Origin of the sequence: Cutibacterium sp. 37298, assembly GCF_023838685.1 — a bacterium.
Lineage (GTDB): Bacteria > Actinomycetota > Actinomycetes > Propionibacteriales > Propionibacteriaceae > Cutibacterium > Cutibacterium acnes.
Genome location: NZ_JAJNRJ010000002.1, coordinates 341,205 through 398,265 on the forward strand (window position 1 = coordinate 341,205; position 57,061 = coordinate 398,265).

Consider the following 57,061-nt stretch of genomic DNA (forward strand, 5'->3'; position numbering starts at 1 on the left):
GCTCGACAAGGTGAACCCGGGTGCCTGGTTCGGCAAACAGTTCGCCGACAAGCTCGGTGCCGAAAAGGTCATGGTCCAGAAGTCTGGCTACTTCTCCCGTTCGGCGGCCTCGAACGAAGCTGACCTGGAGCTCATCGGTCGCTGCACTGACCTCGCTGTCGATTGCGCCTTGGCCGGTAAGACTGGCGTCATCGGCCAGGACGAGGAGAACGGCGACAAGTTGACGAACATCGCCTTCGATCGGATCAAGGGCGGCAAGCCTTTCGACACCACCCAGCCGTGGTTCACCGCCATGCTCAGCGAGATCGGGCAGGCCTGACAGCTATGGCCCAACAGTGGCCCTTCCTAATGAACGTGGTCCCCGTCAGGACTGGTTGACAACGGAAGGGCCACCTTGCGCTAAGCCCAGGTTGCCATTCGCTGCTGGGAGCGGCCGACCGCGAGCACGGAAAAGAACGCCCAGAACATCAGCAGCGCAAGGTAGATGAATACCAAGCCATATCCCAGCCGTTGAGCCAGGTAAGAACTGAACATCGGTCCGGCAAAAGCACCAAAAATGCCGTAGGCGGTGAAAGCCAGGCCGAAGATCGGACCAAAGTGCTTGATACCGAAAAGGGGCGTCAATAGCACAGGGGAGATCGTGAAGATAGTCCCCAAAGCGACGCCAGCTAGAAAAGCCACGACGATGAGTGCCCAGCCACTGGCGACGAACCCCAACAGCATGTAGCCAAAGGCGAGGGTCACGGATGTAACACCCCCGATCACCGTTGGGCTAATATGGTCGAGCAGCATCGCGTTAACCACCCGTATCAGTCCATTTCCGGAAACGAAAGCTGTGACGGCAGCCACCGCACTTACTTGCACCCCAATATCGTTAAGATGTGAGGAGTAAGTGGCAGCGAAAGTCATCATCGTAATGGCAGCCCCACCGCCAGCGAGCCACATCGCCCACACCTGCCAGAATGCGGGAGTCCGCACAGCTTGAGCAGTTGTCACCGCCGGCCCAGAAATCTCTCTCCGCGCGACTGCCAGCTCTTCCGCATGTTTCTTCTCAAGCCAATATGGGGTGGAAAGAAAAATCACCACCATCTGTGTCAGGGCGACGGCAACCATGAACGTCAAAACCGTAGCTGTGAATCCCCAATTTCTCAGCATGACCGCCACGATAGGGGCCGCCGCAGCAGCGGGAAGCGCAAAACTAGCGTTGACCAATCCGGTGACCAGTCCCAACCGTCGCGGGAACCATTCCTGGACTGCGGTCAATGAGGGAGAATAGGTGAAAGCCGAGGATGCCCCGGACAACAGCGCCCAAACATAAGCGATGGGTAGCGACCGTGGGTTAACCAGCACGACTGCTAGAGACACAAGCATGAGAACCGTCGCCACAACATACATCCAGCGGGTACCCACCTGCTGCCGGACGATCCCGGCGACATAAGTCAGCAACCCCGACGCAAGGACCGCGCACGTCGTCACCCAACCCAATGATGCGTCCGAGGCCTTCGTAACGGCCCCCCACCATGCGGTAAACAGGGGAGGCAACGTGAACATGACGACTCCGGGAAACAACGTACCCAGAAGACTGGCTGCTAAGGCACAATTGGCTCTCCGTGACGAAGACCCTTGCAAAGTCGCAATTCCCTTTCTGGGTCCGGGAGGGCCCGACGACGTGGGGACTTATCACACCGTGGACGAGCGCCACCAAGACCACAGCTGGGCAGCTTAGTTGAAGTCGCCTCGCCGTGAGCGGACCAGACATCACGCATCGCGCAATCAGTGGTTCAACGTTCCTCGCGGCGTCGACCGAGTATGGCGCTGACTGTCAGGCCCCCGATAGCCCCCACAATACTCGCACCAATGATTGGCCAACGGCGAGGCTTGGTGTAAGACGAGGCAACCGTGCCAGAACTCGCGGGTGCGTTGTCAAGGCTTACCGCGCCTTCCGCCTTATGCGGCCGTTGATCTCCCCCATTACTGTTTTCTCGAGCAACGCCATCAACGACCGTGTACCCCGGAGGAACAACCTCCTTACCGTCCTCGTCGTCCTTCGTCGCCTGCTTAGCGGTGCGGTCCGCTAAGGCTGCTTCCCAGTGCCCTTCAGCCGTCATACAATCCCCGCGTCCAAGCAGCGGCTCGTCGCAATCGTTCCATTCCTTATCGATAGCCGGCTGGTTCGCAGTGGCAATCCACGACGCAATAAAGAGGATCAATCGAGCGACGAGATCAAAGACCAGCATGACAATGATGATCGACCCAAAGGCTTGAACAGCTTTGTTAGAATTGAAGGCCCGTACGAGGTATCCGGCACCCACCTGCACCAGCGCGAGGGCGAATCCAGCCGCCAGGGACCCTTTGAGAATTGGCGACCAACTCGTCTTGACTCGGGGCATAACGGTGTATAAGAAAATGAAGAGGAGCCAGCCCGCAATCGTCGTCGCCACTAGGCCCGCCAGCGTTAGCAACAAGCCGTATCCAGGAACCGAATCGAGGCCGGTCCACCGGGCCAGCATGCCGGTCATGGAGGAACCAACCTGGGAGGTGATGATCGTCAATAAGGTCACCAGTAACAAACCGAGGAATGTGAGCATATCGGAGAGTTTGGCTCGCATGAAACCACGGTCATCACCAACCATGTCAAAGTCGGGAGCCCACTCCGCTTGAATTCCCTTGCGAATGTTTCCGACCCACCCAATTCCGGCCCACAACGCAGTCAGGATAGAGACGACGAACGCCCAGACAGATCCACCGACTTTCATGGCGTTCTCAATGATGGCGCGAATCTGTTGCTTATCGCTGGATTCGGTAGCCAGGCCTACGACTGAATCCACGACCTGGTTAAGCAAGTAGGGGCTCAAACGGCTTAACACCAATCCCAACACCGCAAAGGCAAATGCAATGACCGGGATGATCGCCAGCACTGTGAAATAAGTAATGGACGCGGCGAAATGATTACCAAGACGTCGGTTAAACCGGGTGTGGGCTCGCAGCAGATGGGCGATGCTGTGCCGCTTCATGATGGCGGTGATGGTGTCCTTCACGGGAGCCTCCTCGTTGAAATCATTGCATGGAGGAAGCTCTTGATGCACGCTCACCGGTCGTAAGGAGGAAACCGAGCGAGATCATTTTCCCCTCGATGACCACGTAATCAGGAGGCGTGCTTGGCGATTCTGCGTGCAGTGAACTCGTCGAGCTCAGTGTCCACGACCGGATTGAGACGCTCGCTAGGCAGTTCGGCAAGACTTCCCTGGACGTCGCGCCACACCCCTCCTAGCGCAATAGCGAACATCCCCTGCCCGCCATGCAGCAGGTCAATGACTTCGTTGTCATTAGTGCACTCGTACACCGAGACCCCGTCGCTCATGAGAGTGACGCGAGAGAGGTCCTCAGCCCCGTTGCTGCGTAGATGGTCAATGGCCACCCGGATCTGTTGAAGAGATACCCCAGCGTCAAGAAGACGCTTGACAACCTTGAGCATGAGGATGTCACGGAAAGAGTACAGGCGCTGACTTCCCGAGCCACGAGCTGCGCGAATCTCCGGACGGACCAAGCCGGTTCGCGCCCAGTAATCGAGCTGGCGATAGCTAATGCCAGCAGCACCGGATGCGACCGGGCCTCGGAATCCGATGTCCTCAGGCAGCGGGGCAAAGTCTCCCTCGAAAAGAGCGTCCTGACCGCGACGCGCGTGGCCGTCGAGGGGAATCTCAACACTCGGCTGCTCACCGGTCGTTGCCATGTCGTCACCCTTCACCAGTTCTACTCATGGTCTCATTGACGAAGCGTGGCGCCTCGCCGACGTCCTTGACGCTACGGCGCGAGCCTCCAACAACGTCGAAGCCACGCCGTCTGCCTCACATCGTTCGCACTCTCCTACCTCAAACATGCATTTCACTAGGTGTTTTACTGTGGCCTTAAGGTCAACCAGAGGTCGAGGGTCCCGGCCCAAAGTCGTCAGGGCTCACCTCATCAAGGAAGTGCCGGAACTCTTCGAGAGCGTCCTCAGGGCCGGCATCGAGGAGAATCCCGGCCGTGGAGATGACTTCCTCGGTGCACCAGATCGGTACTGGCAGACGTAGGGCAAGGGCCACCAGATCGGAGGGTCGAGCGTCGATACGCATATCGCCTAGCACCAGTTCACCGAACCAAATGCCGTCCTCAACCTTGGTAATGATGCACTGCGGCTCTTCCTCACACAGGACTGCGATGACACGCGCCAGTAGGTCGTGGGTAAGGGGACGCACAGGTTCCGTTTCGTTGATGGCATCCGCAATGGCTGCTTTTTCAGGATCCGCGATCCATAAGGCAAGATGGCGTCGACCATCAGCTTCACGGAGCAACAGCACCGCCGCTCCGGAGACAGGCTCGGTCCGAATCTCGGCAACCTCGAGCAAGACCATGCGATCAGCCTAGCGCGGACCCCATGTCGATCAGTTACCCGACCAATGTTCCAACATGTCGTAGACCATGGCGGTATGAGCGTGCATCATTACCTTGGTCGTCTCAGCAGCAATCTTTGAAGCCTGCTCGGGATGCCGCGCGTGTGGGATAAGGGCCTGTTCTATAAGTCCGGCTTCATGCTCCGCAGCCTGCCTGATGGCACGCATGTGACGAGTATCCATGCCGTAAGCCGCCAATCGACGTGCTGCGACACAGATAACGAGAGCCTCTTGACCGAAGTACGAGGCTCCCCGCTTGGGTCGTACCAGCTGGTGACGCTCAAGCTCCATGAGCATGGCCTCAGTAATGCCAGAGGCACGGATGAGTTCACGTCGGTTCATCCGGATAGGGCCACGGGTCCGGACAATTCCTTGACCTGTCGGCTGAGGCTGAGGATCAGGAGTCCCCTCGTTCTCAGTGGGCAAAGGAGGCGCCTCGGAAACCGGGGGCTCCTCGCCTCGGTCCATCATTTCCAAGTGGTCCCTGATGACCCGCAATGGTTGGAAGTGGTCGCGCTGGCAGGTCAGGATATACCGCAATCTCTCGACGTCAGAATCGGAGTACTTGCGGTATCCCGATGGTGCCCTCTCAGGGGACAACAGGCCCTCGGACTCTAGAAATCGGATCTTGGAAATGCTCAGATCGGGAAAATCCGGTTTGAGAGTCTTCATGACCTGTCCGATAGTGCGGACAGACCTTGGCATCAGACGCGACCGGCCCCACTCGTCCCCGATGCCGTACCACCGGTGTGGTAGGTCATCCGGAACTTTCCGATCTGCACCTCGTCGCCATCGCGTAGGACCGCCGACCCATCGACAAGAGTGCGATTGACGTAAGTACCATTGAGGCTGCCTTGGTCCTCAATGACCATTCGGCCATCTTGACGAATGAACTTCACATGGTGACGAGACACCGTGATGTCGTCAAGGAAGATGTCGGAATGCGTAGAACGCCCTGCCGTCGTCTCGTCCTGGTCCAGCAGAAATTGGGCGCCGAGATTCGGGCCACGTCGCACAATCAGCATGGCGTTCTCAGCAGGAAGATCGGCGATGTCCTGCAAGACGCCGGCTGGAAGATCCACATTGGGAGAGGTTTCTTCAGCCACCGTTGGTTCGGTAATGGTCGGGATCACGCCAGTGTTGTCCCCCGGTGTGTCAATGGGCACCCCAAGACGGGTCCCACATCGGGAGCAGAAGTTTGCGCCATCCTCACTGACGTGGCCGCACATGGGGCACTTATTCATGTTCGCGTCCTCGCTCTCGGGGGTCTCCGGAGTAGTCATTTTAGGGGTACCTCCCCCACGCTCGCGAGGTATTCGTCAGGGTCAAGCAACTCGTCCAACTGCTCGGGGTCTGACAGTCTCACGTCGAAGAGCCATCCGTCCCCCCACGGGTCCGCCTCAACCTGGTCAGCGTCAATCGACGGGTTCACCGCAACAACCTCTCCGGCTACTGGCGAAATAATCTCCCAGGTACGCGCGGAAAACTCCACGTCTCCACAGGAATCCCCGGAAACGACCTCCTCACCGCCATCGGGAAGAGACACTGATTCCACCGGTCCAAAATGGTCCAGGAGGACTGACGTGACTCCGAGTCGCACCCGGCTACCGTTGCCGGGCCTAATCCACAGGTGATCCGAGGTGCACAATACATCATCGGGAATCTCGGTCATCACCACCTCCATGACACGGGCGACGTAAAAATCTTTGTACTCGCAGAGTACCGCGCCAAGAGCATTGATGCCTGCCTCATCTCACCGGTGTGGCGTGGGTCATCGGTTGTGGACGGGCCACCGCCGTAATAGTGAGATCGCGCGAGGTCGTGACCTCGACACTGGCACCTACCTTGTCCGATTCCATCTGGGAAACCAAACCACCACGGAACTTCGCTCCCTCTTTGAGAGCGTGTGGTTGGCCAATAATCGTCAAAGTGTACGGGCGGGTGACGGTCGTACCGCTGACTTGCAGGCCGTCTGGGCTTGCCGCAAACCATGTATCAGCAACGATACGCACCTTGTTATTGAGAACCATGGCTTCGGCCCCGGCATCACGCATCTCTTCAACGGCATCAAGCACCATATCTGAAGTAACCTTGTCCTCAGGATCATCAATGGTGATCTTGATACCGGGTCCGTGGACGGGGATCGTGCCAGCCAAGATTTTCATCCGAATGAGCCGTTCTTCAGCTTCTTGCCGAGCCACCTTGCGCGAATCAGCACCCGACTGGAGGTCTCTTGTCGTAGCGCGTAGATCAGCGATCTCAGAATCAAGTTGGCGTGACGAATCCGATAACGAATCCAACATCGTCACCAGGTCGGCCCGACTCATCGTCGAGTAGGCGTCCTGATCGTGCCGGGATCGTACTTGAGTGACGACCATGAATGAGCACAAGCACAAGATGATGGCGACGAGGATCTGGCCAGTAGACACCGAGGCCAGATCCTTGCCCATCTTGCGCCAGTGATTCTCGGCCCACTCCCGTCGATCGTGATGTTCAGGCATGAAGCACCTCACGCCGGATGGCGGCAGCATTAGTAAAGATGCGGATGCCTAAGACGACGACGACAGCGGTCGACAGTTGCGACCCCACGCCAATCTGGTCTCCTACCCAAACGATGAGAGCCGCAATGGCAACGTTGGACAAGAATGAGACGACAAAGACACGATCCGAGAAGGTATGGGCTAAATAGGCACGCACCGCACCAAAGATGGCGTCCAGAGCAGCGACGATCATGATCGGCAGATACGGCTGCAAACCGGGAGGTAGGGTCGGGTTAACCACGATACCGATAATGATCCCGACCACCAGGCCGATGAGCGCAATCATGGGTGTCCTTCCTATGTGCCATTGCCGTTCATCGTCTCATTGTCAACGATGAGGGCTCGCGTGACTCACCGATGCCTTCGATCCTGGAACTAAGACCCGATCCTTCGTCGTTACTTGGTAGGTGATTGACGAATTGTCCCTGAGATAGGTCATCCAACGGCCGCCAGGTGTATCTGCCAACTCGGCCGGCAGCTTTTGCGGTGAGCCAATAGCTTCGACAACGTACGGGCGAGACAGCGAAACGTAGTCCACCGTGATCGCCGATCCAGCAGAGCGAATCGCAGTGCGAGGTCCAATACGGTGTCCGTTGATGGCTACCGCTTCCGCCCCAGACTGCCACACCGCATTGACTAGCTTCCGCATATCCTTATCGCCAAGTTCATCGGCAGGAGCAGCATTCGCGTCATCAAGGACGATACGCACCCCTGGACCCGCCATCGGAATCATCGCGGAGTCTTGACCAGCCTCATCGTTGTGTGGCGTAGCCTCCGCAGCCTTCATGGCATTAACAGACGCACGAAGCTTCGCCAATTCGGCGTGCTGGGCCGACTCGTGGGCCTGAGCTAATTGCACATGGGCGACAAGATTTTTGCGTTCCCGCGCGTCTAGGGGAGCCCGCGCAACGGTCGACCGCCACGCGATACCAATGAGCACGCCCGTCACCAGAAGCAACACCACCGCTATTACCCCGACTGGGCGGCGAGAGGTGGCGCCAGGGTTCCGATCGTGGTGTTCCTGGTAGCCCTGGTCCAAAGCCTGCCCGCGAACCTCCCTCAGCAAGTCCATTGACGCATCTGGACGCTGCTTCACGAATACTCACCCCGCGAACTGATGCGTGGCAGCGTCCGAACGATGCGGATGGTCTGAACTAGGTAGAGGAAGAAAGCCCACCAGTAGAGACCTGTCCCCCATACCGCGAAGGCCCATCCCAGCACCCTACACGCTGTCCATCCACCGGTACCGAAGTGCCCAAGTAACACCAGAGGGAAGGAGTACAGCAGGCAAAAGGTCGCTGCTTTTCCGACGAAGTGCACCGGCAGAGATGTAAATCCACGTGTACGCAGAGCTGGCATGAGACAGGTCATACACACGTCACGAGCGATAAGGAGAATCACCAGCCACAACGGAATTACGTCACGTAGAGTCAAGGCAATAACGGTTGCAAAGATGTAGAGACGGTCGGCAACCGGATCGAGCATCTGCCCAATGCGGGACACTTGGTGCCAGCGGCGGGCTATCCGGCCGTCAAGCCAATCCGTCAGGCCTGCCACGGCAAGCACTGCGACTGCCCAACCGTCTGCGCGCGGCCCTAAAGCCAACCACAGGAAAATGGGTACACCGATGAGTCGGATGACCGACAGGACATTAGGAACCGTCCAGAACCGGTCGGTATCCCACGAATTGGCCTCGGAAACTTCATTAGGCGGCAAGGTGCGCGTCACGACATCCACCCTAGTCATCGGCATCCCTCAGCCGGGAGCCCGGCCACCCTGTGAAGTCCCTTCTCACGACTCACACGCCCGACGCACCGCCACCATCCGTTGGACGACGGTGATTGCTCCTGCCAGCGTCAGGTAGCACAACGCAATTGGCAGCGCTACCACGCACCAGTGTGGGAAGGCTCCTACTCTGGCAAGCCCGGTGATCTCGATGGCCACCAGGCTCACTAGTAGGCGGTCCGCACGAGTCGCAATACCCACCTTAGCCTCCAGGGCGAGAGACTCAGCCTTGGCACGCACATAAGAGGTCGCCATACCGAAGACCAACGCCGCGCAAGCCATCGCTGTCCAGAGCACGCTGTTCCCCGGTCCTGCGAAGTACAAGGCCACTCCGGTAAAGATCGCGGCGTCACCGAAGCGGTCCAGGGTAGAGTCCAGGAAGGATCCCCATTGGGAGTGACGACCCAGTTTGCGAGCCATGTTGCCGTCAAGCGAATCGGAGAAGATAAACAGAGTAACCAACCATGGCCCCTGCCACAGCCAGCCCTGCGGGAAGCAGATAAGCGCCATCAGCACGGCGCCAATGGTTCCGATCCAGGTGACCACGTCGGGGGTGACATGGGCTCTCAGCAAGGCGTCGGCAATGGGATTCATGACCTTGGCCCAGCCAGCACGGAAGTGCTCAAGCATGACCCACCCACGCATCGGCAAGCATCTGGCGCCCATCGCCGAGCAATTGCGGTACAGCACGGACCCCGGCAACGATGGGCAGAAAGTTGGTATCCCCGGTCCACCGCGGGATGACGTGTTGATGCAGGTGCGCGGCAACCCCGGCGCCACCGGATGCCCCCTGATTGATGCCTACGTTGAACCCTTGTGGACGGGAAACCTCCTGAAGGGTCCGGATGGCATTCTGGGTGAGCTGGGCCATCTCGACGACTTCGTCTTGGGTTGCATCGACGTACCCAGCAACGTGGCGGTAAGGGCACACCAGCATGTGCCCAGGTCCGTAGGGATAAAGGTTCATGATGACGTAGCAGTGCTCGCCACGGTGGACGATGAGGGCGTCCTCGTCGCTACGCTGCGGGGCACTACAGAAGGGACAACCATCCTCCGGCCGGTCACCTCGAGGCTTATTTTCACCAGAGATATACGCCATCCGATACGGGGTCCAGAACCTCCTGAAGGGGTCCGGAACCCCGACCAGGTCCTCGGCGAACTCGAGACGGTAATCCTCAGTCATCAACGACTCCGCGCAGCGTCTCGACGGTCGGATCGTCGTTGCGGTGCCGACTGTCCCAAGCTGTAATGATCCGCACAGCCTCGTCCAGGACGACGCCATTGATCTGAGAGCCATCACGCAGCCGGAAGGATACGGCACCAGCCTCGGCATCCTCACCGCCCGCGATGAGGATGAAAGGCACCTTGTCTTTAGAGGCGTTGCGGATCTTCTTGCCAAACCGGTCCGAGGACAGGTCCGTCTCGACCCGAATCCCGTGGGAACCCAACACTTCTGCGAACCCGGTGACGTAGTCGTTAAAGGCCTCAGCCACCGGCACCAAGCGCACTTGGACCGGAGAGAGCCAGACCGGGAAAGCACCGGCGTAGTGCTCGGTGAGCACACCAATAAACCTCTCGACACTACCCAACTTGGCTGAGTGCAGCATGATCGGACGCTGATGGGTGCCGTCAGCAGCCGCGTATTCCAAGTCGAACCGCTCAGGCTGGTTAAAGTCATACTGAATCGTCGACATCTGCCAGGTACGCCCGATGGCATCCCTAACCTGCACCGAGACCTTCGGGCCATAGAAAGCCGCACCACCCGGATCAGGGACCAACTGCAAGCCAGTGCTACGGCACACCTGGTCGAGGGTGTCGGTGGCGACCTGCCAGTCCTCATCGGAACCGATGAACTTCTCCTCTTTCGCGCTGTCGCTCTCACGAGTAGACAGCTCGAGGTAAAAGTCGTTGAGGCCAAAATCGGCCAGGATCGACAGGAAAAACTCGATCTGCTTCTTGATTTCGCCGGGGGCTTGTTCACGGGTGCAGTAAGTATGGGAGTCGTCCTGGGCAAAGCCCCGCATACGGGTCAGTCCATGCACGACGCCCGACTTCTCGTAGCGATAGTCGTGGCCCATCTCGAAAAACCGCAACGGCAACTCACGGTACGACCGGCCCCGTGACCGGAATATGAGGTTATGCATCGGGCAATTCATAGCCTTGAGGTAATACTCCTGACCGGCTCGAGTGACGTTGCCCTCCTCATCTCGCTCCTCGTCGACAAGCATCGGCGGGAACATAGTGCCGGCGTAGTAGGGCAAGTGACCCGAGGTGTGGAACAGCCCTCCCTTAGTGATCTCCGGAGTGTGGACGAAGTTGAACCCAGCCTCCATGTGACGAGCGATGACGTGTTCTTCGATGAGGTGACGCAGCATCGCGCCCTTAGGGTGGAACACTACCAGGCCCGGGCCGATTTCCTCAGGGAAGGAGAACAGATCGAGCTCAGCTCCCAGCTTGCGGTGGTCGCGACGCTCGGCCTCCTTGATCCGCTGTTGGTAGGCCGCCAAGTCCTCACGGCTGGCCCAGGCTGTTCCGTAGATGCGCTGCAACTGGTCGTTGGCCTGGTCACCCTTCCAGTACGCGGCCGAGAACTTTGTCAGGGCGAAGGCATTGGCCAGGTACTTGGTCGAGGGCACATGGGGGCCGCGGCACAGATCCTTCCATGCCACCTCGCCATTGCGACGCACATTGTCGTAGATCGTCAGCTCGCCACCGCCGACTTCGACTGAGGCGCCCTCAGCACCCTTACCCTTGGTGCCAATGAGCTCCAACTTGTAAGGCTGGTCGGCCAGCTCCTCGCGGGCGGACTCCTCAGTGGTGACCCGACACACGAAGCGCTGATTCTCTTTGACGATCCGCTTCATTCGCTTTTCAAGCTCAGAAAGAACCTCGGGGGTGACGGGCTCAATATTGCCGAAGTCATAGTAGAACCCGTCGGTAATGAACGGACCAATACCCAAGTTCACCTCGGGGTATAGCTGCTGGACGGCCTGAGCCATGACGTGGGTGGCCGAGTGCCGGATGATGTTGAGCCCATCCTCGCTGGTGGCCTCAACCGGCTCCACCTCGGCGCCGTCATGGAGTTCACGCTGCAGATCGACGAGGTTGCCGTCAACCCGCATGGCAACAACGGCACGGTCGGAGCCGAAGAGATCCAGTCCGGTGGTCGTAGTGTCCACCTGCTGGGTCCTGGAGGTACCGGAACGGTGCAGGGTGATGCTGATGGACACGATTGACTTCCTCACTCGATTACAGTCCGACTGGTGCCGGACACTGTCTAATCATGCCGTACCCGGTGAAGTTGATTCGACCCCCGGGTCAACGAATGAAACCAATGTCTCGAGCTTTGGCGACAGCTGCACTTCGAGAGGTGACGCCAAGTTTGGTGTAGATATGCGACAGATGCGTCTTGACAGTAGCTTCTGACACCACGAGAAACTCCGCAATCTGTGCATTCGATAGTCCCTGCGCAGAAGCCTCCAAGACATCAAACTCGCGGGCTGTCAGCGAGGTTCGTGGCGAGCGCATACGAACCATGAGGCGGGTAGCGACGGCAGGGGCCAGGGCTCCTTCGCCTCGTGCAGACCGGTGGATAGCCGACAGCAGGTCCTCAGCGGGGGCGTCCTTGAGGAGATAACCTGTCGCTCCGGCCTCTACCGCGGCCAGAATATCCGCATCCGTGTCGTAATTGGTAAGGATGAGGACTTCAGGCGCACTGGGTTGAGACCGAATCTTTCGCGTCACATCAACCCCAGAAGGCGCGTCGGCGTCGCTACTGAACTGCAAATCCAGCAGGACGAGATCGAGGTCAACGGTAGCTGCAGCAGCAAGAGCCTGGGAAGGGGTGGCTGCGGTCGCAACAATCTCAATGTCGGGATCGGTGTCTAGCAATGCCGTAACCCCGGCTCGGACCACCGGATGGTCATCTGCGATGAGGACGCGCACCGTCATGACGATTCTCCTTGGCTGTGGCGATCAATATGCGGTGATGCTGCACGGCAGGGAAGATCGACTTCAACGCGGGTGCCCTCCCCTGGTTTAGAGGTTAAAGAAACCTCGCCCGACGCGGCCTCAATCCGTTGCCGAATAGCTTGCAACCCAAATGCCCCGTCGCGAACAGGCGTGTCCAGATCCATGCCAACCCCATCGTCACTAACTCTCAAGAGCACATGCCCGGGGTTGGGACGCACAATCCGGATCGACGCATGATGGGCGTGGGCGTGACGTACCACATTCGACATCGCTGCCTGGCATAGCCTCAGCAATGCCGTCTGGATCTCCATGGGTAGATCGGACGTATCCGGGCAGTCCACGTCGACGTGCAACCCACCGATTGACCATGTCGTGGCCCCAAGCCGTTCGAGTACCGCGGACAGTCCCTGATGGACGACCGTGGGCGGAGCCAACTCAGCAATGAGACCACGGGTCTCTGAAAGGGCGTCCGAGGAGGCGAGATGGGCGAGTCGAATCTGTTCGATGGCGGGGTGGCCAGGGACCATACGCTCCACCGCAGAAAGCAACAGTCCAATGCTTGACAGAGATTGAGCGACGGTGTCATGGATCTCACGGGCTAATCTGGCTCTCTCCTCCAGTGCACCGGCCTGACGCTGGGAGTCAGCCAACCTCTTTTGTACCGCCAGCAAGTCCACATTGAGACGTTCCAACTCGGCCGCCTGAGCCTGCATGGCCTTGAGAGACAGACCGACGACGACTGCCACTGCGGCACCCGCGACTGGGCCGACGATTCCCCCCACACTCCAGCCACCGGTCAACCCGACCCCAAGCACGATAGCCACCGCTCCGACGACGACCGCAATGCATGCCTGCAGTGGCGGCAGATGATCCAAGTACACGAAGGACAGCGGGATCGTCAGATAGGCGGCATAAGGGAAATCAATAGCCAGCAGGATCGACACAACGACCATGGCCACCACCAAGAACGGGCGCCACATTTCGCGACGGGAACGGCCCATCACGTGGGTCCCCATAAGGGCGGTGTACACCACGATGAGTAAGACCGCCCACATGAGGATTCGCCCCAAACGCGGAGGAGACAACACCAGGGCCATAACCAAAGTAAAGATGACCAGGCCAGCGAACAGCACCTGGATGCCAATCTGCATCCCCACCTCGATATCCACCGCGCGTCCGCGGTGACCGGCGTCCATGCCGCGCCAACGGTGCAGCCCATCCCGGGCAAATGTGGTCGTGTTCATCGGCCCCGAGTGTAGGTCCTGACGTAGGTGTAGCGCTGAGGCCCCTGTGACTCGGATCCGCACGTCGCACAATCCACAAGGCCGACAGATGCCTCTGGCCAGAGTCGACGCATGGCCAAGTCGTACACCGATGCCAAGGTTTCTCGGGAAGGTGGGGCGGACAATAGCCAACCCGTCAGCATCAGTTTCACGCCAGGTCGCGGTGACATCGGCTCATCGCTCATCCAGCTCGGACTGCTCCGAACGTTGCGGTGTCTATAACGAAGCGGAACCTCACATCGCCCGCAACGACCCGGTCATATGCCGCGTCGACCTCGTCAACCCCGATCTTTTCCACCCACGCCCCAAGGTGGTGCTCGGCGCAGAAATCAAGCATTTTTTGGGTCTGGGGGATGCCACCGATATTTGAACCGGCAAGCACCTTGGAACCGTTGATCAGAGAGCCAACCCGCAGTCCAAGTTCCTCAGGTGGGAGACCGACACAAGCCATGACGCCACGCGGCTTGAGTAGCTTAAGGTAAGCCGACACGTCAATCGGAGCACTAGTGGTGTTGAGTATGAAATCGAACTCTCCCCGGCGATCACGGAAGAAGTTGTCGTCGCTGGTAGCAAGGGTCCGCGCGGCCCCGAGCTTTTCGGCGAATTTCGCTTTGCGCAGGCTACGTGAGAGCACCGTAACGTCCGCTCCTTTAGCGGCGGCAATCTGGACTCCCATATGGCCCAGTCCGCCGAGCCCCAGCACGGCTACCTTCTGGCCAGGTCCGACGTTCCACTGGGCGATCGGCGAATAGGTGGTGATGCCGGCGCACAGCAGCGGAGCTGCCGCCACGAAGTCCAGGGAATCGGGAATACGGCAAACAAACCCCTCATTGACGACGACTTTCTGAGAGTAGCCGCCCTGAGTGATAGTTCCGTCGACATCCCGGGAGTTGTAAGTACCGACCGGCCCGTTGAGGCACGCCTGCTCCTCCCCTGCCTCGCACTGCTCACAGTGTCCGCACGAGTTGACCAGACATCCGACGCCTACTCGGTCTCCAGGTTTGTACTTTGTGACCCCGGAACCAATGGCCTCAACGACTCCGGCAATCTCGTGACCGACGGTCAGCGGGAAGTGCGCCTGGCCCCACTCGTTGCGAATGGTGTGAATGTCAGAATGACAGATTCCAGCAGCTTTAATGTCGATGACGACGTCGTCGGGACGCGGGTCTCGTCGTTCAATCTCGACAACTTTGAACGGCTGGTCCGGTCCATCCTTCTGAAGCGCCTTGACGATGATGGGCATGAATGAGCCTCCTTGATCCCTAATGCCGATCTCCTGGCACTGACGTAGCCACAGTATTGCGGATTTGCCTATGACACGGGGCTAACTATGGAATCAGCCCTCCGAGCCGTTCTCCCCAGGGATCACACACACAAGAGGCAACAATGGCTGAGAGTCCTCTCTCCAGCCGACAATGTCGGTGGGCGATGCGGGGTTCGAACCCGCGACCCCTTCGGTGTGAACGAAGTGCGCTACCACTGCGCCAACCGCCCGTTGCTGGTGAAACTATGCCAGAATCAGCACTGCTTGTCCAAGCCGGCGACAACATCGTTACCGGATGGAAACGTTTTGTGATCAGGTAGGGGTGATCGCGAGACCTACTTCAACATCGCAGCATGTGGCGACAGTGAGGATGATCCTCGGCCCATTCTCCGCCCGTCCCTCGTCGGTTGAGCTCATCGATCAGAAACCCGCAACACGCCGGTAGACAACAGTGATGAAATTTAACCTGACTAGGAGAAACGCCAGGTTTCAAGGCGAGATGCCCACGTCGATTTGCATTGCCTGCAAAACATCCTCTAGAGTTCTTTCTCGTCGCCCAGCAGGAACGACAAGGTGCGAAAGCTCCTCAAAGGCCCGCTGGATAGCATGCGGACGTGGCTCAGTTGGTAGAGCATCACCTTGCCAAGGTGAGGGTCGCGGGTTCGAGTCCCGTCGTCCGCTCGGAGAGGTCTTTCGGACCTATCCACGTGGTGGAGTGGCCGAGAGGCGAGGCAACGGACTGCAAATCCGTGTACACGGGTTCAAATCCCGTCTCCACCTCGGGCGGTTGGCGCAGTGGTAGCGCGCTTCCCTGACACGGAAGAGGTCGCCAGTTCAAACCTGGCATCGCCCACAAAGCAGGGTTGGCCGACGACAAGTTGGCCAACCTTTTTGCCATTCCCACCCACTTGAGCACCACTCCAACCGGCCGCTTGCCGAACTCTCAATTCAGACCCCACCCATTCAAGCCTGCTCAAGACGCCTCTTTTCAGCCTCGACATCGAAATTGGCGGGTGGCCAAGTGAGCTTCATCGACCGCATCGTCTCCAGCAGTATCCGTCCCATTGCCCAGTTGCGATACCACTTATGGTCCGACGGGATGATGTACCAGGGTGCGATGTCGGGGTTACAGCGGCTCAGCAGTTCGTTGTACGCCTCGATGTATTCCGCCCATTTAGACCGGGTATCAAGATCGCCCGGATCATACTTCCAGTACTTAGCAGGGTCATTGAGGCGGGCCGCCAGCCGTTCCTTCTGAACGCCCGGTGAGATATGCAGGAAGCATTTGATGATGTTGGTGCCTCGGGCGACCAGGTTCATCTCGAAATCGTTGATGAGGTCGTAACGCTTTCTCCACACCTCCTCCTCGACAAGATTCTCAACGCGAGGGACCAGGACATCCTCATAATGGGAGCGATCAAACACACCAAGCATTCCTGGCTCCGGCAGAGCCTTCTTGACGCGCCAAAGGAAGTCATGTCTGAGTTCCTCCTGCGTCGGGGCTTTGAAACCGTGATGGTTGATGCCTTGCGGGTCGACCATCGCGACAACATGTCGTACCACTCCACCTTTGCCGGCAGTGTCCAGCCCCTGCAACACGATCAGCACCCGACGGGCGTGGTCAGGGTTGTTGCGTCCGCGGGCGAAAAGTCTCTCTTAAAGCTCCGACAACTCCTCAGCCATCGGCTGGAACTGCTCGAGCGTCTCCCTTTTGCCTCCAGGAGCTTGCGGAGTGGCGTCGGTATTAATGCTGTTGACGTCAACGGGAGCTTGTGGGCAGCGCAACACGTCGGACAACTGTGGGGAAGTCGTCGGCCATCGATCTCATCCTTCCTCGATCACTGTCCCCATCCTGCCGCTATCGCGGCCCAGCAAGCCCGGAAACACCGACAAGACGATCACTATTTCTTGACATTTCACTGAACACAGAACGCGCGACACACGCTACCGGGGGGAGAGAGCTGAACCGCAAACACATCACAGTACTCGACGTACAACCACGACCGGTACTAACGGCCAACCAGTGGCGCGAACGTTTAACCAACGTGGAGCACCACTGAGCTGGACCGTCCCGTTGCGATGAACCATGTCAGGGGTGCACGGACAAAACCTGCGTGCACAGCCCGGATCAATAACCCATATGGGGAATCGCGCCGGGCCCGCACGCGCTCTAGACTCTGTTCTCCCCGCTACCGGGGCAGTACGCTCGTCCCCTCAGGCATGATGGCGTCGCACCAGGCGGGACACATCATAACCCACCCACAGCAACGCCAACCAGACGGGACCAACAATGAGTGCCACTCGGTAGCTCGGCATCATCGCCATGATGACCACCACGAGCGCCAGAAAAACCAACACCACGTAACTGGTGACGGGATTACCCGGCATCCGAAATTCCAACGCTGCGACACCTTCAGGACCGATCCTTCGCCGAAACTTTAGGTTGGTGATGATGATCATCGTCCAATTGATGACCCCAGAGATCAAGGCGATCGAGATGATGTACAAAAACACCTTTCCGGGAATCAAGTACGTCAGCAGCACCGCCGTTGCCGTCACCACCGAGGAGGCGAGCATTCCCACCCACGGCGCCCCCAGCCGATTCGTCTTCCAGAAGATCCGGGGAGCGTTGTGCTGAGCGGCCAAGCTGTAAAGCATCCGCCCGTTGGAGTATAGGCCCGAGTTGTAGGCCGACATGGAAGCGGTAAGCACCACAACATTGAGGATATTCGCCGCGCCTGCGACTCCGATTTTGTCGAAGATCGTCACGAAGGGGCTGCCTGCCTTGCCGATCTGGTCCCATGGAAAAAGACACAGCATGACCGAAATTGCACCGACGTAGAAGATGAGGATCCGATACACGACTTGATTGATCGCTCGCGGAATAGACCGACGCGGATCGTCAGCCTCCCCTGCCGTAATCCCGATGAGCTCGACCCCTCCAAAGCTGAACATCACCACGACAAAACCGCACAGCATTCCGCTGATGCCGGTTGGAAAGAATCCTCCGTGTCGCCACAGGTTACCTATCCCGGTCGGAGGGCCACCACCTAGGCCAGTTGCAATGATAAGGAGACCCAGCACGATCATCGCAAGAATCGCGACGACTTTGATGACAGCGAACCAGAACTCGAATTCTCCGTAGGCTCTCACTGCCGTGAGGTTGATAATAGTAATGAGCACGAGAAAGGTCCCTGCGGACAACCACTCAGAAATCTGTGGGAACCAGAAGTTGACGTATTTTCCCACCACCGTAAGCTCAGCCATGGAGACGGCGATGTAGTTAAACCAGTAGTTGTAACCAGAGACGAATCCAGCGCGTGGGCTCCAGTTGCGGTAAGCGTAATAGCTGAAGGCTCCTGAAGTTGGGTGCTCAACGCTCATCTCCCCCAAGGCTCGCATAATGAGAAAGATCACAGCTCCGCCGATCAGATAGCACACCATGATGGCGGGCCCCGCCTGCTCGATAGATTCAGCCGCGCCATAGAACAAGCCCGTTCCGATCGCCCCGCCCAGGGCGATAAGCTGAATGTGCCGGTTCTTCAGCCCCCGTTGAAGTCCTTGCTCCTGCTCCGTTCCACTCGGCGCTCCGGATCCCGCCGCACCGAAGCGTGACGGTACGGCGGGGCACCCAGCGGCCGGGGAAGAGCCTCCCAGCCGGGTGGACATCTCATCACCGAATTGGTTCAAGTCGACTTGTGAAATGGCGCAGGACCGGAGGCTCCCATGTAATGCGGTATCCGGGTACTGTTTCAGGCTCCCGGGCAATCTTGATAACGGCCTCGGCGATGACGTCCATGTGAGACTGGGTGTAGACCCGTCGCGGCACTGCTAGCCGAGTGAACTCGAAGGGCGCTTGTTGCTCCTCATGGGTGACGGGGTCCCGGTCCATAAGGTAAGAACCGATGTCGCAGGATCGAATTCCTGCATCCAAGTACAGTTGGTTAGCCAGCGCGTGCCCTGGGTACTGTTTCCACGCCAAATGCGGCAGCATGCGACCGGCGTCAATGAACACTGCATGACCGCCAACAGGGCTCTGGAAGGGTACGCCAGCCTCCTCGAGCTGGTCGCCAAGGTATTGGATTTGACCGACACGATACCGCTGCCAGTCCATGTCGAGTCCCTCCTCGAGGCCAACGGCCAGCGCTTCCAAGTCGCGACCTGCCAATCCCCCGTAAGTGAGGTAGCCCTCAAAGGAGATGACGTTACTCTTGACCTTCTCAGCTAGTTCGCCATCTTCGCGGACTCCGAGTAAGCCACCCATGTTGACGATGGCGTCCTTCTTTGCGCTCATGACGAACATGTCGCCGTAGCGGAACATCTCCGCGACGATATCGCGTAACGAGCGGTCCTGACATCCCTCCTCGCGCTCATGGATGAAATAGGCATTCTCGGCATAGCGAGCAGCGTCAAGACAGACTGGAATTGCGTGCTTGTGAGCCACCTCGTAGGTCTCCCGCATGTTCTGCAGAGAAACCGGCTGACCACCGACCGAGTTGTTGGTCACGGTCATGACGATCGCAGCAATGTCGTCTCCGTGCTCAGCAATGAGTTTCTCCAGGCCCGCGACATCCATGTTGCCCTTGAACGGGGCTACTTTGGCCGAATCCAAACCCTCCGAGCAGACATTGTCGACCGGACGCCCACCGGCAAGGCCGACGTGGGCGCGTGTGGTGTCGAAGAAGGTGTTCGCCACCACGAGCTGGCCGGGTCGAGAGACCAATAGCGGCATGAGCACTTTTTCCGCAGCACGGCCTTGATGCACCGGCTGAATGTAGCTGTAACCAAAGATACTGCCAGCGACGTCCATGAGGTGCATATAACTGCGCCCACCGGAGTACGCCTCGTCACCGCGCATCACGGCCGCCCACTGGGCATCACTCATCGCGCCGGTACCGGAATCAGTGAGCAGGTCGATGTAGACGGACTCGGCGGGTAGGCCGAACATGTTGTAGTGTGCCCGTGTGAGGATGTTGGCGCGCTCCTCCCGGGAGGTCATCGCAATCGGTTCGACCATCTTGATCTTGAACGGTTCGGGGATGTACTTCATTGCACACTCCTTTGTGGGCCTGTAATACCTGCTGAACGAATGTTGACCAATTTCCGTTGATTCCCTCAACGGATTTTGCAATCTTCTCACCTCGCACCATACGTGTCAACGGTTTGTTGAACTTGATCACGTATCCGAGTACCACCGCGCCACATCCCCGGCTGCCCATCCTCACCTCGGAGACCCTATGAATCACATGTCAAGAGCTTCTCGAGAAGCGATGATCACCGCACTAGCCGGTCTCGTCGATCCTCTCAAACGGTCCCTCATCGGCAGCAGCGAAGTCGTACTGCACGACCTGTCGAAAATGCCCAACAGCATCGTGGCCATCTCTGGTCACCTCACCAGTCGTAACATCGGTGACCCCGCAACCGAAGCGCTACTGCGCGCATGGCGCGAAGGAACTATGCAGACCCGGATCGGTTACGAAAGCACGTCCCCCGAGGGGCGGGCCCTGCGCTCTTCCACCATCCTCATCGAGGACGCTGACGGCCCGTTCGCCGCCTTGTGCACAAACACCGATGTCTCTGTCTGGCAGGGAGTCCATGACATGACCGCCGCGATCCTGCACGGCGGGCCTTGGCCTGGGGAGACCCCGGCCCCCCAGATTCCCCGCCACCAAGACCCGCCACGTGACATCAAACAGGTAGCGGCCGGGTTGATGCGCGAAGCAATTGATCAGGTTGGCGTGCCGGTCAGCCTCATGCGTAAAGATCACAAGCTCCGCGTAGTCGACGAACTGCGCCGTCGCGGCTTCTTTCTGCTCAAAGACAGCATCGAGGCGACTGCGAACAGACTGAAGGTCTCGCGGTTCACCGTCTACAATTACCTCAACGAGCTTGAGGAACGCGGTGACGCCGATACCGACGACAGCGGTAAATCCGCCTGACGAGCCGAGGTAGACGACAGAGGTCGCAGGTTCAAACCTGAAGTCGCCCACATTGATCAGCAACAAGGCGATCTACCTTTTGTCACCCCAGACCCGACCAGCGTGGTAACTGGAAATCCTCCCATCCGTCCTCAACAGCCGTCGATGACGTGCACACCGGTTCACAGCGATATTTCAGGCAAATTGAAAGCGTCACTTCGATAGGCTGAATGCGAAATGGGGGATTTGTCACCCTCAGGGACCGGAAGGAAGGGAGCAGTCCGATGGCAGCGCCAGTACTCGATCTCGTCCTCCCAGCCTTGTCCGAAACCTCCGCCAATCTCATCGGCCAGAGGTTGCGCCAGCGGATGTCACACCTCCATCCCCACATCGAATCTACGGTGAGCTTCGTCCCAGCTGTCGGGCAGTACAAGGCACCTCGGATCAAGCTTTCCTGGCGTGAACTGGTCCTGGTACCCATCAATGCCACCCACCTGCACTCCAATCCCCCACAAGTTGTCCAACACGCCGCAGAATTGCGTCGCAGCCACCCGGACCTTGCCATCAAGGTGGCCCGCCCCACCGGACCAGCACCGGTCCTCCTCAACCTCGTCGATACGCGATTGCGTCTGGCAGCTCATCGCGTCCATGCCCAGGAGCTGGACTCACTCGTATTGTCTTCCCCTGATGGCGGCGATTTACGTGGCTCGGCAATGCTGTCCAGGCTGACCCGGCTGTGGTCCCAGCACCATCACCTTCCGGTCCGCATCGCCACCAATCGTGGTGGGGCTACTGCGGTCGAGGAGGTCGTCGCCCGCCTGCGACAGGAGGGGCGCCGTCATATCGCAGTGGGAAGCCTGTGGATTTGCGACGACGAGAATTTCCGCATTCATACTCGCCAGGCTTTGCATGCCGGTGCCGAGGTTGTTGCCGCACCGTTGGGAGACGACCCAGTACTTTCCTCACTCGCCTTCGAACGCTACTGCTCGGCAGCAATGGGGCTGGTCCCACAACCCACCGACAACCCCACCCCACCCACCTGAGCTCCACTCCAACTGACCGCCTGGTGAGCTCCTGACCCAAGCGCCGTAGCACGTCGGACAACTGGGGAAGGTCGTCGGCCATGCGTCTCATCCTTCCTCGATTACTACTTCCCGGTCTCGCCGCAATCCGGTAACTCAGGAATGCCGACAAGTTCCTCGCCGTTTCACTGAACACGGAACACGCGGCGCACGCCATCGGAGGAAATATGGACTACGAAGACACCACGACATACGACCTACAGCCTCACCTCGTGCTCACCCCTGAACAGTGGCACGAGCGTCTAAGCGACGAGGAATACTACGTGTTGCGCGAAGCGGGGACCGAGGCTCCCTTTGTCGGCGAATACACCGATACCACCACCGAGGGCGTGTATCGCTGCCGCGCATGTGGAGCCGAGTTGTTCCGCTCTACCCAGAAGTTTCACTCCAGCTGTGGTTGGCCATCTTTCTATGCACCGCTGGCTGAGGACCGGGTGCGGTACCTCAACGACGAATCTCTTCCTGGTCGCCCACGCACCGAAGTGAGGTGTGCCCAGTGTGATTCCCACCTCGGCCACGTGTTTGCAGGCGAGGGTTTCGACACCCCCACTGACTTGAGGTATTGCATTAACTCCATCTGTTTGGACCTGGTACCAACCGACGAAACCACGTGATGGTACCGCGGTTGCATACCGAAACCCTCAACCTCAACCGCATAGATCCACAGCACGCGGCGCGTCGAGAGGGCGCCGCAGGTGTCAGCCCCCATAGCCTGAAAGGGTGATTCGGCAGATGTATCCCGTGGTTTTTGACGAGTTGCGTTCCCGGATCCTCGGCTATTCGTGGTCTGACAAGCTCGAGGTCCATGAGATCCCCGCTCCTACCCGCATCTCGCCGTTCTCGGTAGCACTTGAAGGTTCGGTCGCGATCAGGGGAGACGAGCTCGGCAGTGGGCGTCTCATCCTGTTGCACGATCCTTCCGGTTCTGAAGCCTGGCAAGGCACCAGCCGTTTCGTCGCCATGATCCGAGCCGATGTTGATCCGTCAATGGCTTCTGATCCGCTAGTGGGCCGCGTCGCGTGGTCATGGCTTACGGATTCTTTGGAGTCTCACCACGCCGTCTACCATGCCGAAGCCGGTACCGTCACCTCAGTTGTGAGCCGGCCCTTCGGACAGCTCGCTGCAGACCCTGAGTCCAACCACATCGAGCTGCGTGCCTCGTGGACACCGACTTTCTCAACCGCCGAAGACGTCGATTCCCATTTGGGATCATGGAGTGACCTCTGCCTGCTCTCCTGCGGGGTCTCTCCCATTCCCGACGACATTGCCGCCATCTCTCCCCGACGGGCCGAATTCGCGTGAGCGACCTCCCTATCCTTGCTGAACCTCGCGAGGGAGTGCCGCCGATCGTCAACACTCCCGACAGTCTCAGACACACCTGTCGGGCCCTCAGTAACGGGCACGGTCCGATCGCGATCGACACTGAACGAGCCCACGGGTTCCGCTATAGCCCCCGGGCTTGTCTCATCCAGCTACGCCGAGACGGATCGAGCACACACCTCGTCGATCCCCTCGCTCTCGGTGGAGCCGTCGGCCTCAAGCCTCTCGCCAAGGCGCTGGCTGGAACCCAGTGGATTCTTCACGCCGCCACGCAGGACATGCCCTGCCTTGCCATGGACGGCCTGCGTCCTGATGACCTCTTCGACACTGAACTGGCAGGTCGTCTTCTCAACCTGCCGAAGGTCAGCCTGGGCCCGATGGTCGAGCATTACTGCGGAGTGACCCTACTTAAGGAGCACTCCGCCTCTGATTGGTCGCGTCGGCCCCTCCCCCGCGATTGGCAGGTGTACGCGGCCCTTGACGTCGAACTCCTCAACGACCTCAGGGAAAAGATCCTTAGCGATCTTCATGAAGCTGGAAAAGAAGAATGGGCTCGTCAGGAATTCGCCCATCTTGTCGAAATAGCAGCGGACTTGCCGAGCGAGGAACCAGGAGTCGATCCGAAGCGCTGGCGCAAGATTAGCCATATCGGTGATATTCGCAGTCGGGCTGGACTGCAAGTAGCGCACGATCTGTGGCTAGCGCGAGAGAACCTCGCCCATGACCTCGATATTATGCCCGGACGTCTGCTCCATGACGAGGCCTTAGTCGCCGCGGCTCGTCACTGCGACCGCACCGGCAACGTTGACGTCGAAACAGTTCTTGCCATCAGGGGATTCCATCGAGGACGAGCGAAAAAGTACCGCCAAGCCTGGGCTGAGGCCATCAACCACGCACGAAGCGTGTCACCGGCGAAGTATCCGCCATTGCGGGAGCCATCCTCAGGCATCCCTCACCCCCGGTCGTGGGAGCGCCATCATCCGGAGGAGGCCACACGATGGGCAGCCGTAAGGCCAGCCGTCAACGACGTGGCCGCCGACCATGACGTCCCACCCGAAAACCTCTGCACCCCAACGTGGCTGAGACATTTTGCATGGCAACCGCCTGAGGATTGTTCAGTCGAGGGGGTTGACGTTTTCTTGGAGGGGCTCGGCGCACGGCCGTGGCAACGGGAGATTCTCGCGAGGCCGCTAAGCGAGGTTATGGCCACGCTGTGAATCCCGGCATCCCCTTCACGAGCACTCACCATCAAGTTGGGCAACCAGTTGGCTGACGGCATCAGCGATACCTCGAGAATCTAAACCAAGCTCAGCTATGATCGCCGAACGCGAGTCGTGATCGAGGTAGCGCTGCGAAATGCCGAGGCTACGTATTGGTCGCCACATACCCCGCTGCGACAACACATCAGCCAGATGAGATCCGAGCCCGGAAACGACTAGCCCGTCTTCAACACTGACAACTGCGCGAGCTCTTGCAGCCTCCTCAATAAGCCCGCCACACACGGGGAGGGACCACCTGGGGCTGACGACGCGAACCGGGAAGTCGAGTTGATCTACTGCGGCGAGAGCCTCTGCACAAAGCTGACCGTGGGCGACGAGAAGAATCCCATCCTCAGGACCATCACACAACACGTCGAGACCGTCATGAGAGGTCACAATGCGGATGTCGTCAGGTATGGGGTCCTTGGAATACCGGATGACTGTAGGACGGTCGTCAATGTCGACGGCTTCATTGAACACGGACACGAGGTGCTGACGGTCACGTGGGGCCGACAGCATCAGACCAGGAACAATCCCGCACATAGCCATATCCCACATACCGTTGTGAGATGCGCCGTCAGTACCTGTGATACCAGCCCGATCCAGCACGATAGTCACACCCGCATGGTGCAACCCGGCATCCATAAGGAGCTGGTCAAAAGCACGATTGAGGAAGGTCGAGTAGAGAGCCACAACGGGGTGTAACCCTGCGGCGGCCATGCCAGCAGCAGATGTCACCGCATGCTGCTCGGCGATACCGACATCGAGAACCCGATCCGGGTGTCGGGCTGCGAACGGTGCGAGACCGACGGGGTGAAGCATGGCGGCGGTCACCCCGACAATATCGGGGCGCCTCTCCCCCAACTCAACCATGGCGCCAGCAAAAACCTGGGTCCACGAAGCACCGCCGGAAGCCTTAAGAGATGCACCAGTGACTGGGTCAATCCTTCCGACAGCGTGAAAATGATCCTCCTCATTAGCCTCAGCAGCAGCAAATCCCTTGCCCTTGGTCGTCATCACATGGACGATGACGGGATGCCCATAGCGCTTAGCAAGCTCGAGGGCTCGTTCGACAGAGGGGACATCGTGGCCGTCAACCGGGCCGAGGTACTTGATACCCAAATCGGAGAAAATCCCATTGCCGATGAGGGCGTCTTTAACACCGGCCTTAGCGGCATGCATGAGACCGAAAACCTGCTTGCCGAGTGGCTTGTCGGTGACATGCCGCTTCATCCGGTCGAGAGCTTCCTCGTAGTGAGGATCAGTGCGGATAATGGCAAGTTGGTTCGCCAACCCCCCCACTGTCGGGGTGTAGGAACGGCCATTGTCGTTAACGACAATGACTAGACGAAGGCCCTGCTGGTCGGCGATGGAGTTCAGCGCCTCCCATGCCATTCCGCCCGTCAACGCTCCGTCACCAATGACGGCGACGACGGTGCGATCCTCACCCTGAGAAAGAAATCCCTTGGCCATGCCCTCGGCCCAAGACAACGAGGCCGAAGCGTGGGAGTTTTCCACCCAATCATGGACAGATTCCGCGCGACTGGGATACCCGGAAAGTCCTCCACGCTGGCGCAGCTTCTCAAAACCGTTCGCGCGCCCGGTAAGGATCTTATGGACGTAGCTCTGGTGACCGGTGTCAAAGATGATGGGGTCGTGGGGTGAGTCGAACACCCGGTGCAAGGCGATCGTCAACTCAACGACGCCGAGATTCGGCCCGAGGTGACCACCGGTACGCGATACTTTGTCGATAAGAAAGGCACGAATTTCCTCGGCGAGATCCTCGGCCTGCTTAGTGGTGAGTTTCCTCACGTCGTCGGGACAGCCGATGTCGTCGAGAAGAGCCATACGTGGCATCTTAGGACCTACCGCTGTCACACTGTGCCTCCTTAGCGCTCCATTTCGCCTCACGCTCACTATCTCGTCTCCTTCTCAGAGATGGAGTGGGCCCGCGCGGATGGTGCCAAAGACCACCGCGCATAGCTGAGAGTGAGCCGGGCCAAGGTCCTCACCACTACCCCAGAAACTGGAGCTGGCCGGCCGATCACGAGGGAGGGGCCAACCCCGCACTGCTTTGAGGACAAGAGGCGGGTCTTATTACTGAAGGATATCTGAGGCTCGAACACAATCTCGAACACAATATGGGGCGGGAACCACCCGATTCCCGCCCCAGTACATCAACTACGTGCCATGTTCCTCAGCACATACTGCAAGATGCCACCGTTAAGGTAGTATAGCCGTTCCCCAGGGGTGTCAATGCGCACGACCGCGTCAAACTCGACGACCTCACCGTTGACGGCCTTGACGTGGACCGCCTCCGGGATCGTCTCGTTAATCTTGTCGACACCGGTAATCGCGAAGGTTTCCTCGCCAGTCAGACCGAGGGAAGCGGCTGATTGGCCCTCCGGGAATTGCAGCGGCAGGACGCCCATTCCGATGAGGTTGGAGCGGTGGATGCGCTCGTAACTCTCAGCGATAACCGCTTTGACACCGAGCAGCTGGGTGCCTTTGGCAGCCCAGTCACGCGAGGAACCAGAACCGTACTCCTTACCACCCAAGACGACCAGCGGGATGCCTTGCTCGCGGTAATTCACCGAGGCGTCGTACACCGTCGTGACAGGCCCGTCAGCCTTGGTGAAATCACGGGTGAAGCCACCCTCAGTTCCTGGGGCGAGCTGATTGCGCAGTCGGATATTAGCGAAGGTGCCACGCATCATGACCTCGTGATTCCCACGCCGGGAACCATAGGAGTTGAAGTCGCGGCGCTCGACGCCATTGCCAGCCAACCACTGGCCGGCCGGGGAATCAGACTTAATGTTGCCCGCCGGGGAAATGTGGTCAGTGGTGACCGAGTCACCCAGCTTGAGCAGCACGCGAGCGCCGGTGATGTCACCAACCGGCTCCGGCTCAGCCTTCATACCGTCAAAGATCGGTAGCTTACGTACATAGGTAGAAGCCGGGTCCCAAGCGAAGGTCTCGCCCTCGGGGGTATCGAGCTCCTTCCAGCGCGGGCCGCCATCGAAGACGTCAGCGTAACGCTCTGAGTACATCTCGGCGGAGATAGACGACCCGACGATCTCCTCAATCTCCTCGGTAGAGGGCCACAGATCAACCAAACGAACCTCACGGCCGTCCGGGGTGGTGGCGAGAACGTCATTGTTGAGGTCGATGTCCATCGTGCCGGCAATCGAGTAGATGACAACCAACGGCGGGCTGGCTAGGTAGTTCATCGTGACGTCGGGGCTGATGCGACCCTCGAAGTTGCGGTTGCCAGACAGGACGGCCGTGACGGCCAGATCGTTCTCATTGATGGCAGCCGAGACTTCAGGAATGAGCGGGCCGGTGTTGCCAATACAGGTAGTGCAGCCATAGCCAACGAGGTCAAAACCCATCGCAGCAAGGTGTTCAGAAAGCCCCGCACGCTCAAAGTAGTCAGTGACGACTTGGGAGCCCGGAGCCAGCGATGTCTTGACCCACGGCTTCGGAGCTAAGCCCAACTCGTGGGCCTTCTTGGCAACGAGACCGGCAGCGATCATGACGCTCGGGTTCGAAGTATTGGTACACGAGGTGATAGCGGCGACCGTCACGGCACCGTTGCGTAGCTCGAAGGAGCGACCGTCAGCGAGGGTAACGGGAACGGCCGCACCAGGGTTGGTGGTGTAGTCACCAACAGTCTTTTCGAAAGATTCCTTGGCCTCAGAGATAAGGATGCGGTCCTGCGGGCGCTTCGGGCCAGCGATGGAGGGCTTGACTGTCGAGAGGTCGAGTTCTATGTATTCGGAATAGCGGGCCTCATGCTGCGGATCGTGCCACATACCCTGGGCCTTAGCATAGGCCTCGACGAGCTTGACCTGTGACTCGTCGCGACCAGTAAGACGCAGGTAGTCCAGGGTGACATCGTCGATCGGAAAGACAGCAATAGTCGACCCGTATTCGGGGCTCATATTGCCCAACGTGGCGCGGTTAGCTAGCGGCACAGCCGCAACGCCAGGACCGTAAAACTCGACGAATTTACCGACGACCTTATGCTCACGCAGCATCTGGGTGATCGTCAGGACGAGGTCGGTGGCGGTGACGCCATCACGCAGCTCACCGGAGAGCTTGAAGCCAACGACGCGCGGAACCAACATGGAGACTGGCTGACCGAGCATGGCGGCCTCAGCCTCGATGCCGCCAACACCCCAGCCAACGACGCCTAGCCCGTTGACCATGGTGGTGTGGGAGTCGGTGCCCACACAGGTATCTGGGTAGGCGACTTTGGTGCCGTCGTCGTCACGGACGAAGGTCACCCGGGCAAGGTGTTCGATGTTGACCTGGTGAACGATGCCAGTGCCCGGCGGAACGACGCGGAAGTTCTCGAACGCAGTCTGGCCCCAACGTAGGAACTGGTAACGCTCACGGTTGCGCTGGTACTCGATGTCCTTGTTCTGCTCGAAGGCTTCCGGAGTGCCAAAGCGCTCAACGATGACGGAGTGGTCAATGACCATCTCGGCCGGTGACAGTGGGTTGACCTTGCGAGGATCACCACCGAGGTCGGCAACAGCCTCGCGCATGGTGGCCAAGTCGACGATACAAGGCACGCCGGTGAAGTCCTGCATAATAACGCGGGCCGGAGTGAACTGGATCTCCTTGGACGGCTGGGCTTCGGCGTCCCAATGACCTAGTTCAGTGATCTGCTCGGCCGTGATGTTGGCGCCATCCTCGGTGCGTAACAGGTTCTCAAGCAGAACCTTGAGGCTATACGGAAGGTTGTCGGAACCATCAACCTTGGTGATGTCGTAGATCTCGTAAGACTGGCCGTCGACGTCGAGGATTCGCCTCGCGTCGAAGCTGTTGACACTCATGTGGACTCCTGACTGGTCGATGCGGTTCTCATCATCTCGCGTCGAGTCCCGCCCTCGTGGCGGAACAAGGTATCTTGACGTCAAGATACCTTGCCGAGAAGCCACCTCCAACTAAGGGAAGGCTCAGTTGGGAATGTACATTCAGTCGAGTCCTTCGAGTCGGGGATCTGTGCCTAACTCATCATCGTCCGTCGTATCAAGACGGCTGACCTCCGGTGGCTTGTTTGCCTTTCTACGTGCTGCTTTTCTCGACTTCACGAGCTCATCTCGCAGAGCATCGTCGCCCATAACGAGGTACACCAACCCGCAATCTTGCGGACCCGTCACGTACAGCTGACACAGACTGCATGGGTCCCCGGGACGTAGCGGACATTTCGGAACTGGGCCTGCCATCTCAGACCTTCGGTTCCAAAATCGCCACGGCTTCGACGTGATGAGTCATCGGGAAGACGTCAAAAGCACGGATTGATCGAGGCAGATACCCGTTGACGTCGAACAAGTGCAGATCGCGAGCCAAGGCGGCCGGGTCACAGGCGACATGAGCGATCGCCCGAGGCGAAGTCCGAGCCACAGCCTGGACGACAGTTTTCCCAGCACCCCTGCGTGGCGGATCCAGCACCACAATGTTGGCTTTAGGCGCCATCCGAGGTAGCACTCGCTCCACGCGGCCAGCGGTGAAACGGCCGCCCGGCACGTTGCGTCGCGCCAACGCAACTGCCTGACGCGATACCTCAACACCACGGACTCGAACTCCACGATCGGCCAAGAGTCCTGCGAAGAGTCCAACACCGCAATACAGATCAAGAGCTTCGTCACCCTGCTGGGGTTTCAGGCCACCGATAACTGCATCCGCCAAGGCTTCAGCAGCCCCCGGATGCATCTGCCAAAACCCACCAGCGCCGACCTTCCACCGACGTTGGCCAACATGAGCTGTCATTGTCTCACCGCCAGCAACAAGCTGCCCATCTGCAATGACGCTCACTTCCGGATCCTCGCTCAGACAACTAGTCACCATGACAATCGCGTGCTCAGCCGTATTACAGGCAGCTTCAGCAGCAGAGCGGCCCGCAGGGTGCGCGATCGGGCAACCGCCTTCGGGAACTTGTACTAAATCATGACTACGATGACGACGCAGCGCTGGACGCTGGTTGAGGCTGCGATACTGCATGCGCGTACGCCAGCCCAGACCATCGGAGGAACCGGTAGCAGCCTCCACAGTCCCCGCCCACTTAATCCCAGCGAGGCGACTGAGTTGCTCAGCGACGACACGCCGCTTGAGCTCGCGCTGAAACTCAACATCGACGTGCTGGAAGTCGCAACCCCCACACTCTCCCGCCACTGGACATGGCGGAACAACGCGATGCGAATCGGCCGAGATGACGTCGACAGCCTGTCCAAACCAGTGCGAAGCCTTCGATATGTCGGTCAGCCGAACCCGGACCTCCTCCCCCGGCAACGCGCCGCGGACGAAGACTACCCTGCCATCGAGACGCGCCACGCAATAACCACCGTGAGCGATATTGCCCATACCAAGGTCGAATTCATCGCCCTGGGACGCACCAACAGACTCATGCATTTATCTAAGTCTAAGGCCCTCGGTGGCATCTCAACGCCGGGGAGTGATGGTGGCACCAGGATCCCGCCAAGAACGAGGATCGTTACGCTTCCAACGCTTTTCGAGAATCGCTGAGCTACGCAACTGGTAAGGAACTGAGGAGATCAGCACACCCGGCATAAAGTGCAGCCGGGCACGCGCGACGAGCGCCGTCTGGTTGTGCAGTAGATGTTCCCACCAGTGGCCAACAACGTACTCCGGAATAAAGACCTCGACCATGTCTCGCGGATTTTCGCTGCGGATACGGCGAATGTGATCGATTAACGGGTTGGTGATCTCACGATATGGGGAAGCAATGATCCTGAGGGGGATGTCGATGTCCTCCTCGTCCCAGCGCTCCAGCAGGCGCTCCGTAGCGTCGGGGTCGACGTCGACGATGACAGCCTCCAAGAAAGTTGGGACAGTAGCCTTCGCGAACTGTATAGCCCTCATCGTCGGCTTGTTGAGGTCAGAAATCATGATCACCGCATGTACGCGCGAGGGCAAGGCGCGATCAGACGGGCTATTGAGCTCCAACTCGCGGGCCACCGAGTCGTAATGCTTCTTAATCGACGTCATGAGCACGTACACCACGGCCATCGCAATAAGTGCCAGATAAGCGCCATGAATGAACTTCGACGCCAAGATGATGATCAGAACGATGCCGGTCCCGACCAAGCCAATGCCGTTAATGATCCTTGAGTGCTGCCAGCGGCGACGTTCCTTGGTCCCGGCCGAAGTATCGGTACGCAGCAGGCGCGTCCAGTGGCGCATCATGCCGGTCTGGCTCACTGTGAAGGAGATAAAAACTCCAACTACGTATAGCTGGATAAGCGCTGTCACGGAGGCGTTAAAAACCAGCACTAAAATGATGGCACCGGTGGCAAGGGTCAAGATGCCGTTGGAGTAGGCGAGACGGTCACCGCGGGCATGGAGACGACGCGGCAGGAAGCCGTCACGGGCGAGGATCGAGCCCAGCACCGGGAAACCGTTGAAGGCGGTGTTGGCAGCCAAGAACAAGATGATCATCGTACAGACGATCATGATGTAGAAGCCCGGTTTGAACGAGTCGTAGAAGACGGTACGCGCCAACTGACCAACAACCGTCACTTGCTCTTTAACAGCGTGTCCATGCGTATCGACGAGATGTGACTCCCCCGTCTCATCGAACATCTTGACACCGGTGACACTGGCCAAGACGAGAATGCCCATAAGCATCGAGACGGCAATCCCGCCAAGCATCGCCAACGTCGTGGCGGCGTTCTTTGACTTCGGTTCACGGAAAGACGGCACACCGTTGGAGATCGCCTCGACCCCTGTCAGTGCGGCACAGCCTGACGAGAAAGTACGCGCCATAAGAACGACGAAAGCAACACCGACCAAGCCGGTGTACTTCGGTGCACCGACGACGGTGAAATCTGCGGTTGGGGCGCGAAGATTGTCTCCTAGGACGAAGATCCTCGTGAGTCCCCACACCACCATGCAGATCACCGAGATCATGAAAGCATAGGTTGGGACAGCAAAAAATGTTCCTGATTCCCTCACACCTCGTAAATTCATGGCGGTGAGAACAGCTATAACGACGGCCGCTGCAACACCTTCATGACCAGCGAGTCCGGGGATCATCGCCTCGGCGTTCTGGACACCCGACGACACCGAAACGGCCACTGTCAGCACATAATCGACGAGAAGCGCGCTGGCCACCACGAGCCCAAAACGTGGACTCAGGTTGACTGTCGCAACCTCATAATCGCCACCGCCTGAGGGGTAAGCGTGCACCGTCTGGCGGTAGCTCATTACCACAATGAGCATGACCAAGGCGACGGCAATACCAATTTTCCACGAGAACGCGAACCCGGCAGTACCAGCCAAAGACAAGGTAATAAGGATCTCGTCGGGAGCGTATGCCACGCTCGAGAGCGCATCAGAGGCGAACACGGGCAGCGCGATCCGCTTCGGAAGGAGGGTCTCGCCCAGCGCACTGCTCTCGAGTTTGCGCCCGATGAGCACCCTTTTGACGGCTTGGAAAACCTTCACGGCGGGCCACTCTACTTGCGTGCGACATCATCGGCACGTCGCCACCACCATCCCATCCGGCAACCTCATCATCGTCAGGTCGACAAACGCCCGCAAACGAGACAGCTAGACCAGAACGCGGCACAATAGCACCGACAACTACGACACAGATGGGTGCCAGCGCCACCCATGAGGAGGGGTCACGTGCACATCATCATTATGGGGTGTGGCCGAGTTGGATCAAGCTTAGCCATCCTCTTGGAGAAGCGCGGGCACGACGTGTCAGTCATTGACATTGACGACAACTCGTTTCGCCGCTTGGGACCTGACTTTAAAGGGCGCACAGTCAAAGGCGTCGGATTCGACCGTTCTGTACTCGAAAAAGCTGGAATTCGAGAAGCTGATGGATTCGCCGCTGTTTCCAGCGGCGACAATTCCAACGTCCTGTCTGCCAGAGTGGTTCGCGAGGAATTCGGCATCGACAACGTCGTCGCCCGCATCTACGACCAGGGCCGGGCTGAAGTCTATGAGCGTCTTGGGATCCCCACGGTAGCTACCGTGCGGTGGGCTGCCGACCAAGTGTTGCGCAGTCTCATGCCGGAGGGATCTGAGCCGGCGTGGCGCGACCCATCCGGCCAGGTCCGTTTGATCCGTGTCAACACCCATACCGACTGGGTCGGGATGAAAATCTCCGCTATTCAGGATCGCATCCACACCCCGCTGCCATTTCTATTGAGGTTCGGTCAAGGCATGGTCCCCGACGGAGCCACCTTGCTGCAGGATGGCGACGTCGTCTATGCCGCAGTCGAGGTCGAGCGCATCACCGAGATCGAGGGCCTATTGGCCAAGCCGCCGGTCAAACGTTGATCGTCACGGACAACGCCGTTCACCCGAGGCAAGGAGAATCGTGAGAATCGTCATCGTTGGAGCCGGTAATGTCGGCCGATCCATTGCCCGTGAGCTCACCGCTCATGGACACCAGATCCTGCTTATCGACAAGAACCCGAAAGCTATGAAGCCCGACACCGTTCCCGAGGCGGAATGGCTGTGCGCGGACGCATGTGAGCTGGCTACCTTGGAAGAGGCCCGCATCGACAACTGTGATATCGCTATTTCAGCCACGGGCGATGACAAGGTCAATCTGGTGCACTCCCTGCTCGCGAAGACTGAGTTTGGGGTGCCAAGGACAGTTGCCCGTGTCAATCACCCCGGGAACGAGTGGATGTTCGACCAGGTGTGGGGCGTCGATGTTGCCGTTTCAACCCCTCGGCTAATGGCTGCTTTGGTCGAGGAAGCCATTACCGTCGGTGAATTGGTGCGCCTGTTTACCTTTCAGAAGGGACGCGCGAACCTTGTGGAGCTCACCCTGCCTGACAATTCGCCCCGAGTCGGTGATCGTATTCGAGACATCTCGATGCCAGGAGACGCAGTTCTGGTCGCCATTATCCGCGATGGGCAAGGCCGAGCGCCCGAACGTGAGGCCGCGTTGGAGGCTGGCGATGAGCTGCTCTTTATGATCTCGCCCAATTACGAGCCCGATCTGGTTGACCTGCTGGCACCACGCTAACCATGACAAACCTCACGCCCAGTGGGAGTTGACTAGGCCGTGAGGCGGGCGGAAATCGCAAGGCCCGCCGAAGCTACTTCTCAGTCGGGAAGAATCGTGTACCTGGGGTTGTATATAACCCGACGTCCATCAGCCTCGGTGATCATCCCCTCAACGTTCACGTGTCGACCAGCCCGCAGACCGGGAATGCGCCTGCGCCCCATCCAAATGAGAGTCACCGCACCGCTGCCATCCCTGAGCTCCGCTTCCAACCACCGATTGTTCCCACGTGGGTTCAGGGTCAGCACCTCGATGCGGCCTTGGAGGGATGCGCGAGTACGCAATTTAGCCTCGGCAATCGTTGACGCCCCAGCATCAAGACTAGAACGCTGCAGATCGTCATCAGCTAGGGCCTCGTTGGACGCCGTCACATGGTGCAGCACTCGACGAAGCGTCGACTCACGATGAGCACGAGCATCGGTGCCTCGAACCATGATCAGGACTCCTCTGGATGCAACCCCTCAGGCACCCTCAGAGGGATAACGTCGCCAGGGACGCGCGGGCTGTCGTCACGATGCACCACAAGGTTGCAGAAAAACTCCAGCAGCAATTGCCCGGTGGCATCGAGCTTCTCGCCCAATGCCGACTCGCCCATAAGGACACCACGCAGCAACCAGCGTGGCCCTTGGGCCAACCAGGTGCGGGAGACGTGGTAGCCGTCCTCACCGTCGGGGCCCTTCATCGGAACGATACGACGCAGCTCAGCACCCATCGGGCCGGGGCCGACGTTGGCTTCACCTCCCTGGACTTCAGTGCCTCGCACCATCTCCTCGTGGACCTCATCGATCATGAGGGTTGAAGCGGGAGCGGCAAACAGAGCAATCTCAATAGCCGAATTGCCCTGGACGACGAGCAGGCTCTGCACAGCACCCGAGGTCTGATCCAGCTGGATCTGCATCTGCATATTCTCAAATGGGGTAACGATGAGGGAACCGAAGTCGATCCGCTCTACGTCGTCAGCGTCGAGATCAACCTCGTCAATATCGAAGGGCCCGTCTTCGCGATCGAGGTTAATTCGGTAGGCGGAGGTGTCTTCCTCCTCACTGGACTCATCCTCTTCGGGGGCCTCCTTGGCGTCGAGGTCGTCCAGAGCCTCCTCAGTAGTTTCGAGATCCTCGTCGATGACTTCATCCGTCTCGACGTCGTCGTTACGCTTCTTGCGACCGAACATTGTGTCCTTCCTCGACCGACACTGTGGTGTCAACGAATGCAGTCTATCCATCAACCGGAGGCATAGCAGAAACGCCGGTGGAACCGTAGCCTCCTTGCCCGCGCTCAGTATCGTCGAGATCCTCGACCGGCTCAAAGATAGCCTCCACTACCGGGACGACGACGAGTTGGGCGATCCTGGAACCAGCATCAAGATGTACTGGCTCCCGCGGATCGGTATTGACGAGCAGCACATTAATCTGCCCGCGGTACCCAGAATCGATCGTTCCGGGCGCATTGACGATCGATAGCCCGTGACGCGCGGCTAAGCCCGACCGGGGATTGACGAAACCGACATAACCGTCAGGCAGGGCGACACGCACTCCCGTCTCAACCATCGCCCGTTCCCCAGGGGCTAGATCGACATCGTGGCGGCAGGTGAGGTCGGCACCGGCATCGCCAGGCATGGCATATCGAGGCATCGCCTCGGGAACCGCCACAGTGGGCACAACGACATCAGCCATGGTTGTCCTCCATAGAGTTCTCGGAGCTGGAGGGGGATCCCGGCACCACAACGTACTCACCGACAATGGCCGCCAGCTTGTCAGGACGACGTGTACTCACGATCCACGCCTGATGAGGATCAGCAGGGTCGGCAAGCCTCAAAACGAGCCCAGATCTAATCCACGGCCGAGTCACCAAAAACGACCCCACCTGATGGCTGGACCGCATCACCGAGTTCATGGTCTGGGCATCCATACCCCGCACCCGATCGACCCAACGCCACTCAATCCAGGAACGCCCAACGCCAAATCCTTCTTCAGTGACCACAATCCGCACGCTTCCAGCCTTGATGAAAGCCGCGACGACCACCACCACAACGATGACAGCCACGATGCCCCCGGTAGCCAGGCTCGTCCATGCTCCAATTGCGACGATAAGCGAGAGCGCCACGGCAGCCCCAATAAGCCACCACGACAACGGCGCCCAGAGCCTCTCGGAGTAGACCACTGATCCTGAAGGGAAATTCACCATCACAGCCTAATCGACGGACCGTCACGCCATATGATGACAGCATGATCCCAGAAAAGATCCTATGGAAGGTTTACGCCGGCGCCCTTGGCGCGGTCACCACCATTGTGAGTCAGAAGGTCGTCGAAGGCGTGTGGAAGTATGTCACTGGCGACGAGGAGACCCCTCAACCCGACGACCCCGAGATCTCGACGACGAAGGCACTTTCGTGGGCGCTCGCTAGCGGCATCGGCATTGCCGGATCTCAACTGCTCATGCACCGCTTCGTCAATAAACGTTGGATGAAGTTCAGCGCTGTCAACCCCATCACAGGCAAAAATCTCGATGCCGAAGACGACGACTGATCGTCCCCCATGACAACAGCAACGGACCCACGCCACTCTGGGCGGGGGTCCGTTCGTTCTCCTAGGAGATCAAACGCAGTCGACGCAGTAGAACTGGCCGTCGCGCTCCTCAGCTAGCTGAGAACGTCCCTTGACGAGAAAGCACGACGCACAGGTAAATTCGCCGGACTGACGAGGAAGGACACGAACAGTCAACTCCTCATGAGAAAGGTCAGCACCAGGCAGCTCGAAAGCCTCAGCGGCCTCGACCTCGTCCTCGTCGACCTTTCCAGAGTTCTTATCGTTGCGCTGGTTCTTGAGTTCCTCGATGGAGTCCTCACTGACCTCCTCATCAGTCTTACGCGGAGCGTCATAATCGGTAGCCATGGTCACCTTCCAATAAGGACTCGAGACGTCGACAACTCGCTTGCTGCGAGCTGCGACCGCACAATATTCGCCCCCTTGTGTATCACACCTGTCAAGTCAGCAGACAGCGCGCAATGGCATCTGGGCGGTAGCATCACGCCCGAAGGCAGTAAGTTGGTGACTCACACAGCCAAACCCCAGCCACCAAGGTCGGGAGGGAAGGTGGACGATGGACAGCGCTCTGAGCCCCCGCGAGATTCAATCGCGGATCCGTTCTGGGGCCACTGTCGAGGAAGTGGCCGTTGAGGCGGGCGTCGGCGTCGATCAGGTGGAACCATTCGCGGTGCCGGTCCTTGCTGAGTTGGACCACATCATCGAGGTTGCCATGACATGCCCGGTTCGCCGCGCCGGCGCACCCGGATCGCACCGCACGTTAGGTACCGTGATCTCGCGAGTCGCCAGGGCCAACTCGATCCCTGAGGCGACAATCTCCTGGCGATCCTGGCGCCATGAGGACCGTACCTGGGCCCTTGAGGCGCGATGGCCAGCTTCCACGGAGGACGCTCCCCACTCTGCGACCTTCCGGTTCGATCTCAAGGGACGCCACACCTCCCCCGAGGATGCCGGTGCGCGGTGGCTCGTCAACGATCGCTCCCCGGCGCCTGCCGAACCCTTACCTGAAGGGGCTTCAGACCCTGACCAGGAACCAACCCTCGATCTCAACGACGAGCTGGCGATCGTGCGGGCCGTCAGTAACCGTCAAAGCCAGACCGCTGATCCTGAGGCAGTCGCCGGAATGACGAAGCACGACGGGGTCTACGACTTCGACACCTCGTCCCCAGCTGACACCGACATGCTCTACGAGATGCTTGCCGGGTTTCAAGAGGACTCGGTCAACATCTATGAAGGTCTCGCCACCCCAGTCCTTGACGCTGCGTCTCATCCGGAGGTAAATCACGATCCTGAGCCAGCTACGCCTCAGGCTCCCCAGCCAGCCGGGGCTCCGCATGCTATCGAGACATCCCAACCAGATCAGGCTGGGGGGAAAAGCGAGGCCCAGCCACCCCATGACGACACCTCTGCGCAGGATACTGCGGCGTCGAAGCCACGCACATCGACGAAGAAGACCTCGACCTCGACTTCGACTTCTCGCTCACAAGCGTCAGCTCAAGCTGCCGATGACACTCCCCAGCAGGACGCCCTCGTCGAGGAGGGTAGCCGCCCCCGCAAGAAGCGCAAACCGCGTAAATCGAGGCGGGCGTCGATCCCTTCTTGGGATGAGATCATGTTCGGCGGACCCACCCCGCATACCTGATATCCCACCCACCGCGGGAAAATCCTTGACCGCACGCGAACCCTGGGGCCATGCTCGTCAGGACCCGGAGCCATCAAAAGGTAGGGTCTGCTCCGACAAGGTCGCCCTGGAAACTTCCCCGGTAATCCCTTGACGGTGGTGACGGCGGCATAGAACCTCATAATGGATCTCTGATCCACCACCGATGTCTCCGACGCCGACCTGGTCACCCTCACGCACCAACTTCCCATCCACGATGCGGGCATTATGGGTGGCAGGACGGCCGCACCAGCACAACGGTGAGACCGGGGGCTCAACGACGCGGTCGGCCAACTCAACGAGGCGTTTTGATCCGGGAAATAGCTCTGTCCGAAAATCGGCCAGGATTCCGAAGCAGTAGACGTCGATGTCGAGGTCATCGACGACTCGAGCCAGCTGGTCGATCTGCTTAGTTCGGTAGAACTGGGCCTCGTCGCAAATGAGGTAATCAATTCGTCCTCCGCGACTCAACCGCGAGACGATGTCCTGGTAGAGGTCCAGGGAGTCAGTGACCTCGACAGCTTCGACACTCAGACCAATCCGCGAGGTGATCCGAGCCCCACCAGAGCGGTCGTGCATCGCGTATCGCACCCCTTGGCGGTCGTGAGCGGACTGCGCATGGTCCATCTGCAGTGCGAGGGTGGACTTGCCAGAGTCCATCGGACCGGTGTGGAAAACAAGCTCAGCCATCCTCATCCTTCACAGATCTGGGCCAGCAATGGGATCCGCATTTCACACGGAGTGAGCGATCCGTGCATGCCCACGAGGGTGAGTTCCTTGGGGGTAGCGCGGCTCATGATGGCCCAATCACCACGAGTAATCGCTAGTACGTCACCGAAACGGGAACGGGTGGACACGTCAACTGGTCCAAACAGGTCAGCCGCAACAGCATCGTCGCCAATGACAACCTGAGCACGATCCCCGAGTACGCGTCGCCATCGTTGCGCGACCTCATCGGGACGACGAGTGTAAATGTGGCGGAACCGAGGCTCACCAGCCAACAGGTCAACGTCAGCGAGCAGTCCACCCTCGTCCTCCACCATGACGCGGTGGTCGCCGGGGACGTCAACCATGCCGTGATCAGCAGTGACGACCAGGGCGGTTCCAGGATCGAGCTCATCGAGAAGAGCACCAACGAGCTCATCAACCCACATGAGCCGCAATCTCCATGCTGCCGACTGCCATCCTTCACCATGCCCAACGTGGTCAAGCGAGCGCTCGTACACGTACGTCAGTGAAGCGTCACCCGAACGTGAGGCTTTAAGGGTTTTGTAGACACGCTCATCGACATCGCCTTCGTCACGGATGGGAATGAATCGCGGCCCACGTAGACTCGCGCGCGTCAACCCCGATCGCTGAAAGCGTGCTGGGCCGACGCTGCTCACCGTCACCCCAGCAGCAACTAGTGACTCAAACGCCGTAGGGTGCGGCTGGATGACCTCGGGATCATCCCCATTGACCCAGCTCAAGGCGTTCATGACGCGACCAGACGGCGCGCGGAAGGTGTAGCCAACAACGCCATGGCGCCCGGGAACCGCTCCGGTACCGATACAGCTCAGCGAAGTAGCCGTCGTCGAGGGCACATAACAAGTCAGGTCGTGGCAGTTCTCCATCTCCGACAGAGTTGGGGCAAGATGGCGAAACTGCTCGAGGTTCTCCTGGCCCATTCCATCAACCAGCAGGAACACGTACCGTGTCGCATCAGGCAACCCCAGGCCGGCCGGCCCCCCGCCTGTCAACGCCTGACCCATCGCGGGCACCAGATCAGAAAGGGTCCCGGGACCGGGCGGCATAAGATCAGCAGCAAGCAGGGAACTCATCGGGCTGCTCCAGTGACGGCCTGCATCCGCGTCGCGAATCCCATGAGACGCTCAACTTGGTCGGCACCGTCGGCAGCCGGGCTCATCCTGATGACGATGTCATCTCCACTGAATGTACCGGTATAGCCATGGTTTGCGGTGCACATCGGGTCCCCGCACGTGGCTGGCTCGAGTTCAAGTCGTGAGACAGCCCCCCACGTCATCTGGAGCCAGGCTTCAACCGTGGTCGACGCAGGATCTGTACCGAATCGGTCAGGGTGCTGCACGACCCGCGTCAGCACCACCGAACTCACGTGAGATAGCGGGATGGACTCGCTCGAGGTGACGGCTTGCAACTGGCCTCCCTCTGCGCGCTCGTCGGTGTGGCTAATCAGCATACGGGTAGCAGTACGCAGGATCAGGGTGAGATGACGATGAACCTCGTCGTTATCGAAGGTCGCCTCTAGGTGCAGCAGATGGTCGAGAACTTCGTCCCCCGCCAAAGAGGTCTCAGCGAGGTCAATAACCAGCTCTGGGAAGAATCCGCAGGATTGGATCTCGGCTGCTAATGCAGCCGGCAGAGGGACTCGGGCTTGATCGGCAGACTGACTCACCGGCCCATCGTCCCACGATGACGCCTGATCCAGTAATCTCCAAGACATGTCGAACCGGCCGTTCATCGGAGCCCGAGTCGAGGATGCCGTCCATAGGCGCCTCAACACGACACTGCGCAGACGAGGCTGGGTGCCGTGCGTCATCGGTTACCGCAGTTATGGATCGGCCACCCATCTGCGTGTACTCGGACGAGTCGTCCTGACCAGTCCGCCCGGGCGAAACCCGAAGCAGAAACGTCGGCCAGATCGATCTCCGTTAACTCGACGAAATCTGTTGTCCATCGAGTTATTGTCCCAACGTGGTTGGCGCAACTTCCTCGGCCTGCCTGCCCCGGGCGCAGAGGTCGTCGTTGACGTCAACGGTGAGAAGATCACAGTACGAGCAGACCGTGCCGGATACGTCGACGTGCGCATCAAAAATCACGGTTTACAACCAGGCTGGCATGAAGTCACCTTGTCAACCAGCGGTGATACCACGACGGCAAAGGTTCTCGTGGTGTCCCGGAACACTCGATTCGGAATCATCTCTGACATTGACGATACTGTCATCTCTACTTCCCTACCCCGGTCTCTCATCGCGGCTTGGAACTCTTTCGTGCTCACCGAGCAGGCCCGCAAATCCATTCCCGGCATGGCACGGATGTACCAGAAACTCCTGGAACGACATCCCGACGCCCCGGTGGTCTATGTGTCGACTGGCGCGTGGAATACCTACCCATTTTTGGTAAGGTTTCTGGCCCGCCACGGGTATCCGCAAGGGCCTTTGTTGCTGACCGACTGGGGCCCGACGAACACCGGATGGTTCCGTTCTGGGGTAGACCACAAGCGCACTGCTCTGCGCGAGTTGGCTCGTGACTTCCCCGACATTGAATGGGTCCTCGTCGGTGATGACGGACAGCACGACATCCGGATTTACTCCGAGTTTGACGAGCTTCAGCCGGGCCATACCCGGGCCATCGCCATCCGTGAACTCTCGACGACCCAGCAGGTGCTTGCCCATGGCACAACAACCGTGCTGGAGGACCGTCATCGAGTGCAGTGGACCCCCGAATCTGCGCCGCTGGTGCGCGCTCCCGACGGTGATCAGCTCGCTCCGCTCCTTGACAAGGTGCTCAACCACGAGGATCCCCCTCAGCCCTGATATGCAGATTTCGCGCCAATCAACCAAAATAGGTCGTTAGCGCGTGCTGCTTGGGAGGTAACGATGACCAAAAAGACGGTGGATGACGACTTCACCGAGAACATTATCGACGTCGACGTCTCCCGCGAGATGGAGAACAGCTTCCTGGAGTACGCATACTCCGTCATCTACTCCCGCGCCCTTCCTGACGCTCGGGACGGCCTCAAGCCCGTCCAGCGCCGCATCCTTTACACCATGGGCGACATGGGAGTTCGCCCGGACCGTCCCCATGTGAAGTCAGCGCGAGTCGTCGGACAGGTCATGGGCCAGCTGCACCCCCACGGCGACGCTGCCATCTACGACGCCCTGGTACGCACCGCCCAACCGTGGGCGATGAGGCTCCCCCTCGTCGACGGTCACGGTAACTTCGGGTCCCTTGACGCCGGCCCCGCTGCCATGCGTTACACCGAGTGTCGGATGGCACCGCCAGCTCTTACCATGATCGATGGGCTCGACGAAGACACCGTTGACTTCGAACCTAACTACGACGGCAAAGAGACCGAGCCCTCAGTGTTGCCGGCCGCCTTCCCGAACCTGCTCGTCAACGGGGCTTCGGGTATCGCAGTAGGTATGGCAACCAACATCCCACCACATAACCTCGTCGAGGTTGTGGCAGCTCTCCGTCACATGCTCGATCATCCGGACGCCGACCTTGACGAGATCATGAGGTTCGTGCCCGGACCGGATCTGCCGACCGGTGGACGAATCATCGGTCTTGATGGCATCGCCGACGCCTATCGCACCGGCCGTGGCTCCTTCAAGATCCGTGCTACCGCCCGCATCGAGAAGGTTTCTCCACGACGCCGCGGCATCGTCGTCACCGAGCTGCCGTACATGGTCGGACCAGAGCGAATCATCGACCAGATTAAGACCCTGGTGCAGTCCAAAAAGATCACCGGTATTGCCGACGTCAAGGACCTCACCGACCTGACCAACGGCACCCGTCTGGTCATTGAGGTCAAGAACGGCATCAACCCTGAAGCCCTGCTGGAGCGGCTTTACAAACTTACCAAGCTGGAGGATTCCTTCGCCATCAATGCGGTAAGTTTGGTGGAGGGACAACCCCGCACCTTAGGCCTGCTAGAAATGTTGCAGGTCTACCTCGACCACCGTCTCGACGTCACCCTGCGACGCACGAAGTTCCAACTCAACAAGGCCCAGGACAGGCTGCACCTCGTCGAGGGTCTGCTATTGGCCATCGTCGACATCGACGACGTCATCGCGATCATCCGCTCCTCCGAAGACGCCGCAGCAGCCCGTACCCGCCTCATGGGCACCTTCGACCTCGACGAGGTGCAGGCCAACTACATCCTGGACATGCAGCTGCGCCGCCTGACTAAGTTCTCCACTATTGAGCTGGAATCTGAGCGTGGTGAACTGCGCGAACGCATCGAAGGGCTAACGCTCATCGTCAGTGATGAGGCTGAGCTACGTCGCGTGGTATCCGGGGAATTGGCCGAAGTGTCGTCCAAATACGGCACCCCGCGTCGCACTGTACTGCTAGGAGCTGCGCCATCGGTCGCAGCAGCATCGGCTCCCCTCGAGGTGCCAGACGACCCATGTTGGGTACTGCTGTCGGCGACTGGCTTGCTGGCCCGCATCGATACCGCTGACGGCCTTCCCAGCGGCGGGGACAGGGCCACTCACGATGTCATCATCTCTAGCGCTCGCACCACCGCCCGTGGTGATTTCGGCATCATTACTAGTGCCGGTCGTCTCGTGCGTGTCCATGCTGTCGAACTCGCAAGCCTGCCGATAACCGCAACTGCGCCGTCAGTAGCCGGTGGCACCCCGCTAGCCGACCTTGTCGGTTTGGAGAAGGGCGAGCGAGCTCTAGCCGTGACAAGCCTGTCAGGAGAGGGCCCTTCCTTGGCTCTTGGTACCCGAAACGGCATCGTCAAGAGGGTCAACCCGGAACTACTCGGCAAGGAGTCTTGGGAGGTTATCGGTCTTAAGGACGGTGACGAGGTCGTCGGTGCCGTTGAAATGGGCGACGAGGACCTCGAGCTGTGCTTCGTCACCCAGGGCGCCGCCCTGCTTCACTTCCCTGCATCCGCAGTGCGCCCGCAGGGACGCTCGGGTGGCGGTGTGGCCGGTATCAAGGCCAAGGATCCAGTGATTTTCTTTGGCGCTGCCCCCCGACGCGGATCCTCGGTGGTAACGGTGGCCGCATCTTCCCCCGCCGCCGCAGGTAAGGAACCCGGCTCGATCAAACTCACCCCCTTCGACCAGTACCCGCCCAAGGGACGAGCCACCGGTGGTATGAGGTGTCAGCGATTCCTCAAGGGAGAGACGGCCCTGGTGTTCGCTTGGATCGGCCCCGATCCGGCCGTGGCCTGTGCCGCGTCCGGGGTGCCTATCGAACTGCCAGCACCTAATATGCGTCGAGACGGCTCCGGTGATCAGGGACGTCAACCGATTCTGGCAGTCGGGAGTCGCCGTCACGGGTCTAACAAGGGTAATCCGGTATCCGACGGATCGAACGATGCATTGGATTCCGGTGACCCGTTATCGAGTAATGAGAAGCAGATCGGTTCCCAACCCGAACTGTTCAGCTGACCGATAGCGAGCGGGTTCTGGCCCGCTTGGCTTAGGCAATGCTCGCTATGCCGAATCCTCTGACCCAGCAGACCCGCCCGGACTGGCTGCTAGAGGAGTCTGATCCCATCTGTTCGGCATCACCCGGGTCGTCGTCGAAAGTCTGTGGTCTATAACTTCACTACGCACGTCAATCGGGTCTGCTGAGGGCTAATTCGTATGAGTCTTGCCACGGATCTCAGCAGTGCTGACCGGAATCGTGGCCGCCAACCCCGCCAATAGCACGAGGACGATGCCCATGATTCCCCAGTACTGGTTGTTGTCACCACCGGTGATGGCATGGCCCACCGTGACAAAGAGGCCAAATAGTGCCGGTGCCAGGAACGAGACGGCTTTGCCAGTGGTCGCGTAGAGACCGAAGACCTCTCCCTGGTACCCGGGCGGGCAGATCTGAGTGAGGAGGCTTCGCGACGCGGACTGAGCTGGTCCGACGAAACCACACATGATGAGGCCGAGCACCCAAAACACCATGGCAGAACCAGCGTGGCCGATGAAAACACCCATACCGCACGCTGACAACACGATCAGTGAAAAAATGATGAGTCGCTTCGGACCGATGCGATCATCCAGGCGCCCCAGCAAGATTGTGGAAATTCCGGCGATAAGATTGGCCACAATACCGAAGATGAGTACACCTGACGCACTGAATCCAAAGGTTTGACGAGCGAGTGGCCCACCGAATTGGAAAACGCCGTTGAGCCCGTCGCGGAACAAGGCGGAAGCGATAAGGAAAATGATCGTGTTACGGCTGACGTGCCAAATCCTCACCACGCTGCGCCACAGCTCGGCGTAGGAATGCCCGAGGGCCCGCAGACCATGCGGCCGGGGTTCAGACGATTCGATCGGCCGTGGGTTATCGCGCAGGACACAAAAGGTGGGTAAGGTCAGCGCCAGGATCCATACCGCACAAAACAGCATCGCCACGCGGATGTTCATGCCTTCGTGGTTGGTTACTCCAAACCAACCCACTTTTGGTTTAATCCAGGCGATGTAGATGACGAGTAAGGCAATAATCCCACCCAGATAGCCCATACCCGATCCGAGACCGGAAATCCGTCCGACTTTGCCAGACTCTGCAACGTCATCAAGCATGCCGTTGTATAGGGAGCTCCCGACGTCCGAGATGACCGTCCCAATGCCCAACAGCACCAATCCAAAGACGAGATAGGACGAATGAGGCTTGACGAAAAAGAGCAATCCCGACATCACCGCGAGGGTCCAGGTAAGCCATTTCAGGGCAGTCACCTGCCGCCCTCGTCGACCTGCCCATTGCCCCACGACAGGTGCCAGCAAGGCAATGGTCAGGCCCGCCAAAGTCATGGTCCATGACAGCGCAGTGACAGTGCGGTCTTTGGACCCGAAGGCGTCGCCGACAAGATAGACGGCAAAGACGAAGGTGGTAATGACCGAAGCGAAGGGCTGGGTTCCTGGATCCCACATGGCCCAGGCGAGGACGCGTTTGCGTTGATCGGCCGGCACGTCGGTGTGGCTCATGGCTGTTGAGTCTACCGGCGCCTAACGAACCACGATCGCGCCTCGTCGAACCTCATCCCAGCACAATGGGGGCCCAGAAAGCTCCCAGTAGGACCGTTACCGCAATCGAGACGGTACCAGGAAGGACGAAGGGGTGGTTAAGGACGATACGTCCGACTCGCGTCGATCCGGTGTCGTCCATCTCCATAGCTGCAACCGTCGTGGGGTAGTTCGGCAGCAGGTAGTAGTTGGCCACAGCCGGGTAGCAAGCCAGCATCACCATCGGAGACAGACCGATCTTGGCCACCACCGGCATGAAGGCGACGGTCGTCGCAGCGTGGGAGAACATCAGTGGTGCAGCCAAGTACAGGATCACCGAAAGGAACCACGGGGCCGAATGCAGGATTGAGGCCCCCGCGTGGGTCAGGACATCCATGTAGTTATTGACGAACATATTTCCCAGCCACGCCAGTCCCAGAATGCAGATCGCTGCAGACATTCCGGCCCGGAACGTCGTCTGGGTGGTGAGCTGCTTGACGTCCTCACGTGACATCATGCAGATGATCATCGCCGTCGTCAGCATAATGAGCATGATCGCCGCCGATGACGTCATAGGCGGTTTGGTGAGCACACCGACCTCTTCCGATGAGACAGTGGCGTAACCAACGACCACAACAAGAGCGACGAGGAAGGCAACAAGGCTGGGGATGGCAGTCCGTTTTGGCCTCCACCCAGTGTCGGCGACAGCAGCGTTGTGGCTCACCAGTCCCTTAGCCTCGCGTTCCTGATAGATCGGATCATCGATGAGATCCTTGCCCTGACGCGATGCCACGACGGCACCGACGGCACATCCGATGAAGGTAGTAGGGATCGTCACCGCGAGGATCTCAAGGTAACCCACTCCCAACGGCTCTAGAACTCCAACCAAGGCCAAGGTCGCCGCTGAGATCGGGGAGGATGCGACCGCGACTTGGGATGCCACAACGGCTATGGAAAGCGGCCTCGACGGCCGGATCTTATGTTCCTTAGCCACCTCCACGATAACGGGCAGCACTGAATAGGCGGTATGTCCGGTACCACACAGCAAGGAAAGCAGGAAGGTCGTCAGCGGCGCGAGGTAGTTGATCTGGTTGGGATGCTTGCGCAGCATGACCTCAGCCAGATGCACAAGATAGTCCATCCCGCCCGCGAGCTGGAGGGCAGCGATGGCGCAGATGACGGTCATGATAATGCCGATAACCGTCCAAGGAATGTCCTCAGCCACCTTCGTGTGAAGACCAGTGGCCACAAGAACGATACATCCCGCCCCTCCCGCGAGTCCGACGCCCACCCCACCGAGGCGCGAGCCGATGATGATGAAGATGATGGCCACGGCCAGGTGGAACCAGATCACCGTTGCAGCCCCCTTGCCGACGATCCCCCGTTAACGTTGCACGTGTCGTTGCGTCCGTCACCGGATCGTCGTATTCGACCCACCATGCCAGCTCCCCTGTTCCATATCTATCTATTTAGGGCCACAACATCACTCGTCATGAACCTCAAAAGAACCTTAGCGGAACACATTCCGTCACTAAGACGGCCTGCTGTAACTTGTCATACACACCTCACAGCGAGAACGATTGTGCATATAACGAACCCGTCGCCCCGAGGCCAACACTTAGACAGCGAGGAGCATGCGCCTCGCTAGACCTCGCGTCTCCGCGAGGCCACTGACGCGCAGGGACGCAAACGAGCCCTCTTAAGCGTCGATCTGTTCAGCATCGAGACGGTAAGCCCCCTCGACGATGAACTGTTTACGCGGGGCTACCTCATTGCCCATAAGGATCTCAAAGGTGCCCTCGGCCTCCGCGGCATCGTCGACGGTGATGCGACGCAGAGTGCGATGGCGCGGGTCCATCGTCGTCTCCTTGAGTTGGGAAGCGTCCATCTCACCGAGACCTTTGTACCGCTGCGGTTCCTTGAACCGCACCCCTTTCTTCGCCAGTTGGGCGGCGGTGCGCTGGTAGTCGGCATCGGTATAGGTGTACAGGTACTTGTCCATCCCCCGTTTAGGGTTGATGAGTTCGAATCGGTGCAACGGTGGTACCGCCGAGAACACCCGGCCAGCCTCCACCATTGGGCGCATATAACGGAAGAACAGGGTGGCCAGCAAGCAACGAATATGGGCACCATCGGAGTCGGCGTCGGCCATGAAGATGACCTTGCCATAACGGGCCTGGTCGAGGTCGAAGGTCTTGCCCGACCCGGCACCAACGACCTGGATGATCGAGGCGCACTCGGCGTTCTTGAGCATGGCACCGAGATCAGCCTTCTGCACATTGAGAATCTTGCCGCGTATCGGAAGCAAAGCCTGGTGCTCGGAGTTACGAGCCACATTGGCCGTTCCGAGGGCGGAATCACCCTCGACGATGAACAGCTCGGTAACGTCCGGATCGGAAGATCGACAGTCCTTGAGCTTGGGCGGCAGGTGAGAGGATTCCAGAGCGTTCTTACGACGCTGGTTCTCCTTGTGTGCCCGGGCAGCCACACGGGTCCGCGAAGCATTAACGACCTTCTCCATAAGGGCGCGTGCTACTGGTTTGTCAGCCGCCTTGGCCGAAGTGAGGAAGGCAGTCATCTTGTCCTCAACAATGCGCGCCACGAGGCGTCGAACCGGCGGAGTACCCAGCACCTCCTTGGTCTGACCCTCAAACTGGGGCTCTGCCAGGCTCACCGTCACCACGGCCGTCATCCCCTCAAGGACGTCATCCTTAACGATCTCTTCTGAGGACTTGAGGATGCGTGTCCCCTCTAGACCGGCACTGAAGGCTCGTAACAGACCCTGTTCGAACCCCTGAACGTGGGTGCCCCCCTTAGGAGTAGCGATGATGTTGACGAAGGAACGCACCGTAGTGTCGTAACCGGTCCCCCATCGCAGGGCGATGTCGACCCCGAGGTCCCGATCGACGTCGGTAGGCGTCATACCACCGTTCTCGTCAAGCATGGGGACGGTCTCGGTGAAGGAAGTCTCCCCCTGCAATCTCATGACATTGTTGACAGGCTGGTCAGTGGCGAGATACTCAGCGAACTCAGAGATGCCGCCATCGAAACGCATCGTTTCTGAGACCGTCTCCAGCACATCGCCAGTCTCAGGATCAGTCTGAATACCCCTCTCGTCGGTAATGACGATCTCCAAGCCGGGGACGAGGAAAGCCGTCTGACGAGCACGGTCAGCAAGTTTGGACCATGACAGCTTGGCATCAGGAAGGAAGATCTGACGATCGGGCCAGTACCGAACGCGAGTACCGGTCACACCACGCTTGGCCTTGCCTACTTTGCGCACCCCCGATCCAGGAGTAAAGGGGGCATCGGGGCCCTCCCCCTCAAAGACCCCAGGAACGCCACGGCGAAAGCTCATCCCCCACACCGTGGACTTGCGATCCACCTCCACATCCAAGCGCACTGAGACGGCATTGACGACCGAAGCACCGACGCCATGCAGCCCACCTGAGACGTTATAAGCCCCACCGCCGAATTTCCCGCCCGCATGCAGTTTGGTGTAAACCACTTCGAGGCCGCTGAGTCCGGTGCGCGGCTCGACGTCAACCGGGATGCCACGACCCTCGTCAGTAACGAGGATCGACCCGGCCTTCTCCAAAGTGACGGTGATGCGGCGTCCATACCCAGCAAGCGCCTCATCAACACCGTTGTCGAAGATTTCCCATAGACAGTGCATGAGACCGCGGGTATCCGTCGACCCGATGTACATGGCCGGACGCTTGCGTACCGCCTCGAGCCCCTCCAACACCAATAAATTCTTGGCGCCGTACTCCCGGCTAGTCGACGCCGTGCGCACGGTATCGCCCTCACCACGTGGCGTTTCCGAGCTGTTGGCTGATGAGGTCGAGATGTTGTCCATGGTCACGGTGGCAGCTTATCGACAGCCGACGACACGGAATCCCGGCACCGTGTTCGCCCCCAGCCATCCATCTTTCGATACGTATGGGAACATTCCGACGATAGCGTAGGTTGTCTAGTAGGTGATCCGATGATTCAGATGGAGGAGGTTGTCATGAGCACCACGATGATCGAACACCAAGCCCTCACCACTGCGGACCGTTGTGATCGTTGCGGCGCACAAGCCTATGTGCGCATCACGCTGCGCAATGGTGGCGAGCTCCTTTTCTGCGCGCACCATGCCCGAGCCCACGAGGACAAGCTCAAGCAAGTCGCCCTGCATATTCAGGATGACACCACCAAGGTCTCGTCCCATGTGTGAGGACCATCGTCGGCTGAGGCAGCGCTAGACCTATGTGCTGGCATGCCGACGAGCCACGGGAGCTACCCATCCATCATCACTGCGACTCGATGATGTCCTCGCGGATCAGCCGCTGCAGCTCTACCCCGCCGAGGGAATCGTCAACGGCACCGTCGGACGCGTCGACGTGGAACCCATGGCGTTGGTAGAACGAAATGGCGCGAGCATTATCGACAAAGACCCACACATAGGCCGACCGGTTCCCGATACAAGCATCGAGGAGGTTGTCTGACGCTCCGCAGTTGCGCGCCTCTGGCAGTACATGAAGGGTCGCGATCTCCCACGGCGTGGGAGCATCAGAACTTGTAGAGACCCGGGCCATGGCAACCCCGACAGTCCTCATATCGAGGCGATCAACAAGGATCTTGAAGATCGCACCATCATCCATAAAGTGGTTCCACTGCTCAATGGTGGTGTGGACGATACCGGGGCCAGTGACCTCGGTAAGGACGTCATTAGGGATCACCCCCTGGCCGATCTCTCGGACGCACACGGCCTGAACAGCCGCGGCTTCAGGCAGGTCCTCGTGACAGGCATCTCTGACGACGAAACGACCGGGAGCGGTGGCCGGTTCGTGCGCCGGTCTTGACGACGTGTCGACATTGACTGAAGTATCCATAACCTGATCCTACCGGCCCGAAGCCTCACAGAGGCCCGGTTCGCGACGGTCGATGGGGGTGGTACCGAACCCGGTACCATCCCCATTCTCATCCCCGCAGCAATGCGGGAATACACCTCACACGAAGAACCGCGTCACCAGGTCCTTCGAGTAGTGGCACACCTCGTCGAAATTACCGAAACTCATAATTTCTCCGGCGTAGAAGGTGTTGCGACGACCCTGCATTCCCTCGACCTTCTCGTACCATCCGGCCTTGTAGTCCTCCGAGCTAACGTGCGGGAAGTAGTACCAGGTCTGCTCCTCGACGATCTTCTCGACCGGATGACCGAAGGTCTCCATGTCGTCGAGGACCATCTGGCGGCACTCCTCCTGAGTCTTGTCCGCGTAGTCCGGATGGTTACGTAGCAGGTAGGTCGTGATGATCTGGTGCGGATCATCAGCCCAGCGGTGGTAGTAAACCATGACGTGCCCGAGACGTTCGGGCCTCATGTTGTCGGGGACGTACCCAGAGATGGTCGGGTACTCCTTCACCAGGCAGGCATCCACCATGTCCTGCTGGTGGATGATCTTCGAGAAGTACTCCCGCTCGTCATCGTCCGCGTCGGAGTAGTCGAGGAACTTTTCCAGCGGGACGGTGAGGACGAGGACGTCGGACTCGCGATCCCAGTCCGTGGTGTGGATGTGGACCTTGCCGTCCTCGCGGGTGATGCGAGTGATGTCAACGTTACGTTCGGCCGGGTGCTCCAGGGCGGCGTTGAGGTGTTCGAACATCGCCTGGGTGCCGTCGGCCCACGTCCACAGATCTCCCTTGGCAAAGGACATCATGGTGACGAAGTCGAGGTACTTCAGCACGTAGGCGGCCGGGACGTTGTCGAAGTGCCCGTAGCCGAAGGCCGTGAAGGGGTTGATCCACAGGTCTCGGGCGGCCTCGCACCCGTTGAAGGCGAGGAACTCGTCGAAGGGCAGCATGAGGTCCTCGTGAACCTTGTTGTAGTGGCCGTTGGCGTCATATCCCTGGTACTTCGTCGCGAGCAACTGACCCAGCTTCTGCACTGCTGCCATAACCTGCGGGCCACGCATCGGATCCTTTTCCGGGACGTAGATCTCGCCGTCCTCGTGCAGGAACTCGCGACGCAGTTTCGGCCCGTCGACCTTGTCGCCGGTGCGATTCATGATCTCCTGAGTGGTGTCGTAGCTGGGGACGCCCATGATGGCTCCCATCTCATAACGACGGCCGTGGTAGTTCGGTGAGTGGCACTTGCCTCCGACGTGGTCGGTGCATTCCAGGATCGTGTAGTCGTGAAATCCGGCCTGTTCGAGGTACATTCCGGCAGCCAGCCCGGCCGGGCCAGCACCGATGATGGCGATACGTGAATCCTTCGGGATGGACATCATTCTTCCTTGTCGATGTAGTGGTGAATAAGTTCGGCGATGAATGGGGTCGGTAATGGTCTAGGTCGCGAAAGATCTCAGCGGGCAGTTCGCCGGCCACGTACCATCTCATCGAGATGTGCTGCCAGGTCCTTGGCACGCCGCTCGGCCTCGGCATCATTGGCGGCCGGGGTGTCCTCGGTCCACCCGTTGCGGGCATTGTTGCCTTCGATGTCGGCGCGGTACTCCTCCCCCGGGGCCGGCGGCCAGTTGGGATCCTCGGTGAAGGGGGCCCGTTCGCTGGCCACTCGAGGGAACTCGCGAGACCAGCGGATCTCCGGGTACGGAATGCGGTACTGCAAGTCGTCGTCAGTGCCGTAGGACTTGCCCATGAACCGCTGATAGGCGCGCAGGAAGATGTTCTTGCGAGCAGTTCCGACGGCAGCCTTCTCCAGCCCTTGGAACATCCGACGGTTCATCATGCCGCCGCCGTCCATCATGACCAGATCCATGAAAAAGGCCGAGATCGGACTGGACTCCTCGGAGGCCGAGATGTTCCACCGGGAGTAGATGCGCGTCCGGTTGCCACTGTCGAGGGGTTCCAGGGCGATGACCCAGCTCCAGCGGTTCCACGGCATTCCGGGCGGTAGCAGGAAGCTTGCGCCCGGTGTCCTGGTGCCGTCACGGGTGTCAGCGAACCACACCAGATACTTGCCGGGGACCATGTCGGCGACCTCGGCACCGAAACCGGCGTAACTCCAACAGAACATGTCACCGGGCTTGTAGTAGTCCGGGTCCTGCCAAGCCTGTTCCACCATGAAGGTGTTGTCGACCGACAGTCCGAACATCTTCTCGAAGAAGGTGAAGGAGTAGAAGCCGGCGGTCGTGGTGTTGAGCTGGTAGACGTGCTTCCAGACCTCGTCGCAGGGGGCGTCGAGATCCTCCACATGGGTGAGGCGCTTGAAGCGCGGCGAACCTTCCGGGACGAGGTCGTCACCAGGAAGGGTCATCTTGTACTGCTCGGGAGTTCCGTTAACCTGGCTGGAATAGAACTTCGTCGCCCCCCTTGAGGAATCCGTAAGCACCGAGGGCAGCGGCCACCGGCGCTGTGGCAAGGGCGGCAGCCTTGCACTTTCGTGGTGTTATGGGCATGGCACTCCTTCGTGACTCACGGCCCGGGACCGGGTCGTCATCCCCTGAGCCGGTCCCACTACGTCGTCGTGGCGCATCGACACAAGAAATAAATAAATTTAATTTATCCTAGCTTGTCGCGAGCAAGAACCAAGGGGATTCAGCGAATCCAGCACTCCAGGACGTAGGCCGGATCCTCGTCGCGGTAATCGTCGAGATGACCATCGGGAGAGAACCCGTTACGGCGGTAAAATGCCTTGGCCCGGGTGTTGTCGGGATAGACCATGACATAGGCCCGTCGAGATGCATCCCGGCCCAGGCGAATCCGAAGACCTAGAGAAGGCCATCAACGACTGACTCGGTGTCGACAGCCAGCCAAACATACTCGCCGTGGGACATCCGCGCGACGGCCGGCCCGTCTCCGGTAGCAACCTGTCTGATCCTGATAGCGATGGGTCCCTCCTGCGCGAAGATCCTATCGACCATGTCCCGTGAGTACGGTGGACGCGTGGCTGACACGAAAACCTCCCGTCATTCCTGGCTACGCATCACTTCCGGTCTCGTCGGGCTGATCCTGACCCTGCCGGTACTGACGTGGTCAGTGGCCGCGATCCTCCCCTCACACAATGCCCTCACCTTCATCTCCTCCGTTCTGGTGGGATCGTTGGCTGTACCGGCTCTGGTCATCGCCGTCATCGCCTTCGTCCTCGCTCTTCTGGGACGAGGTGGTCTGCGAGTGGTGGCCGTTCTCTTCTCGGTGATGGCCCTCATCGTGCCAGTGGCGGCAACGGCGACGACGGCGTGGATCACGGACCGCGCCGGTGGACGTATCAACGTCGTCTCGGCATCTGCGGTGTCGTCGATGTCCGACCACCCTGACGAAACGGTCCGGTATGGATCCGGCCCTGACGAGACGGCCCAGATCTACCGTCCCCATAACCACAATGCCCCGGTACTTGTCGACATTCATGGTGGAGGATGGAGCACCGACGCCACCATGCCCGCCACGTTGAGATGGTTTTCCGACCATGGCTGGTTAGTCATTCGTCCCTCGTACACCCTGGCCACCCAGGGCCACCCCACCTGGAATACTGCACCAAAACAGGTAGCATGTGCCTGGGCCTGGAGCCTGTCCCACGTGAAAGAACTCGGTGGCGACCCTTCACAGGTATCGATCATGGGTGATTCCGCTGGTGGTGGAATGGCCATTAATCTCGCCTACGGCGCCGCCAGCGGAAAGTTGAAGAGTTCCTGCGGCTCAATACGGGCCCCGAAGTCAGTCCTCGCCCTCTATCCAACGGTGGATGTCAGTACCGTCGAGTCAGTCACCACACTGAGCGCGGGCAATGCCGCCAAAATGTATATCGGTGGCACCCCCAAGCAATTCCCCGACCGTTATCGCGCCGTCAACAGTTCCACCTGGATCACTCCTCAGGCACCACCAACAATGGTGATCCAGGGAAATCACGACACCTTTGTCCCGCCATCCAGCGTGCGGAAATTCATCAATCGTGCCCGCCAGGCTGGAGTCCGGGTCGATCACGTACAGTTACCAATGCTCAATCACGCTTTCGATTCCCAGGCGCGCAACTCACTGGGATTCCAGGTCGTCACGAGCCTTGGGCAACGTTTCCTTACTAACCACTGAGCGAGTAGTCAGTACTCGAGCTAACGCCTCAAGATCGCCCGCGATATCAGTTGCCTGGTTCTGTATCCACCGCATCTGTAAGCCCTCAGCCGCGGCAACTACCAGTCGGATGGCCTGCTCATCGTCGATCCCGAGGGCCATTCTGACGACCTCGTGAACTCGTTGACGGTGTCGTTCCATGAAAGTATGGGCCGGGTGATAGGGATCGGTGGCGGCCACACTCATGTCGACAAAGAGCTTGGTCAGCCCCGGAGTGCGGGTCGTCTGAGCCAAGTATGCCCACACATGGTCAGGGTCGGTGAGGCCACCAGCATCGACCGCGTGGGCGTCACGAGCCTCAAGAATCGCCACGAATAATTCGTCCATCGATCCGAAGTAGTGCAGAACGCCTGCCTCCGTGAGCCCAACTTCGGCAGCGATGGCGGCCAGTGTGGGGCGCTCCCCCGAACTTGCGCCATAGAGCCGCAGAGCGACGTCAAGAATCTCAGCCCTACGAGCAACCCCCTTAGCGTATGGTCCACGTCGGGTGAGGCTCTTCGTCGTCACTGCCATGGACCCAACCTTAGGAGGAAGTCCCAGAGTTATCCTCCCCAACCATCAGCGAATACCGAGCCGTGCTAGGTTTTAGGTGTACTTTGAGCCACCAAAGGAGTCCTCATGAGTGCACCATTCCAGCTGACCTCTAGCGATCCGAATGTCATCGATCCTGTCGGATTAGCCGCAGATACCCACGAGTGGATCGAGGCGGTGGTGCCAGGAGGAGTGCACGAAACCCTGATAGCGGCTGGGATCATCACTCATCCATATGTGAAGGATCATGAAAAAGACTGTCATTGGGTGGAGGATCGCGCCTGGTGGTATCGCGGAACGGTGCCGATCCCGGCGGGAGACGATCCGCTCGTATTGACCCTGACCGGCGTCGATACCGTTGCAGACATCTGGGTCAACGGACACCACGTCGGTCGTCATGCCAACCAGTACCGACCTTTCCAGGTTACGCTTCCGCCCATCGACGCCAACAAAGCCAAAGTACTCATCCGCTTCGCACCCCCATTAGATGGCCTGGCCGAGCCGCCAGCCACGAGAGCTATGGTCAACGCCGTCAGTGACTTCCTTACCCCTCAGAACCTGGACGCCGAGCCTGGCGCGGGGATTCTCACCCTCAATCTGGCCACGACTCGACGCCGCAAAGGCATGTTCTCGTGGGGATGG

General features: G+C 59.3%; 54 protein-coding genes, 4 tRNA genes and 3 pseudogenes (2 of these 61 only partly in view). 18 read left to right on the forward strand and 43 right to left on the reverse strand.

Annotation, left to right across the window (positions count from 1 at the left end; translation table 11 throughout):
• On the forward strand, positions 1-319 hold the end of the coding sequence (locus LRP59_RS06065; RefSeq protein ID WP_002513626.1) for a pyrophosphate--fructose-6-phosphate 1-phosphotransferase. The gene continues 881 nt to the left of window position 1, outside the view; the window shows 319 of its 1,200 coding nt (coding positions 882-1,200); its start codon lies beyond the left edge, outside the window; its stop codon occupies positions 317-319.
• A gap of 80 nt (positions 320-399) precedes the next feature.
• Here LRP59_RS06065 and LRP59_RS06070 read toward each other — a convergent pair whose 3' ends face one another.
• The 18 genes from LRP59_RS06070 to LRP59_RS06155 all read right to left on the reverse strand — a co-directional run bounded on the left by LRP59_RS06070 (position 400) and on the right by LRP59_RS06155 (position 15,507).
• A complete protein-coding gene (locus tag LRP59_RS06070; RefSeq protein WP_002532115.1) occupies positions 400-1,551 on the reverse strand; it encodes an MFS transporter in 1,152 nt (383 codons plus the stop codon).
• Positions 1,552-1,781: 230 nt separating this feature from the next.
• Entirely contained in the window at positions 1,782-3,092 is a 1,311-nt protein-coding gene (locus LRP59_RS06075; protein WP_002521661.1) for a YhjD/YihY/BrkB family envelope integrity protein, read from the reverse strand.
• A gap of 53 nt (positions 3,093-3,145) precedes the next feature.
• The gene (locus tag LRP59_RS06080) at positions 3,146-3,733 is read right to left on the reverse strand and encodes a MerR family transcriptional regulator (protein ID WP_002518983.1); all 588 of its coding nucleotides are present in this window, start codon (positions 3,731-3,733) and stop codon (positions 3,146-3,148) included.
• Between the two features lie 181 nt (positions 3,734-3,914).
• Entirely contained in the window at positions 3,915-4,394 is a 480-nt protein-coding gene (locus LRP59_RS06085) for a bifunctional nuclease family protein (RefSeq protein WP_002513630.1), read from the reverse strand.
• 30 nt (positions 4,395-4,424) lie between these two features.
• Entirely contained in the window at positions 4,425-5,138 is a 714-nt protein-coding gene (locus LRP59_RS06090; RefSeq protein WP_002513631.1) for a MerR family transcriptional regulator, read from the reverse strand.
• On the reverse strand, positions 5,138-5,716 hold the full coding sequence (locus tag LRP59_RS06095; RefSeq protein WP_002513632.1) for an FHA domain-containing protein: 579 nt from the start codon (positions 5,714-5,716) through the stop codon (positions 5,138-5,140). Before LRP59_RS06095 ends, LRP59_RS06090 begins: the two co-directional genes overlap by 1 nt.
• Positions 5,713-6,117, reverse strand: a complete 405-nt coding sequence (locus LRP59_RS06100; RefSeq protein ID WP_002521662.1) for a glycine cleavage system protein H — start codon at positions 6,115-6,117, stop codon at positions 5,713-5,715. Before LRP59_RS06100 ends, LRP59_RS06095 begins: the two co-directional genes overlap by 4 nt.
• A gap of 64 nt (positions 6,118-6,181) precedes the next feature.
• Entirely contained in the window at positions 6,182-6,934 is a 753-nt protein-coding gene (locus LRP59_RS06105) for a DUF881 domain-containing protein (RefSeq protein ID WP_002513634.1), read from the reverse strand.
• The gene (locus tag LRP59_RS06110) at positions 6,927-7,259 is read right to left on the reverse strand and encodes a small basic family protein (protein ID WP_002513635.1); all 333 of its coding nucleotides are present in this window, start codon (positions 7,257-7,259) and stop codon (positions 6,927-6,929) included. Before LRP59_RS06110 ends, LRP59_RS06105 begins: the two co-directional genes overlap by 8 nt.
• 42 nt (positions 7,260-7,301) lie before the next feature.
• The gene (locus LRP59_RS06115) at positions 7,302-8,045 is read right to left on the reverse strand and encodes a DUF881 domain-containing protein (RefSeq protein WP_002521663.1); all 744 of its coding nucleotides are present in this window, start codon (positions 8,043-8,045) and stop codon (positions 7,302-7,304) included.
• A 20-nt stretch (positions 8,046-8,065) separates the two neighbouring features.
• A complete protein-coding gene (locus LRP59_RS06120) occupies positions 8,066-8,725 on the reverse strand; it encodes a CDP-alcohol phosphatidyltransferase family protein (protein WP_002521664.1) in 660 nt (219 codons plus the stop codon).
• A gap of 39 nt (positions 8,726-8,764) precedes the next feature.
• Entirely contained in the window at positions 8,765-9,388 is a 624-nt protein-coding gene (gene pgsA / locus LRP59_RS06125) for a phosphatidylinositol phosphate synthase (protein WP_002513638.1), read from the reverse strand.
• Positions 9,381-9,941 carry an HIT domain-containing protein gene (locus LRP59_RS06130; protein ID WP_002513639.1) on the reverse strand — a complete coding sequence of 187 codons (561 nt, stop codon included), beginning with the start codon at positions 9,939-9,941 and terminating at the stop codon, positions 9,381-9,383. The genes pgsA and LRP59_RS06130 overlap by 8 nt, the downstream gene beginning before the upstream one ends.
• The gene (gene thrS, locus LRP59_RS06135; protein WP_252236830.1) at positions 9,934-12,003 is read right to left on the reverse strand and encodes a threonine--tRNA ligase; all 2,070 of its coding nucleotides are present in this window, start codon (positions 12,001-12,003) and stop codon (positions 9,934-9,936) included. Before thrS ends, LRP59_RS06130 begins: the two co-directional genes overlap by 8 nt.
• 73 nt (positions 12,004-12,076) lie before the next feature.
• Positions 12,077-12,709 carry a response regulator transcription factor gene (locus LRP59_RS06140; protein WP_002513641.1) on the reverse strand — a complete coding sequence of 211 codons (633 nt, stop codon included), beginning with the start codon at positions 12,707-12,709 and terminating at the stop codon, positions 12,077-12,079.
• Positions 12,706-13,926 (reverse strand): sensor histidine kinase, encoded by a 1,221-nt coding sequence (locus LRP59_RS06145; protein ID WP_032499614.1) that lies wholly within the window; start codon positions 13,924-13,926, stop codon positions 12,706-12,708. Before LRP59_RS06145 ends, LRP59_RS06140 begins: the two co-directional genes overlap by 4 nt.
• A 268-nt stretch (positions 13,927-14,194) precedes the next feature.
• Positions 14,195-15,256, reverse strand: coding sequence for an NAD(P)-dependent alcohol dehydrogenase (locus LRP59_RS06150; RefSeq protein WP_002513644.1), 1,062 nt, complete (start codon positions 15,254-15,256; stop codon positions 14,195-14,197).
• A gap of 179 nt (positions 15,257-15,435) precedes the next feature.
• Positions 15,436-15,507 (reverse strand) — tRNA-Val (locus LRP59_RS06155).
• A 378-nt stretch (positions 15,508-15,885) separates the two neighbouring features.
• On the opposite strand from LRP59_RS06155, the gene LRP59_RS06160 reads away from it, so the two are divergent.
• The 3 genes from LRP59_RS06160 (at position 15,886) to LRP59_RS06170 (ending at position 16,130) form a co-directional block, all read left to right on the forward strand.
• A tRNA-Gly gene (locus LRP59_RS06160) sits at positions 15,886-15,958 on the forward strand.
• A gap of 28 nt (positions 15,959-15,986) precedes the next feature.
• Positions 15,987-16,057: transfer RNA gene (locus LRP59_RS06165), tRNA-Cys, on the forward strand.
• A gap of 1 nt (position 16,058) precedes the next feature.
• Positions 16,059-16,130, forward strand: a tRNA-Val gene (locus LRP59_RS06170).
• 110 nt (positions 16,131-16,240) lie between these two features.
• Here the strand turns inward: LRP59_RS06170 and LRP59_RS06175 are convergent.
• The 3 genes and pseudogenes from LRP59_RS06175 to LRP59_RS06190 all read right to left on the reverse strand — a co-directional run bounded on the left by LRP59_RS06175 (position 16,241) and on the right by LRP59_RS06190 (position 20,327).
• Positions 16,241-17,096, reverse strand: a pseudogene (locus LRP59_RS06175) (PPK2 family polyphosphate kinase).
• Positions 17,097-17,491: 395 nt separating this feature from the next.
• Positions 17,492-18,946 carry an amino acid permease gene (locus LRP59_RS06185; RefSeq protein WP_148378348.1) on the reverse strand — a complete coding sequence of 485 codons (1,455 nt, stop codon included), beginning with the start codon at positions 18,944-18,946 and terminating at the stop codon, positions 17,492-17,494.
• A 4-nt stretch (positions 18,947-18,950) separates the two neighbouring features.
• Entirely contained in the window at positions 18,951-20,327 is a 1,377-nt protein-coding gene (locus LRP59_RS06190; RefSeq protein ID WP_002513648.1) for a tryptophanase, read from the reverse strand.
• 220 nt (positions 20,328-20,547) lie between these two features.
• Between LRP59_RS06190 and LRP59_RS06195 the strand changes: the two genes are divergently transcribed.
• From LRP59_RS06195 to LRP59_RS06215, 5 genes are all read left to right on the forward strand, one after another.
• Entirely contained in the window at positions 20,548-21,216 is a 669-nt protein-coding gene (locus tag LRP59_RS06195) for a transcriptional regulator (RefSeq protein WP_002521670.1), read from the forward strand.
• Positions 21,217-21,479: 263 nt separating this feature from the next.
• Positions 21,480-22,238, forward strand: a complete 759-nt coding sequence (locus LRP59_RS06200) for a sirohydrochlorin chelatase (protein WP_002513650.1) — start codon at positions 21,480-21,482, stop codon at positions 22,236-22,238.
• A 206-nt stretch (positions 22,239-22,444) separates the two neighbouring features.
• A complete protein-coding gene (gene msrB / locus LRP59_RS06205) occupies positions 22,445-22,891 on the forward strand; it encodes a peptide-methionine (R)-S-oxide reductase MsrB (protein ID WP_002513651.1) in 447 nt (148 codons plus the stop codon).
• A 118-nt stretch (positions 22,892-23,009) separates the two neighbouring features.
• Positions 23,010-23,579, forward strand: a complete 570-nt coding sequence (locus LRP59_RS06210) for a DUF3000 domain-containing protein (protein WP_002513652.1) — start codon at positions 23,010-23,012, stop codon at positions 23,577-23,579.
• Positions 23,576-24,814, forward strand: coding sequence for an HRDC domain-containing protein (locus LRP59_RS06215; RefSeq protein WP_002513653.1), 1,239 nt, complete (start codon positions 23,576-23,578; stop codon positions 24,812-24,814). Before LRP59_RS06210 ends, LRP59_RS06215 begins: the two co-directional genes overlap by 4 nt.
• A gap of 15 nt (positions 24,815-24,829) precedes the next feature.
• Here the strand turns inward: LRP59_RS06215 and dxs are convergent, their stop codons facing one another.
• From dxs to LRP59_RS06235, 5 genes are all read right to left on the reverse strand, one after another.
• The gene (gene dxs / locus LRP59_RS06220) at positions 24,830-26,704 is read right to left on the reverse strand and encodes a 1-deoxy-D-xylulose-5-phosphate synthase (protein ID WP_032504780.1); all 1,875 of its coding nucleotides are present in this window, start codon (positions 26,702-26,704) and stop codon (positions 24,830-24,832) included.
• 329 nt (positions 26,705-27,033) lie between these two features.
• A complete protein-coding gene (gene acnA / locus LRP59_RS06225; RefSeq protein ID WP_002513655.1) occupies positions 27,034-29,700 on the reverse strand; it encodes an aconitate hydratase AcnA in 2,667 nt (888 codons plus the stop codon).
• Between the two features lie 141 nt (positions 29,701-29,841).
• On the reverse strand, positions 29,842-30,093 hold the full coding sequence (locus LRP59_RS12120; RefSeq protein WP_074025686.1) for a DUF6767 domain-containing protein: 252 nt from the start codon (positions 30,091-30,093) through the stop codon (positions 29,842-29,844).
• Between the two features lies 1 nt (position 30,094).
• The gene (locus LRP59_RS06230) at positions 30,095-31,276 is read right to left on the reverse strand and encodes a class I SAM-dependent RNA methyltransferase (RefSeq protein ID WP_002513657.1); all 1,182 of its coding nucleotides are present in this window, start codon (positions 31,274-31,276) and stop codon (positions 30,095-30,097) included.
• Positions 31,277-31,306: 30 nt separating this feature from the next.
• A complete protein-coding gene (locus tag LRP59_RS06235) occupies positions 31,307-33,331 on the reverse strand; it encodes an APC family permease (RefSeq protein ID WP_002513658.1) in 2,025 nt (674 codons plus the stop codon).
• A 168-nt stretch (positions 33,332-33,499) separates the two neighbouring features.
• Between LRP59_RS06235 and LRP59_RS06240 the strand changes: the two genes are divergently transcribed.
• A complete protein-coding gene (locus tag LRP59_RS06240; protein ID WP_002521676.1) occupies positions 33,500-34,177 on the forward strand; it encodes a TrkA family potassium uptake protein in 678 nt (225 codons plus the stop codon).
• 40 nt (positions 34,178-34,217) lie between these two features.
• Entirely contained in the window at positions 34,218-34,877 is a 660-nt protein-coding gene (locus tag LRP59_RS06245; RefSeq protein ID WP_002513660.1) for a TrkA family potassium uptake protein, read from the forward strand.
• A gap of 80 nt (positions 34,878-34,957) precedes the next feature.
• Here the strand turns inward: LRP59_RS06245 and LRP59_RS06250 are convergent, their stop codons facing one another.
• From LRP59_RS06250 to LRP59_RS06265, 4 genes are read right to left on the reverse strand one after another with little or no spacing between them, the layout of a single operon-like run.
• The gene (locus LRP59_RS06250; protein WP_002513661.1) at positions 34,958-35,350 is read right to left on the reverse strand and encodes an OB-fold nucleic acid binding domain-containing protein; all 393 of its coding nucleotides are present in this window, start codon (positions 35,348-35,350) and stop codon (positions 34,958-34,960) included.
• A gap of 2 nt (positions 35,351-35,352) precedes the next feature.
• The gene (locus LRP59_RS06255; protein ID WP_002513662.1) at positions 35,353-36,087 is read right to left on the reverse strand and encodes a DUF3710 domain-containing protein; all 735 of its coding nucleotides are present in this window, start codon (positions 36,085-36,087) and stop codon (positions 35,353-35,355) included.
• Between the two features lie 43 nt (positions 36,088-36,130).
• Complete coding sequence (dut, locus tag LRP59_RS06260) at positions 36,131-36,589, reverse strand: dUTP diphosphatase (protein WP_002513663.1); 459 nt, start codon at positions 36,587-36,589, stop codon at positions 36,131-36,133.
• A complete protein-coding gene (locus LRP59_RS06265) occupies positions 36,582-37,100 on the reverse strand; it encodes a DUF3093 domain-containing protein (RefSeq protein WP_002532123.1) in 519 nt (172 codons plus the stop codon). Before LRP59_RS06265 ends, dut begins: the two co-directional genes overlap by 8 nt.
• A 41-nt stretch (positions 37,101-37,141) precedes the next feature.
• On the opposite strand from LRP59_RS06265, the gene LRP59_RS06270 reads away from it, so the two are divergent.
• Positions 37,142-37,441: a DUF4235 domain-containing protein gene (locus LRP59_RS06270; protein ID WP_002533076.1), complete on the forward strand. Its 300-nt coding sequence runs from the start codon at positions 37,142-37,144 to the stop codon at positions 37,439-37,441.
• 69 nt (positions 37,442-37,510) lie between these two features.
• Here LRP59_RS06270 and LRP59_RS06275 read toward each other — a convergent pair whose 3' ends face one another.
• Positions 37,511-37,807, reverse strand: a complete 297-nt coding sequence (locus LRP59_RS06275; RefSeq protein WP_002513666.1) for a DUF4193 domain-containing protein — start codon at positions 37,805-37,807, stop codon at positions 37,511-37,513.
• 208 nt (positions 37,808-38,015) lie between these two features.
• Here LRP59_RS06275 and sepH point away from each other — a divergent pair, with 208 nt between their 5' ends.
• Complete coding sequence (gene sepH / locus LRP59_RS06280; RefSeq protein WP_002513667.1) at positions 38,016-39,101, forward strand: septation protein SepH; 1,086 nt, start codon at positions 38,016-38,018, stop codon at positions 39,099-39,101.
• A gap of 57 nt (positions 39,102-39,158) precedes the next feature.
• Here sepH and LRP59_RS06285 read toward each other — a convergent pair whose 3' ends face one another.
• Genes LRP59_RS06285 through LRP59_RS06295 form a run of 3 tightly spaced genes read right to left on the reverse strand, consistent with a single transcriptional unit; the run spans position 39,159 to position 41,598 of the window.
• Positions 39,159-39,815: a thymidine kinase gene (locus LRP59_RS06285; protein ID WP_002533077.1), complete on the reverse strand. Its 657-nt coding sequence runs from the start codon at positions 39,813-39,815 to the stop codon at positions 39,159-39,161.
• A complete protein-coding gene (locus LRP59_RS06290) occupies positions 39,812-40,939 on the reverse strand; it encodes an alkaline phosphatase family protein (RefSeq protein WP_002513669.1) in 1,128 nt (375 codons plus the stop codon). Before LRP59_RS06290 ends, LRP59_RS06285 begins: the two co-directional genes overlap by 4 nt.
• Positions 40,936-41,598, reverse strand: a complete 663-nt coding sequence (locus tag LRP59_RS06295) for a DUF5998 family protein (protein WP_002533079.1) — start codon at positions 41,596-41,598, stop codon at positions 40,936-40,938. The genes LRP59_RS06290 and LRP59_RS06295 overlap by 4 nt, the downstream gene beginning before the upstream one ends.
• Between LRP59_RS06295 and LRP59_RS06300 the strand changes: the two genes are divergently transcribed.
• Complete coding sequence (locus tag LRP59_RS06300; RefSeq protein ID WP_002513671.1) at positions 41,579-42,673, forward strand: App1 family protein; 1,095 nt, start codon at positions 41,579-41,581, stop codon at positions 42,671-42,673. The two genes, LRP59_RS06295 and LRP59_RS06300, sit on opposite strands and share 20 nt — an antisense overlap.
• A 63-nt stretch (positions 42,674-42,736) precedes the next feature.
• Positions 42,737-45,271, forward strand: coding sequence for a DNA topoisomerase (ATP-hydrolyzing) subunit A (locus LRP59_RS06305; protein ID WP_002513672.1), 2,535 nt, complete (start codon positions 42,737-42,739; stop codon positions 45,269-45,271).
• Positions 45,272-45,460: 189 nt separating this feature from the next.
• Here LRP59_RS06305 and LRP59_RS06310 read toward each other — a convergent pair whose 3' ends face one another.
• The 3 genes from LRP59_RS06310 to LRP59_RS06320 form a co-directional block, all read right to left on the reverse strand.
• The gene (locus LRP59_RS06310; protein WP_002513674.1) at positions 45,461-46,804 is read right to left on the reverse strand and encodes an MFS transporter; all 1,344 of its coding nucleotides are present in this window, start codon (positions 46,802-46,804) and stop codon (positions 45,461-45,463) included.
• Between the two features lie 52 nt (positions 46,805-46,856).
• Positions 46,857-48,176: an anaerobic C4-dicarboxylate transporter family protein gene (locus LRP59_RS06315; protein ID WP_002513675.1), complete on the reverse strand. Its 1,320-nt coding sequence runs from the start codon at positions 48,174-48,176 to the stop codon at positions 46,857-46,859.
• Between the two features lie 345 nt (positions 48,177-48,521).
• Positions 48,522-50,681, reverse strand: a complete 2,160-nt coding sequence (locus tag LRP59_RS06320) for a type IIA DNA topoisomerase subunit B (protein ID WP_002521685.1) — start codon at positions 50,679-50,681, stop codon at positions 48,522-48,524.
• A 129-nt stretch (positions 50,682-50,810) separates the two neighbouring features.
• Here LRP59_RS06320 and LRP59_RS06325 point away from each other — a divergent pair, with 129 nt between their 5' ends.
• Positions 50,811-51,041 (forward strand): hypothetical protein, encoded by a 231-nt coding sequence (locus tag LRP59_RS06325; RefSeq protein WP_002513677.1) that lies wholly within the window; start codon positions 50,811-50,813, stop codon positions 51,039-51,041.
• A 76-nt stretch (positions 51,042-51,117) separates the two neighbouring features.
• Here the strand turns inward: LRP59_RS06325 and LRP59_RS06330 are convergent, their stop codons facing one another.
• The 5 genes and pseudogenes from LRP59_RS06330 to LRP59_RS06350 all read right to left on the reverse strand — a co-directional run.
• A complete protein-coding gene (locus LRP59_RS06330; protein ID WP_002513678.1) occupies positions 51,118-51,699 on the reverse strand; it encodes a GNAT family N-acetyltransferase in 582 nt (193 codons plus the stop codon).
• Positions 51,700-51,816: 117 nt separating this feature from the next.
• Complete coding sequence (locus LRP59_RS06335) at positions 51,817-53,091, reverse strand: FAD-dependent oxidoreductase (RefSeq protein WP_148378414.1); 1,275 nt, start codon at positions 53,089-53,091, stop codon at positions 51,817-51,819.
• A 77-nt stretch (positions 53,092-53,168) separates the two neighbouring features.
• Positions 53,169-53,462 (reverse strand): hypothetical protein, encoded by a 294-nt coding sequence (locus LRP59_RS06340; protein WP_032499619.1) that lies wholly within the window; start codon positions 53,460-53,462, stop codon positions 53,169-53,171.
• Positions 53,440-54,222 (reverse strand): annotated as a pseudogene (locus tag LRP59_RS06345) (hypothetical protein). Before LRP59_RS06345 ends, LRP59_RS06340 begins: the two are co-directional and overlap by 23 nt.
• 139 nt (positions 54,223-54,361) lie before the next feature.
• A pseudogene (locus LRP59_RS06350) lies at positions 54,362-54,499 on the reverse strand (GNAT family N-acetyltransferase); the annotation flags it as partial.
• A gap of 186 nt (positions 54,500-54,685) precedes the next feature.
• Between LRP59_RS06350 and LRP59_RS06355 the strand changes: the two are divergent.
• Positions 54,686-55,849, forward strand: coding sequence for an alpha/beta hydrolase (locus LRP59_RS06355; RefSeq protein WP_002513683.1), 1,164 nt, complete (start codon positions 54,686-54,688; stop codon positions 55,847-55,849).
• On the opposite strand, the gene LRP59_RS06360 is transcribed toward LRP59_RS06355, so the two are convergent.
• Entirely contained in the window at positions 55,793-56,401 is a 609-nt protein-coding gene (locus LRP59_RS06360) for a TetR/AcrR family transcriptional regulator (protein ID WP_002521690.1), read from the reverse strand. The genes LRP59_RS06355 and LRP59_RS06360 overlap by 57 nt on opposite strands.
• Positions 56,402-56,506: 105 nt before the next feature.
• Between LRP59_RS06360 and LRP59_RS06365 the strand changes: the two genes are divergently transcribed.
• Positions 56,507-57,061: the beginning of a glycosyl hydrolase 2 galactose-binding domain-containing protein gene (locus LRP59_RS06365; protein WP_002513684.1), read on the forward strand. 2,010 nt of this gene lie beyond the right edge of the window; only the first 555 of its 2,565 coding nucleotides appear in the window; its start codon is at positions 56,507-56,509; its stop codon lies off the right edge, out of view.

Excerpts from the sequence above, each read along its gene's own strand:
- LRP59_RS06210 (WP_002513652.1), top strand. The coding sequence starts at position 23,010 with ATGTATCCCGTGGTTTTTGACGAGTTGCGTTCCCGGATCCTCGGCTAT.
- sepH (WP_002513667.1), top strand. The coding sequence starts at position 38,016 with ATGGACAGCGCTCTGAGCCCCCGCGAGATTCAATCGCGGATCCGTTCT.
- LRP59_RS06240 (WP_002521676.1), top strand. The coding sequence starts at position 33,500 with ATGAGGAGGGGTCACGTGCACATCATCATTATGGGGTGTGGCCGAGTT.
- LRP59_RS06340 (WP_032499619.1), bottom strand. The coding sequence starts at position 53,462 with ATGGGCAAGTCCTACGGCACTGACGACGACTTGCAGTACCGCATTCCG.
- LRP59_RS06300 (WP_002513671.1), top strand. The coding sequence starts at position 41,579 with ATGTCGAACCGGCCGTTCATCGGAGCCCGAGTCGAGGATGCCGTCCAT.
- LRP59_RS06120 (WP_002521664.1), bottom strand. The coding sequence starts at position 8,725 with ATGCCGATGACTAGGGTGGATGTCGTGACGCGCACCTTGCCGCCTAAT.
- LRP59_RS06140 (WP_002513641.1), bottom strand. The coding sequence starts at position 12,709 with ATGACGGTGCGCGTCCTCATCGCAGATGACCATCCGGTGGTCCGAGCC.
- msrB (WP_002513651.1), top strand. The coding sequence starts at position 22,445 with ATGGACTACGAAGACACCACGACATACGACCTACAGCCTCACCTCGTG.
- LRP59_RS06285 (WP_002533077.1), bottom strand. The coding sequence starts at position 39,815 with ATGAGGATGGCTGAGCTTGTTTTCCACACCGGTCCGATGGACTCTGGC.
- LRP59_RS06330 (WP_002513678.1), bottom strand. The coding sequence starts at position 51,699 with ATGGATACTTCAGTCAATGTCGACACGTCGTCAAGACCGGCGCACGAA.
- LRP59_RS06255 (WP_002513662.1), bottom strand. The coding sequence starts at position 36,087 with ATGTTCGGTCGCAAGAAGCGTAACGACGACGTCGAGACGGATGAAGTC.
- LRP59_RS06355 (WP_002513683.1), top strand. The coding sequence starts at position 54,686 with ATGTCCCGTGAGTACGGTGGACGCGTGGCTGACACGAAAACCTCCCGT.
- LRP59_RS06335 (WP_148378414.1), bottom strand. The coding sequence starts at position 53,091 with ATGTCCATCCCGAAGGATTCACGTATCGCCATCATCGGTGCTGGCCCG.
- LRP59_RS06080 (WP_002518983.1), bottom strand. The coding sequence starts at position 3,733 with ATGGCAACGACCGGTGAGCAGCCGAGTGTTGAGATTCCCCTCGACGGC.
- LRP59_RS06110 (WP_002513635.1), bottom strand. The coding sequence starts at position 7,259 with ATGATTGCGCTCATCGGCCTGGTGGTCGGGATCATTATCGGTATCGTG.
- LRP59_RS06305 (WP_002513672.1), top strand. The coding sequence starts at position 42,737 with ATGACCAAAAAGACGGTGGATGACGACTTCACCGAGAACATTATCGAC.
- acnA (WP_002513655.1), bottom strand. The coding sequence starts at position 29,700 with ATGAGTGTCAACAGCTTCGACGCGAGGCGAATCCTCGACGTCGACGGC.
- LRP59_RS06130 (WP_002513639.1), bottom strand. The coding sequence starts at position 9,941 with ATGACTGAGGATTACCGTCTCGAGTTCGCCGAGGACCTGGTCGGGGTT.
- LRP59_RS06310 (WP_002513674.1), bottom strand. The coding sequence starts at position 46,804 with ATGAGCCACACCGACGTGCCGGCCGATCAACGCAAACGCGTCCTCGCC.
- dut (WP_002513663.1), bottom strand. The coding sequence starts at position 36,589 with ATGGCTGATGTCGTTGTGCCCACTGTGGCGGTTCCCGAGGCGATGCCT.
- LRP59_RS06070 (WP_002532115.1), bottom strand. The coding sequence starts at position 1,551 with ATGTTCACGTTGCCTCCCCTGTTTACCGCATGGTGGGGGGCCGTTACG.
- LRP59_RS06185 (WP_148378348.1), bottom strand. The coding sequence starts at position 18,946 with ATGTCCACCCGGCTGGGAGGCTCTTCCCCGGCCGCTGGGTGCCCCGCC.
- LRP59_RS06100 (WP_002521662.1), bottom strand. The coding sequence starts at position 6,117 with ATGGAGGTGGTGATGACCGAGATTCCCGATGATGTATTGTGCACCTCG.
- LRP59_RS06275 (WP_002513666.1), bottom strand. The coding sequence starts at position 37,807 with ATGGCTACCGATTATGACGCTCCGCGTAAGACTGATGAGGAGGTCAGT.
- pgsA (WP_002513638.1), bottom strand. The coding sequence starts at position 9,388 with ATGCTTGAGCACTTCCGTGCTGGCTGGGCCAAGGTCATGAATCCCATT.
- LRP59_RS12120 (WP_074025686.1), bottom strand. The coding sequence starts at position 30,093 with ATGGCAGGCCCAGTTCCGAAATGTCCGCTACGTCCCGGGGACCCATGC.
- LRP59_RS06250 (WP_002513661.1), bottom strand. The coding sequence starts at position 35,350 with ATGGTTCGAGGCACCGATGCTCGTGCTCATCGTGAGTCGACGCTTCGT.
- LRP59_RS06150 (WP_002513644.1), bottom strand. The coding sequence starts at position 15,256 with ATGCCCATCATCGTCAAGGCGCTTCAGAAGGATGGACCGGACCAGCCG.
- dxs (WP_032504780.1), bottom strand. The coding sequence starts at position 26,704 with ATGGCTCTTCTCGACGACATCGGCTGTCCCGACGACGTGAGGAAACTC.
- LRP59_RS06085 (WP_002513630.1), bottom strand. The coding sequence starts at position 4,394 with ATGGTCTTGCTCGAGGTTGCCGAGATTCGGACCGAGCCTGTCTCCGGA.
- LRP59_RS06290 (WP_002513669.1), bottom strand. The coding sequence starts at position 40,939 with ATGAGTTCCCTGCTTGCTGCTGATCTTATGCCGCCCGGTCCCGGGACC.
- LRP59_RS06090 (WP_002513631.1), bottom strand. The coding sequence starts at position 5,138 with ATGCCAAGGTCTGTCCGCACTATCGGACAGGTCATGAAGACTCTCAAA.
- LRP59_RS06325 (WP_002513677.1), top strand. The coding sequence starts at position 50,811 with ATGATTCAGATGGAGGAGGTTGTCATGAGCACCACGATGATCGAACAC.
- LRP59_RS06105 (WP_002513634.1), bottom strand. The coding sequence starts at position 6,934 with ATGCCTGAACATCACGATCGACGGGAGTGGGCCGAGAATCACTGGCGC.
- LRP59_RS06295 (WP_002533079.1), bottom strand. The coding sequence starts at position 41,598 with ATGAACGGCCGGTTCGACATGTCTTGGAGATTACTGGATCAGGCGTCA.
- LRP59_RS06190 (WP_002513648.1), bottom strand. The coding sequence starts at position 20,327 with ATGAAGTACATCCCCGAACCGTTCAAGATCAAGATGGTCGAACCGATT.
- LRP59_RS06145 (WP_032499614.1), bottom strand. The coding sequence starts at position 13,926 with ATGGACGCCGGTCACCGCGGACGCGCGGTGGATATCGAGGTGGGGATG.
- LRP59_RS06270 (WP_002533076.1), top strand. The coding sequence starts at position 37,142 with ATGATCCCAGAAAAGATCCTATGGAAGGTTTACGCCGGCGCCCTTGGC.
- LRP59_RS06230 (WP_002513657.1), bottom strand. The coding sequence starts at position 31,276 with ATGCATGAGTCTGTTGGTGCGTCCCAGGGCGATGAATTCGACCTTGGT.
- LRP59_RS06360 (WP_002521690.1), bottom strand. The coding sequence starts at position 56,401 with ATGGCAGTGACGACGAAGAGCCTCACCCGACGTGGACCATACGCTAAG.
- LRP59_RS06115 (WP_002521663.1), bottom strand. The coding sequence starts at position 8,045 with ATGGACTTGCTGAGGGAGGTTCGCGGGCAGGCTTTGGACCAGGGCTAC.
- LRP59_RS06200 (WP_002513650.1), top strand. The coding sequence starts at position 21,480 with ATGGCAGCGCCAGTACTCGATCTCGTCCTCCCAGCCTTGTCCGAAACC.
- LRP59_RS06265 (WP_002532123.1), bottom strand. The coding sequence starts at position 37,100 with ATGGTGAATTTCCCTTCAGGATCAGTGGTCTACTCCGAGAGGCTCTGG.
- LRP59_RS06195 (WP_002521670.1), top strand. The coding sequence starts at position 20,548 with ATGATCACCGCACTAGCCGGTCTCGTCGATCCTCTCAAACGGTCCCTC.
- LRP59_RS06320 (WP_002521685.1), bottom strand. The coding sequence starts at position 50,681 with ATGGACAACATCTCGACCTCATCAGCCAACAGCTCGGAAACGCCACGT.
- LRP59_RS06095 (WP_002513632.1), bottom strand. The coding sequence starts at position 5,716 with ATGACTACTCCGGAGACCCCCGAGAGCGAGGACGCGAACATGAATAAG.